The organism is Halomonas saccharevitans (genome assembly GCF_900116405.1).
Classification (GTDB): domain Bacteria; phylum Pseudomonadota; class Gammaproteobacteria; order Pseudomonadales; family Halomonadaceae; genus Halomonas; species Halomonas saccharevitans.
Genome location: NZ_FPAQ01000015.1, coordinates 1 through 54724, shown reverse-complemented (window position 1 = coordinate 54724; position 54724 = coordinate 1). Strand labels below are relative to the sequence as shown.

The window sequence follows — 54724 nt, the reverse complement described above, 5'->3', positions numbered from 1 at the left end:
TCGGCGAGACCGCCATCCGCCAGCACTTCCCGACCATTCACGCCCACTGTGCGAGGCGAGGACTGGACATCGTCCAGCAGCCGATCCCGGTGGTGCCGGCCGCCCACTACAGCTGCGGCGGGGTGAGCACCGACCTCGAGGGCGCCACCACGGTACCGCGCCTTTACGCCATCGGCGAGGTCGCCTGCACCGGCCTGCACGGCGCCAACCGCATGGCCAGCAACTCGTTGCTGGAGTGCCTAGTGTATGCGCGCAGCTGCGCCCGGCGACTGCTCGAGACAGCGCCAGGCTCGGCGGCCGAGCTACTGACGGCACATTTCGGCGATCGGGTGGAATCCCCGGAGACCCTCACCGCCATCCGCGAAGCGATGCGCCAGCTGATGAGCGCCCGGGTGGCCATCGTTCGCACTGATCAGGGCCTCGACGAGGCCGCCAGGGAGCTTTCCCAGCTGCATCGAGATTTGGCCCTGCGCGTTCGCGAGGCCGCCCCGTCGGTGGAGTTGTCGAACCTTTGGCACGCCCTGCGCCTGGCGCGCCTCACCGTGGCTTCGGCGCGCGGGCGGCGCGAATCCCGCGGGCTGCACCACAATCCTGGCTGTGCCGTCCACGGCGACGCCGACCCGCACCCCTCGCGCATCTTCCTGACGGACCTCGAGGCGAGCTGACGCCGCTCGAAGTGGCGCCGCGCCAAAGAGAGGCAGGGCGCCTCAGGGCCCACTGTGGGGTTTACACCGCTAGGGCAGCGGCAGCAGCTCCCTACGCAGCCGGCGAAGGGCTTCGGGGTCGCTGCTGTCCGGCCACAGCCACAGCCGACGCCCCTCGATCCAGAGCCCGATCAGCCAGGGGCCGAGGTAGTCGCAGCGCAGGCTGACCGGCCGCCAGGCCTCGTCAACGTGATCGCGCCAGGCCGCACTGGTCTCCCCGGCCGCCGTCGGCGTGAGGCGCAGCTGCCCCGAGCGTCGGTCACGCGCCATCAGGGCCAGCGTCCCGGCCAGCAGGCACACCGCCAAGGCGCCTGCCCAGGTGGCCGCCGCGACGCTGACCAGGCCGGCAACCATGGCGGCCACCAGCCCCTGAGCCGCAAGCGCGACCCTAGAGGTTGCGATAGTGATCGTTGTCGGTGGTCTCGGCATGCTCGACGATCAGCTTGACGATGCGGCGCCGCGCCGGGTCCTCGGGCCATTCACGGCGCATCAGCCAGACGAACAGGTCCTGATCCTCCTCGTCGATCAGAGCCCTGAACGCCGCCTGGTCCGCCTCGTCCAGATCGCCATAGCGCTGTTCGAGGAAGGGAATCAACAGCAGGTCCAGTTCCCACATGCCACGACGCGAGTGCCAATAGAGGCGTTTGCGCAGGGCGGCTTCCGGAGACGAATCGTCGTTCAAGGTCGGCCTCGTTGAGTCGAGTGGATGTGACAGCAGTATACCCGAGCCCCTGGCCGGCGGCAGCCCGCCTCTGAATCATGCGCCACAACGCTCGGCAAAAGGTCGTAGTGCGTTGTTTTATCGAGATTTGCCCAGTATGCTTTGGAAAACAACAACGCCCGGATCACGCCGACCCCGGCAGGACCGCACGGAGACGAGTCGATGACCAAGTCCGAACTGATCGAGCAGATCGCCATGCGACAGCCGGAGCTGTCGGTAAAGGAGGTCGAGGCGGCGGTACGCCTGATCCTCGACGACATTACCGACACCCTATCCGAAGGAGGCCGGGTAGAGATCCGCGGCTTCGGCAGCTTCTCGCTGCACTACCGCGAGCCGCGGGTCGGCCGGAACCCCAAGACGGGGGAACCGGTCGCACTCGACGGCAAGTTCGTGCCACACTTCAAGCCCGGCAAGGAGTTGCGCGAACAGGTGGATGCCAGCCGCGCACTCGGCTACTGAACGGCGTCCCACGATCGCCGTCCCTCCTTCAACCGACACGGGAACATTGCACATGCGTTGGCTCAAAGGCCTGATCCTGGCCATCATTTTGTTGGCGGTGCTGCTGATCGGCATCCTCTTTGCCGTCAACAACCAGCAGACCCTGCCCCTGAACCTGATCTGGATCGAGCTCCCCGCCGCCTCGCTCTCCGTCTGGCTGCTGGCCTCGCTGACCGCGGGCGTGCTGCTCGGCATGATCGCCATGAGCGGCGTCTATCTGCGCCTGCGCACCCTGCTGACCCGCGCCCAGCGCCATAACCAGCAGCAGCGTAAGGAGCTCGATCGTCTGCGCGTCCAGGAGATGAAGGAACTCTCCTAGATGCCCGACGTGCTCTTGCTGGCCCTGCTGGTGGCAGCGATCGCCGCCGGCTGGTGGCTGGGCCGACGAGAACGCCCGAAGGGCGACGCCTCTTCCGCGACGCCCTCCCTGGCGCGAGACTACTTCGTCGGCCTCAACTACCTGCTCAACGACCAGCAGGACCAGGCCATCGAGACCTTCATCGGTGCACTGGAGGTCAACAGCGATACCGTCGAGACCCACCTGGCCCTGGGCAACCTCTTTCGCAATCGCAGCGAAGCCGACCGGGCGCTGAAGATCCATCAGAACCTGCTCGCCCGGCCGACACTGACCAGCGATCAAAGCGAGCGGGTGCAGCTCGAGCTTTCCCGCGACTTCCTGGCGCTTGGCCTGCTCGACCGTGCGGAACGTCTGCTCGAGGGCCTGGTGCGCGACACTCACGACAGCGAGCTTCGCCGATCGGCCAGACGACTGCTGATCGATCTGTTCGAGCGCGAGCGCGAGTGGCAAGCGGCACTGGACGTGGCACTGCCCAAGCTGGTGCGCCAGCACGACGACATCCGCCGCGCGGCGGCCCACTGGCTCTGCGAGCTGGCCGAAGAGGAACGCCACTCGGCAAGCCCGGTACTGGCCAGGCGACACCTGCGTCAGGCGCTGGCCACCGATGCGCGCTGCGTGCGCGCCAACCTGCTGTTGGCCGCCATGGCTCAGGACACCGGCCAGTACAAGCAGGCCATCAAGCTACTGCGACGCATTCCCGAGCAGGACGCCAGCTACACGCCGCTCATGCTCGAGCCGCTGGCCCATGCCTATCGGCTGCTGGACGACGAAGAGGGGCTGGTCCGCTGCCTGCGGGAACTGCTCGACGAAGTGCCCTCCACGTCCGTGATCAGCCTGCTGGCCGAGACGCTCTATCATCAGGGACGTGATGAGGACGCGGTCGCGCTGATCCGCGAGCAGCTCGAACGACAGCCGAGCCTGGAGGCGATTCACCAGCTACTGTCGCTATCGCGGCGCCACCCGCGGGAAGAGGACGAGCGCATCGAACTACTCGAGCGCCATACCCAAGCACTGGTCCGTGCCCGCCCTCGTCACCGCTGCCGGCGCTGCGGCTTCGCCACCGCGACGCTGCACTGGCAGTGCCCGCGCTGTCGCAGCTGGGGCACCACTCAGCCGATCGACGCCGCCGACGGGAGCTAGACTCGCCTCAGCCGGCGGCCAGCTCCGCTTCTATTGCCGCCAGCGCCGCCATGGGATCCTCCGCCTGCGTGACGGGGCGCCCCACCACCTGATGCGTGCTGCCCGCCCGCAGGGCGTCGAGAGGCGTCATCACGCGACGCTGATCCCCGGCGGCGGCGAAGCTCGGCCGAATGCCGGGCGTCACCTTGAGGAAGTCAGGGCCGCAGAGCGTGGTCAGGCGATTCGCCTCCTGAGCCGAACAGACCACGCCATGCATGCCGCTGTCGCGGGCCAGCACGGCCAGGCGTTCGACCTGCTCCGCGGGAGGCGTCGATACGCCCACCTCGGACAGATCCTCGGCCTCCATGCTGGTCAGCACCGTCACCGCAATCAGGTGAGTGGACAGCCCGTAACGATCCAGTCGCTCCCGGGCGGCCTCCATCATGCGCCGCCCCCCGCCGGCATGCACGTTGACCATCCATACGCCCTGCTCGGCCGCCGCCTGGACGGCTCCGGCCACGGTGTTGGGAATGTCGTGGAACTTGAGATCCAGAAACACCTCGAAGCCTCGACCGTGCAGCGCCTCGAGGATATCCGGGCCGCTGCGGGTAAACAGCTCCTTGCCCACCTTGAGCCGGCAGCGTGAGGGATCGAGGCGATCGGCCATGCACAGTGCGGCGTCCAGGGAGGCATAGTCGAGGGCGATGATCAGGGGAGAAGCGGTGGACACGGTCGGGCTCCTGGCAGGGTGAAGGAATCGCCCCAGTATATCAGTGATGGCCTACGCCGCTGGGGCAAAGACGCCGGCATCGCCTCCGTGATGGCTTACGCCACAGCGGTACGATCTCTGACGAGGCGATAGCGTCCGGCGCGCTAGCTTGAAGGGGACGAGCCGGTGCACAGAGGCAACGGCCCGCATCCCAGGACTCAAGGAGAGCCACCATGACCCACGCCCTCAAGAACCGCCTGACCTGCCTGATGCTGACGATACTGCTGGGCCTCGCCCCTCTCGCCGCCAGCCAGGCCCTGGCCCAGGAGATGTCACCGATCGACATCAACGCCGCCGATGCGGCGCTGCTGGCCGAACTGCCCGGCATCGGCCCGAGCAAGGCCACGGCGATCGTCGAAGATCGCGAGGCCAATGGCCCCTATGAGAACGCCGAGGATCTGACGCGGGTCAGCGGCATCGGCGAGGTCACGGTAGACGGCCTGGCCGACCAGATCACCTTCTGATCACGCCGCGTCGCTCACCGTATTCAAACACGCCTCATCCATCGCGGGCAGCGATGCCGGCCGCACCTCGGCCGGCATCGCCACGCAGCACGCCGACAGAACGCGGGGCGAGAACATCGTGCCCGCAGAATCCCAAGCCTGGAGCCCTAGAGCCTCAGCCCGCCATCGCACTCGATCACCCGCCCAGTGAAGTACTCGTTGGTCATGATGAAGGCGACACTTTCGGCGATATCCTCGGGCTGGCCGAGACGCCGGAGCGGCACTCCCGAGGTCAGCTTCTCGAGCATGTCCTCGCGCATCGAGGCGGTCATGTCGGTCTCGATGAAGCCCGGCGCCACCGCGCCCACGCGAATACCGTAGCGCGAAAGCTCCCCCGCCCAGGTGGTGGTCAGCGCCACCACCCCGGCCTTGGCCGCCGCGTAGTTACTCTGGCCCATGTTGCCGGCCCGCGAGATGCTCGAGATATTGACGATGACGCCCTGGTGGCCCGCCTCGATCATCTGTGAAGCCGCCTCCCGGCCGCACAGGAAAACGCCGGTGAGGTTGACGTCGATCACCTGCTGCCACTGCGACAGGGGCAGCGTCTTCTCCACCTTGCCGTCCTTCGCCTTGACCAGCAGCCCGTCCTTGACGATCCCGGCATTGTTCACCAGACCCTGGATCGGCCCCAGCGACGCGAGGATATCGCTAAAGGCCTGCTGCACCGAGGCCTCATCGGCCACGTTGACGATGAAGCCCCGCGACGCGATCCCCTCGGCGTGCAGGAGGGAGACGGCCTGATCCAGGGCGTCGCCGTCGAGATCCATCAGGGCGAGACGCGCCCCCTGGCGGCCCAGCCGCCGTGCCATGGCCAGGCCCAGGCCGCGAGCGCCACCGGTGATGGCGATTACGGTATTGTCGAATGTCATGTGCGCTTCTCCAGGAGACAGGGACTCGCACGATCACAGACTCAAGCCGACCCTCGAGGAGACCTGGACGGCCTGCATAACCTTATGACCTTGCGATTAGCGCTACTTTAACGAAGCCTGGAAGGATATTCCACGACGCCGCCCCGCCGCCCCGACGGCTTGAATTCTGGCACCGCGCCCCCATCACCAGCGCAACTGTCATCCGCGGAGCCACCATGCCCATTCTTCTTATATTCACCCTCTTCGCCCTCCTCGACTTCGTCATCCTCTTCTCGGTGGGCAGCCACATCGGCCTGCTCACCACCTTGGGGCTGGTCCTGGCGACCGGCTTCATCGGCCTGCATCTGATCCGCCGCGAGGGCGTGGCCACCTTCGCCCGCGCCCAGGAGCGCATGAACCAGGGGGAGATCCCCTCGGGCGAGCTTCTGACCGGGGCGGCGCTGATCTTCGGCGGCGCGCTGCTGATGGCGCCGGGCTTTCTCTCCGACGCCCTGGGCTTCATGTGCCTGATCCCCAATGCCCGGCGCCTGCTGGCCAAGTCGCTCACCTGGCTGGGGGTACGCATGAAGGGGCTGCACGTTCGCGCCGAGACCTACCGCCCGCGCCAGGGCAGCGATGCCGACTGGCAGCAGGCGAGCCCACACGGGGATGACGCGACCGAGCGTCGCGACGAGCCGGGCAGCACCGGCGATGACCGCCCGCTGGAGGGCGATTTCATCTCCCGGGACGAGAGGCGCTGATCAGGCAAAAAATTTTCACGGCAGCCCTTGAAAGCGCCCTGCCGAGCCCCACCTATCCGACAGCATCGGAATTCGGCCCGGGGAAGCGCTTCGGGCCATCGACAAGGAAGGCGATAACCGCCTCCACCCCGCAGCTAGCCTGCGGGTTGATGATGAAAACCGCCGGACATTGATTGCCGGCACAGCAAACCATCAGGAGAACGTGAGCAATGAACATCCGTCCCTTGCACGATCGCGTCGTCATCCGTCGCGTTGAAGAAGAGCAGAAGACTGCAGGCGGCATCGTGCTCCCGGGCAGCGCTCAGGAAAAGCCGACTCGTGGCGAAGTCCTCGCCGTCGGTAACGGCCGGATTCTGGATAGCGGCGACGTGCGCCCGCTCGACGTCAAGGTCGGCGACACCGTGATCTTCAAGGATGGCTTCGGCGTCGAGAAGCAGAAGATCGACGGCGAAGAAGTGCTGATCATGAGCGAGTCCGACATCCTGGCCGTTGTCGAAGGCTGAGCCGCGACCCGCCAGCAATCGCCCGATACTGACGTTCACGAACTCACAGGAAGCATACGAAAATGGCAGCGAAACAAGTCAAGTTCTCCAGTGATGCACGCACTCGCATGGCGCAAGGCGTCGACACCCTGGCCAACGCGGTCAAGGTTACTCTGGGACCGAAGGGCCGCAACGTGGTGATCGAGAAGTCCTTCGGCGCCCCGACCGTCACCAAGGACGGTGTCTCCGTGGCCAAGGAGATCGAGCTCAAGGACAAGTTCGAGAACATGGGCGCGCAGATGGTCAAGGAAGTCGCTTCCAAGACCTCCGACGTCGCCGGTGACGGCACCACCACCGCTACCGTGCTGGCCCAGTCCATCGTGACCGAGGGCCTGAAGGGCGTGATCGCCGGCATGAACCCGATGGACCTGAAGCGCGGCATCGACCAGGCCGTCATCGCTGCGGTCAAGGAAGTCGAGGCCCTGTCCGTGCCCTGCACCGACACCAACGCCATCGCCCAGGTCGGCACCATCTCCGCCAACGGCGACAAGCGCATCGGTGAGATCATCGCCGAGGCGATGGAAAAGGTCGGCAAGGAAGGCGTCATCACCGTCGACGAAGGCCGTGGCTTCGAGGACGAGCTGGACGTCGTGGAAGGCATGCAGTTCGACCGCGGCTACCTGTCGCCGTACTTCGTGACCAACCAGGACACCATGGCCGTGGAACTGGAAGATCCGTTCATCCTGCTGGTGGACAAGAAGATCTCCAACATCCGCGAACTGCTGCCGACCCTCGAGGCCGTCGCCAAGGCCGGCAAGCCGCTGGTGATCATCGCCGAGGACATCGAAGGCGAGGCGCTGGCCACCCTGGTGGTCAACACCATGCGCGGCATCGTCAAGGTCGCGGCCGCCAAGGCGCCGGGCTTCGGTGACCGTCGCAAGGCCATGCTGCAGGACATCGCCATCCTCACCGGTGGCACCGTGATCTCCGAGGAAGTGGGTCTGGACCTCGAGCAGGCCACCCTGGACCACCTGGGCACCGCCAAGCGCGTGACCATGTCCAAGGAGAACACCACCATCATCGATGGCGCCGGCAACGACAATGACATCGAGGCCCGCGTCAGCCAGATCCGCGCCCAGATCGAGGAGACCTCCTCCGATTACGATCGCGAGAAGCTCCAGGAGCGCGTCGCCAAGCTGGCCGGCGGTGTCGCCGTCATCCGCGTCGGTGCTGCCACCGAAGTCGAGATGAAGGAGAAGAAGGCCCGCGTCGAGGACGCCCTGCACTCCACCCGCGCCGCCGTCGAGGAAGGCGTGGTACCCGGGGGCGGTACCGCCCTGGTGCGCGTGCTGACCCGTATCGCCGGCCTCAAGGGCGATAACGAGGACCAGACCCACGGCATCGCCATCGCCGTGCGCGCCATGGAAGCCCCGCTGCGCCAGATCGTCGCCAACGCCGGTCAGGAGGCCTCCGTCATCCTGAACCGCGTCAAGGACGGTGAGGGCAACTTCGGCTACAACGCCCAGACCGGCGAGTTCGGCGACCTGTTCGAGATGGGCGTGCTGGACCCGGCCAAGGTCACCCGCTCCGCGCTGCAGTCCGCTGGCTCCGTCGCCGGCCTCATGATCACCACCGAGTGCATGATCGCCGACGATCCGGACGAGAAGGATGCCGGTGGCGCCGACATGGGCGGCATGGGCGGCATGGGTGGCATGGGCGGCATGATGTAAATCGCCCTCCCCCAGGCCTCGCCTGAGACCAGCCCCGCCGGGAAACCGGCGGGGCTTTTTATTGCCAGCCTCAAGCGCCGGGCGACAAGCGCCAAGGGCTCCGGCGGCTTGGCCGCTTGGCGGCTTGGCGGCTTGGCGGCTTGGCGGCTTGGCGGCTTGGCGGCTTGGCGGCTTGGCGGCTTGGCGGCTTGGCGGCTTGGCGGCTTGGCGGCTTGGCAATGTAAAATACGTATCCTGACCCACATCACCATCAGGCCTTCCCGAGCCCCATGCTATCGAACATCCGTATCGTCCTCGTCCAGACCTACCATCCCGGCAATATCGGTGCCGCGGCTCGCGCCATGAAGACCATGGGCCTCACCGACCTGGTGCTGGTCAACCCGCGCTGCTTCCCCGACCCGGAGGCCTCCCGGCTGGCCGCCGGGGCCGAGGACCTCATCGACACGGCCCGGGTGGTGAGCTCGCTCACCGAGGCGGTGAGCGACTGCGTGCAGGTGGTAGGCGCCAGCGCCCGGCTGCGCAGCCTGCCGCTGCCGCACTTCGACGAGCCGACCGAGATGGCCCGCGACATCGTCGAACAGGCCGCCGATGACCCGGTGGCGCTGGTCTTCGGTCGCGAGCGCTTCGGGCTGACCAACGACGAGATCCGCTGCTGCAGCCATCAGGTGAGCATCCCGGCCAACCCGGACTACGGCATCCTCAACCTCGCCCAGGCCGTGCAGGTGCTCGCCCATGAGGTGTTCACCGCCTGGCGACAGCGCCCGGAGAGCGACTTTCGCTTGGCACGCCCGAGCCAGGATCGCCAGCCATCCCGGGAGCAGCTGGGCCACTTCCACGATCACCTGACGCGCGTCATCGAGCGCAGCGGCTTCATCACCCAGCCCCACGCGCGCACCGAGGCGCAGCTCCAGGCGCTGTTCGCCCGGGCCCGGCCGTCGCGCAAGGAGCTCTCGCTGCTGCGCGGCCTGCTCGCCTCGCTGGAGCAGCATCTCCCCGACGAGGGGCTTCCTGACGAGGGGCTCTGCGACGACCGACTCAGCGACGACTGACTCTCCGGCGAATCGGGGGTAGATACGACGACGGCGGCCCAAGGGCCGCCGTCGTCGGTGGTGCTCATCACGCCGAGCGCGCGATCACAGGGTCATCGCCGCCAGCCAGCCGAAGCCGATCAACGGGATGTTGTAGTGCAGGAAGGTCGGCACCACGCTGTCCCAGATGTGGTCGTGCTGGCGGTCGACGTTGAGCCCCGAGGTCGGCCCGAGGGTCGAGTCCGAGGCCGGCGAGCCGGCGTCGCCCAGCGCCGCCGCGGTGCCCACCAGCGCCACGGTGGCCAGCGGCGAGAAGCCGAACTGGACCGCCAGGGGCACGAAGATCGCGGCGATGATCGGGATGGTCGAGAACGACGAGCCGATCCCCAGGGTGATGAACAGGCCCACCAGAAGCATCAGCAGCGCGGCCAGGCCGCGGTTGTCGCCGATGATCTCGGCGCTGGCGGTCACCAGGGTCTCGACCTCGCCGGTGGCGGTCATCACCGCGGCGAAGCCCGAGGCCGAGATCATGATGAAGCCGATCAGCGCCATCATCCGCATGCCGCTGGTGAACAGGTCATCGGCCTCTCGCCATTTGAAGATCCCGCCCAGCGAAAGCAGCGCGAAGCCCACCAGGCCGCCCAGCACCATCGAGCCGGTGTAGAGCTGGATGCCCAGCGCCGCGACAATGGCGACGATCGACATCGCCACGCCCAGCGCATGAGGCTCCTGGGCCTCGGAATGGTGGTGCGGCACGTTGCTCGTGGCCACCTCTGCCGCCTCGTAGTCGCGCGGTTTGCGATAGCTCACGAACACCGCGAAGAGCAGCCCCAGCGCCATGCCGCCCACCGGCACGCCCATGGCCACGGGCACCATGCCGCGGGTGATCTCGAGACCCAGCGCCTCGCCGGCCTGATTGATGTTGGCCAGCAGGATGTCGTTGAGAAAGATCGCCCCGAAGCCCACCGGCAGCAGCATGTAGGGCGCCGTCAGGCCGAAGGTCAGCGCACAGGCCACCGCACGGCGGTCCAGGCGTAGCTGGTTCATCACCTTGAGCAGCGGCGGGATCAGGATCGGGATGAAGGCGATGTGCACCGGGATCAGGTTCTGCGAGGAGATCGCCACCAGCAGCACCGAGCCGAGCAGCAGGTACTTCACCGTGGCCTGGCGACTGGCCGAGGCCTCGTGGCCCAGCAGCGCGATCAGCCGTCGCGCCAGCAGATCGGGCAGCCCCGAGCGCGAGATCGCCACCGCGAAGGCGCCCAGGGTCGCATAGGCCAGGGCCACCTTGGCGCCGCCGCCGACCCCGTCGTTGAAGGCCGCGAGCGTCTCCGTCACGGAGAGCCCCCCGACCAGCCCGCCGGCCAGCGCCCCGACCACCAGGGCGAAGACCACCGACACCCGCGCCAGTGATAGCCCCACCATCACCAGCACCGCAACAATTACCGCATTCATGAGAGATTCCCGACAATGGAGTTGGATTCAGACGAAACGGCGCGGGATTTTACCAGATGGCGACCGGCCCTGCCGGGTGCGGGCGTCGGGAATGTCATCGCTACGTCATCGAATCTTCATGGCGCTGTCACGGTCATCGGCGATAACGAGAATACGCGGCAAGGGAGACTGCCGAGTTCGGTGACAGGGACGCCTGGGGCAGGAAGCCCCACAGGGAGCAAGGCATCAAGGCGATGCCCAGGGAGGAGTGCGACCGCCACGGCGCCCGCGTCGTGGCGTTTTTCATGAGCGCTCATCGAGACCCTCCCACCCCGGCACACGGCGGCGGATCCGCCTCGAGAAATCGGGGGCGTCATGGGCCTGCCTGGCGCGCTCGGTGATATCGCCGAGACGTCGCAGCTCACCGAGGCGGTATCCGTCGACGAGGCCGCCCTGCTCATGGACATAGCCCGGCAACAGGCCGCTGAGCAGCAGGCGGTGATCGAGCGGCAGTCCCTCGGTGATCTGGCGCATCATGGCGAACACCAGGGTCGTGCAGTTGGCGGTGACGATGTGATAGAAACGCGGTTCGCGGGCCAGGTCGTTGGCCGACGCCACCAGGGCCAGCAGCAGGTCGCGACGGGCCTCGGGCGGAAGGGTGACATGGTAGAGCGTGACCCGCTCACCGCGCACGTTGCTGCGCAGGCGCACCGCGTCACGCTCATCGGCCGCGATGATCGCCAGCTCGTACTGCTTGAAGAAGCCACCGATCTCCGAGAAGCGCTCGTGGCGCGCTCGGCGCACCTCCACCGAGAAGGCGACGAAGTCGTCGATGCGGCCGTCGTCACCGGCGAAGCCGAAGGAGATCAGCACATGGGCGATGCCCGGCCGCCCCCAGCTCGAGACGATCAGGTCCACCGTGCTCAGGCGCTTCAGATCGTAGACGCGCCGCTCCCAGCCGCCCACGGCGATATCCCGGGTCTGCCAGTCGAAATGGCGAACATGGTGCAGGGTCAGCCGCCCCCCCTCGACCCGGCCGGTGGCAAGATGGGCCACGTCCTCGGCCCAGTCCCGCTCCTTCTGTGGCGCGAGTCGCCGCCACCAGGCCAGCAGCCCGCCCAGCTGCACGCCCATGCCGGCAAGCGCCGCGAGAGACGCTCCCTGCCAGGCCAGCCACAGCCAGCCCGCTCCCGCCGCCAGCCAGAGCCCCGCTCCGCCCCACCGCCAGGGCCAGGGCCACGGCAGACGATGGCCCAGGGCCAGCATCCCCCATAGGGTGGCGATCACGGTCCCCAGCAGCAGCAGGCCGTCAAGCATTGCCATGATCATCGTCGACCTCGCGCGCATGAAGGGGCGAGGCCAGAGAACACGGCGACTCGCCGTGCGTCACCGTCCCCACGGGACAGGCCCGAAGATTCGGTCACGGCGCTCGGCGCGCGAACCAGGCGTCGCGCCAGCCATCCACCAGCTCACGCTGGTGGGGCTGCAGCGCCTGATAGGCCCAGGCGGCGATCTCCTCGTTCTGGGGGTCGGGCACGGTGATCGCGCCGCCCGTCAGCGCCTCGATCACCGCATGGCCACACAGCGGCACGTAGCCCTCCGAATAACCGCCCTCGTGGATCATCACCAGCCGGCCGTCGCAGACCCGCTCGGCGAGCGCCATCAGCTGGCGGGTCATCTCACCGAAGGCCGCGCTGTTGAGCAGCATCTTGCCCAGCGGGTCCTTGGCGCAGGCGTCATAGCCGCAGGCCACCACGATCAACTCGGGCCGGAAGGCCTCGAGGGCCGGCAGCACCAGCTCGCGCATGGCGTGGGCGTAGGCGCCGAGGCCGCAGCCGGGGGGGAGCGGCAGGTTGAGGCAGGTCCCCTCGCCGGCCCCCTCCCCCTGCTCCTCGAAGGAGCCGGTGTCCAGCGGGTAGTTGCCCGCCTGGTGGATCGAGACCGTAAGCACCTCGGGGTCATCGTAGAAGGCGGCCTGCTGGCCGTTACCGTGGTGGACGTCCCAGTCGAGGATCGCCACCCGCCCCACCTGCCCCAGGGCGCGGGCGCGCATCACCGCGACCGGGATGTTGCCCAGCAGGCAGAAGCCGCGGCCGCGATCGGCCTCGGCATGGTGGCCGGGCGGCCGGCAGAGCGCATAGCCGCGCGAAAGCTCCCCGGTGGCCACCGCCTCCACCGCCGCGATGGCGAGTCCCGCCGACTGGCGCGCGGCGGCCAGGCTGCCCGGCGTATAGGGCGCGCAGTCGCCGCCGTTGCCGCCCAGGGCGCGATCCCCGGCCTCGAGCGCATCCAGGTAGCGCGGGGTGTGAAAGCGCTCGAGGTCCTCGCGGCCCGCCGGCCGGGGCTTGCGCACGCAAAGCTCATCGATCAGCCCGGAGACCTCCAGCAGGTTCTTGAGGCGCCGCTTGCTCTCCGCGCTCTCGGAGGCGGACTGGGGCTGCAGGAACTCGCCCGGCGCCGAGAAGACGCCGATGGCCCCCGGGTCGTGCCAGAAGCACCGCTCGTGCCAGAAAAAACCGGTGGTGGGCGCTCCTGAGGCCGAACCGTCCGAACGATCGAGGCTCACGAACTGCCCTCCAGCCGCTCCCAGACCTCGATGGCCGCGGCCAGGTCCTCGAGCGACGCGCCCACCGACTTGAACAGCGTGATGGCCTCCGGCGAGGAGCGCCCCGAATGCTCGCCGCGCAGCAGCTCGGCGAGCTCGGCCCGGATATCATCGAAGGCGAAGTGCCCCTCGTCGACGGCCTGCAGGATATCGCCCGCCTCGCCCCGGGCGCCGGGATAGGTATCGACGAACACCTCGCTGCGGGCCAGGCACTCGCCGTCGGTCTCGCGCATGCTCGGCCGGAAGGCGCCGATCAGGTCGAGATGCGTGCCGGGCGAGAGCCAGTCGCCGTGGATCAGCGGCTGGGTGGAGAGGGTCACGCAGCTGATCAGGTCGGCGTCGCGGGTCGCCGCCTCGAGGTCGCTGACCACGGCGGTGTCGAAGCGATCGGCATACTCGGCCGCCAGCCGCTCGGCCTTCTCGGGATGACGCCCCCAGATCCGTACCGTCGCGATGGGGCGCACCGCGGCATGGGCCTCGATCACCATCGGGGCCAGCTTACCGGTGCCCACCACCAGCAGGGTCGAGGCGTCATCGCGGGCCAGTTCCCGAGCCGCCAGCGCCGAGGCGGCGGCGGTACGCCGCCGAGTCAGCTCGCCGCCATCGAGACACGCCAGGGGGCGCCCGTGGTTTCCCTCGCTGAGCAGGTAGGCACCGGAGATGGCCGGAAGGCCCCGGTCGGCGTTCTGCGGAAAGACGTTGACCATCTTCATGCCGATGTAGCCGGCCCGCTCCCAGGCCGGCATCAGCAGCATGGTGGCCTCGCCATCCGGCCGATGCATGGCGTGGTGGTGACGCGGCGGCGACTCCACGCCCTCACGGAAGGTGGTCGCCAGCCGCTCGACCAGCGCCGGCCAGTCGAGCGACGTCGCCACCTCCTTGTCGGTGATGATGCGCATCTCAGCCCTCCGGAAGCGCCGCGGTGACCATGATCTCCACCTTCCATTCGGGCTTGGCGAGCTTGGCCTCGGTGGCGGCCCGCACCGGCGGGCGCCCCGGCACCACCCAGCTGTCCCAGGCGGCGTTCATCTGGTCGAACTCCGCCATGCTGGTCACCCAGATCTGGGCGGCGATCAGCTGCTCCTTGGAGGTGCCGGCGCGGGCCAGCAGGTCGTCGATGCGCGCCAGCACCTGCTCGGTCTGGCCGCGCATGTCGGCGCTTGGGTCCGTCGGCACCTGACCCGCCAGGTAGACGGTGCCGTTGTGCACGGTGATCTGGCTCATGCGCGCATTGCTGTCGTGATAGGTGACGGTCATGGCGTGGTCTCTCGTCGTGATGGCAGTCAGGCTGCGGTGAAGCCGCCGAGGAAGGCGGCCAGATTGTCGCCCAGATGCTCGGTGGGGTAGCCCCCCTCCTGCACCAGCACGGTGGGCAGGCCCAGGGCGGCGATGCGCCGCCCCACGGCGATGAAATCCTCGGTCTCGAGCGCCAGGCCGGCCAGCGGGTCGTCCTTGTGGGCATCGAGCCCCAGCGCCACGACCACGGACTCGGGCCGGAAGGCGTCGAGACGCTCGATCAGGCGATCCAGCTGCGCCAGGAAGGTCGCGCCGTCGCTGCCCAGGGGCAACGGCAGGTTGACGTTGGCGCCCGCCCCCTCGCCCTCCCCCGTCTCGTCGGCCCCGCCCCAGAAGAAGGGATAGAAGTCGGCGGGGTCGGCGTGCAGCGAGCCGGTCCAGACATCGCCGCGGCGATAGAAGATGTCCTGGGTGCCGTTGCCGTGGTGCAGGTCGACGTCGAGGATCGCCACGCGCGCATGCCGCTCGCGCAACACCGTGGCGGCCAGCGCCGCGTTGTTGAGAAAGCAGAAGCCCCCGGCTCGCTCGGGACCGGCATGGTGGCCCGGCGGACGACACAGCGCATAGGCCGCGCCCTCCCAGGCGAGCACCGTCTCGGCGGCGGCTTCGGCGCAGGCGGCGCTCGCCAGGATGCCGGCGAAGCTGTCGGCGGTCATCGGACAGGCCATGTCGTGCATGTGCCAGCCAACGAGCCCCACCGGGTGACGGGGATAGTGATGGCCGCCGCCGCAGGGATGGACGTTGGGCGCCACGATCTCGGCGGCGCCCGACAGCGCCTGCCAGCGGGCATGGATGGTCTCGAGGAAGTCGAGATAGCGCGGGGCATGAATGGCGGCCAGGCGCTCGCGCAGCCGGGGGCTATCGACCTCGGTGGGCGGCGTCAAGCACTGCCCCATGGATGAAAGACCCCGCGTCAGCAACTCGGCGCGCACGGGCCCCTCCGGCGAATCCACCGGTCGGCCGCGCAGCAGGAAGGTCGGCGGCGCGTGGCGCTCCTGGTCGGGATGGTAGAAGAGCTTCATGGAAGAGTTCCTTAGCCCAACAGCGACGGGATCCAGGTGGAGAGCGACGGGAAGATCACCAGCAGCAGGATGACCACGATGAAGGCGACATAGAACGGCAGTGAGGCGACGATCGCCCGCTCGAAGGGCACGTTGGCGATCCTCGCCGCCGTCATCAGCGTCATCCCCACCGGCGGCGTGACGTTGGAAATGTTGAGCACCACGATCATCAGGATCGCGAAGTGCAGCGGGTCCACGCCCAGCTGGATCATCGCCGGCACCAGCACCGGGGCCACCACGACCAGCGCCGGCAGCACGTCCATGACGGTGCCGACCAGGATCAGCAGGGCGCAGACCAGCAGCAGCTGCAGGAAGGTCGAGTCGCTGAACGTGGTAATCAGCCCCGCGGCGTCCCGGGCGATGCCGGAGCGAGTGACGAACCAGCCGAGCACCGCCGAGGTGGCCAGCAGGAAGAACACCACGCCGGAGAAGCGCACCGTCACCACCAGCGCATGCCAGATCTTCTGCCAGCTGAGGTTGCGATAGAACACCACCCCGATGACGATGGCGTAGACGGCGGCGAACCCAGAGGCCTCGGTGATGGTGGTCAGCCCCGAGAGGATGCCGCCGAGGATGATCAGCGGCACGATCATCGCCGGCAGGGCGACCAGGAAGGACACCGCCGCCGCCTTGAGCGGCGTGGGCGCCTGCTTGGGATAGCCACGCTTCCACGCCAGGAAGAAGCTCACCGCGAGAAGCGCCAGGGCCATCAGCAGGCCGGGGATGATCCCACCGGCGAACAGGTCGATGACGGAGATGTCGCGCAGCAGGGTGGCGTAGACCACCATCACTACGCTTGGCGGGATGATCGGCCCGATGATCGACGAGCAGGCGGTGATCGCCGCGGCGTACTCGGCGTCATACCCCTGCTTCTTCATCTCCGGGATCATGATCTTGCCGATCGCCACGGTGTCGGTAATCGCGGCCCCGGTCAGCCCGGCGAAGAACACCGAGACCGAGACGTTGACGTGGGAAAGTGCCCCGCGGACGCGGCCGAACAGGGCATTGTTGAAGGCGATCAGCTTCTGGGTCAGGCCGCCCTGATTCATCAGTTCGGCGGTGAAGATGAAATAGGGCACGGCGATCAGCAAAAAGCCCGAGACGCCCGAGAACATGCGATCGGCGATGATGCCGAGCATGCGCTCGCCGCCCATGGCAAACCCGCCGGCCAGCCCCGACATAGCCATCACTACGGCCACCGGGGCACCGATCAGCAGCAGCACGACGAAGGCGATGATCGCGGGCGTCATGAGCGCTCCTCCAGGTCATTGGCATCGATGAGTCCTTCGATCAGGCTGTCGTCATCGATGAAGTGTTCCAGCAGGTCGAAGCCCTGCACCAGGTGCAGCAGGATGATGACGCCGCTGATGGGAATCACGATGGCGGTGAACTTGGCGGGAATCTGGATCTGATCGGAGACCATGTAGACCTGGGTGGCGCCCTGGAAGTAGCCCCAGCCGTACCAGACCAGCATCAGCGCAAACAGCGCGATCACGCCGAGGCAGAGCCCCGCCGCCACGGTGATCAGCGCCCGGGGCAGGCTGCGCACCAGCAGCGTCATGGCCACATGCTCGCCGTAGCGCAGCGAGATGGTCATGGAGAGAAAGCCGATCCAGGGCAGAAAGAGTCGCGCCAGGGAGTAGGTCCAGCTCAGGGTACTGCCGGTGGCCAGCTTGTAGAGAAAGGCGGTGAAAGAGATGCCCAGCATGATCAGCACGCAGGCCACACACGCCACGATCGCCACCTGATTGACCGCATCGCTCAGGCGGCGCAGAGGCTTCAGTAACTGCATCGAATCACCTCCCGGCTGCATCGGCCGGCCGCGCTCGCGGCCGGCCGATGGGGCGGATCGACAAAGAGCGCTCAGCGGCCGTACACGGCGACGTCGGACTCGCTGACCTGCTCGCCAACCCGCGCCACCTCGCCGAGGAAGGCATCGACCTTATCTGCCTCGATGCCGAAGTCGTTGACGATCCAGTCCTTCCACGCCGGGGTGGCAATCTCCGACATGCGGGCACGCTCCTCGGGCGGCATGATGTAGCACTCCTCGAACCGCTCGCAGGACTCCTGCCAGCTGGCAGTGGCGAGCGCCCCGGACATGCCGTGCCCGATGGCAATGGCCTCGCGGGCCGAGGTGACGATGGCCGCCTGCTGCGCCTCGGTCAGGCTCTGGAACCACTCCTCGCTGATCAGCCAGGCGGCGCTGTTATACACGTGACCGGTGAGAGTGGTGTAGTCCGTCACCTCGTCGAAGTTGAAGGTGGTGTTGAGCACGGGGGCGTTGAACTGACCGTCGGCCAGCCCCGTCTCCAGGGCCGTGATCACCTCGCCCCAGGGCAGCGGCGTGGCCGAAGCGCCCAGCGCCTTCATGATCGCGACGTGCCCCGGATTCTCCTCGGTGCGGATATTGAGCCCCTCGAGGTCCTCCACGGTCTTGATCGGGCGTTCGTTGTTGGTGAAGGCCACGAAGCCGCCGCCGTCGTCGAAGGTGCCCAGGTAGCGCATGTTGGTCTCCTCGACGGTGCCCGACATGAAGTCGGCGAACCACTCGCCATCGAAGAAGGACCAGGCCTGACGCCAGTTATCGAAGAGGAAGGGTGCCGTCATCAGCTGATAATCGTCATAGAAGGACGACATGGCGCCGGTAGTGATGATGGTCGACTGCAGGGTGCGGCCGCCCTGGACCTCGGAGGCGGTCTCCACCTCGGAACCCAGCTGACTGTTGCCGAAGATCGAGACCGTCACCTCGCCATCGGTGCGCGTCTCGACCAGGTTCTTGAAATGGACCAGCGCCGGGTAGACCTCGTTGTTGCTCATGTTTTCCGGAAGGATCGTGGCGATGGCCATTTCCGTAGACTGGGCCTGCACCTGGGCGCTGGCGATGGCCAGCGGGAGCGCGGCCAGGGCCGCCACTTGAGGGAGTGCCTTCGACATCATGGTTCATCCTCGTATTCGCGTTGTCATTGTCATTGTCGCGGTCGGCCCTGGGCGGCGGCGCCGGCAACGCCGCGGCCGCGCTCACGCCTAGTACAGCGCGCGCACAGGGCACTGGCCTTCAGCCTAGGCCGCCATCGCTCATGGCGCTTGCCCGTAACTACGGTGGAGTTGGCCGAGACTCGGGAATGCTCAGTTGGCGCGACGTTCGGCGGAGGGAGAGACGTCGAAGCATCGACGGTAGGCGCGGGAGAAGCTGCCCTGGTCGCGAAAGCCCACCAGGGAGGCGATATGACCGAGACTCAGGGCGCTGTGCATGATCAGGGTGCGGGCATGGTCCAGCCGGCGTCGCTGAACGTAGGCGAGGGGCGTCATGCCCGTCAGCTCGCGAAAGCAGGCATGAAAATGCCCGGCGCTCAGGGCGCACAGCGCAGCCAGACGCTCGACGCGAATCTCGTCGGCGAGGTGATGGTCGATCCAGGCATCCAGGCGCGTCAGGTCGATACGCTCGCTGATCCCCGGGGCGGCGAGTCCCTCGATGGTCGCCGAGAGGGGTTCGGACTCGAGATGCAGGTATAGGGCCCGCAGCAGCAGCGCGGCGATCTCGCTGTGCAGGGCCGGGCAGAGTTCGAGCTGGCGCATGAGGCTCGCGGCCAAACGGTTGAGACGCGGCGGCACGCCGAAGAAGCGCGGCCGGTCGAACAGACGCTCGATCTCGTCGCCGTCACGCAGCGCCGGCAGGCTATCGGCGGGGATGTCGAGCACGAAGGTGCGGTTACGGCCGTCGCCCCGGTAGTCGTGATGGCGGCCGCTCGGGATCAGGCAGCCACGGCTGCCGGTAATGCACCCGCCCTGCCCCTCGATGGAGAGCTCCGTGGTGCCTCGCGTGGCCAGGATCAGCTGGTGATGGCCATGATCGTGAGCGATGTGCTCGTGCCCCAGGGTGGCGGTACGCAGATCGAGAAAGGTCATCGGCATCATCGCCTCGCGGTCACCATCGACCGCTTCAACATGCCGGGGCGGATCGTGGAACGCAAACCGCGGCCAAGGGACCACCGACGATACTCGTCCCGCGCGGCGCAAATGCTATGGTGTCGCAAGGTCCATCGCCTCACTCGGGGAGTCGACCCTGCGCCCTCCGACCCCACTTCCCTTCGGCGTCGGCAGGACCCGGCCGTGGCTCCCCCCTTGATCACACCTGACAGGGAGTTCCCGATGCCCCGTTTCCCCGACCACCTGACCGGCGACGGCCCGACCAATCCCTTCCCCGGCATCCGCGTGCTGGAGCGGCGCCTAGGCCGCGAGATCCCTCATCGCCTGGGCTCCAACGAGGGGCTGGACATGCCTCACCGCGCCCTGCGCGCCCACTTCGGCGATGCCATGGTCGAGCACGCCTACTGCTACGGCGACTCCGAGGCGCTGGGCGTGCGCCAGCGTCTCGCCGAGCAGCAGGGTGTCCCGCTCGAGTCGCTGCTGGTCGATGCCGGCGCCGACAGCCTGATAGCGCTGGCCCTGCGCACCGTGGCCGAGCCCGGCACCACGGTGGTGGCCACCGCAGGTACCTACCCCACCTTCGGCTACTTCGCCAGGGGCCAGGGCTGCCGGCTGGTCGAGGTCGCCTACGACGAATCGCCCGGGCGCCTCGCGCCGGACCTCGAGGCCCTGGTGGCCGCGGCCCGGGAGAGCGAGGCGCGGCTGGTCTATCTCGCCAATCCCGACAACCCCAGCGGCCACCTCCACGATGACGACGCCGTCCGCCGCCTGCGCGAGGCCCTGCCCGACGACTGCTGGCTGCTGCTCGACGAGGCCTATCACGACTTCCGCGGGGACCCCGACACCCCCTTCGCCCGCGAAGTGCTGTCCGGGGTGATCCGCCTGCGCACCCTCTCCAAGGCTCACGGCCTGGCCGGGCTGCGCATCGGCTATGCCATCGCCGAGCCCGAGACCCTGGCGATGATGATGAAGGTGCGCATCCACTATGCGGTCTCGACCCTGACCCTGGCCGCCGCCGAGGTGGTGCTCGACCACCCCGATGAGACCCGCGAACACATCGCCGCCGTGCATCGCCGCCGGGCACGCCTGGCCGAGCACCTGCGCGGCCTCGGCGCCGAGGTGCTGCCGAGCGCCACCAACTTCATCGGCGTGCAGATGCAAAGCGCCGAGCTCGCCGAGCGGGTCAACCGCGAACTCCTCGAGGCCGGACGGCTGATCGCCCGCCCGGCTCACCCGGACCTCGGCCACGTGCTGCGCATCACCGCGGTGGAAGACGCCCTGGTGCCGGGCCGGCTGGCCATCCTCGAGGAGGCCCTTCGCCAGGCCTGATTGCTAGCCCTCTGAGCGTATCGACCCCGGGAGAGGCGTGACACCATGGAAACTCGCCTGCTCTATTCCCTGGCGGCGGATGCCATCCTGGTGGTTCACGCGGCCTTCGTGCTGTTCGTGGTACTGGGACTGGCGCTGACGCTGGTCGGCAAGGGGCGCGCCTGGCACTGGGTGCGTCATCCCGGGTTCCGCCTGGCTCACCTGGTGGCGATCGGCATCGTGGTGCTGCAGGCCTGGCTGGGCGCGCTCTGTCCCCTCACCGCCTGGGAAATGGCGCTGCGGGAGAAGGCAGGAGACGTCGTGTATGCCGGCTCCTTCATCGCCTACTGGCTGCACGAGCTGCTGTACTATCAGGCCCCCGCCTGGGTCTTCACCATCGTCTATACGCTATTCGCCGGTCTCGTGATCCTCAGCTGGTTCTGGGTTCGCCCTCGCCCCTTCCGCCGCAAGGGACGCCATGACGCCCGCTGAGGCGTGGTATCGCGGTCCGAGTGATTCCCCCCGGGTCGTCGCGGAGGAATACCTCCTCGGCCGCGAATTCAGCGTGGCCGTGCTGGGCGCCAGAGAGGCCGGCGAGGAGCCGATATACCAGCCACCGCTGGAGATCGAGGACAAGGTCCAGCGCACCGTGGAGATCCGGGTGAGCGAGGCGACCCGGGAGATCCTCCAGGCGTATCGCTTGGGCTACTTAAGCGCCCCCGAGGGGCAGCTATTCGAGACCCCATAAGCGGGGCCTTCTACGCTAACCGCCTAACCCGTGGATCGACTCTCGCCTCCGTCGGTCGTACCCGGGCCCAGCCGAGCTTGGCCTTATCGACCACCTCCCCGGCGTCATGACGACAAAGCGAGGCACGACTTTTGGCGAAATGACAGTCGTGACAGGTGTCACGTGACAGGTGTAGCGCCGGCGTATCACCATGGCCGACTCGAATCCTCCCTTTTCCTTTAACCCCGTTATAACTCAGCACATTAAACAGCGATCGTGATACACCAGCTTCTTGGCATGGCCCTTGCTCAAAGTATCCATGTTGCCCGTGACATACCGCGGTGACCATCAATACAAAACAACTCATGAGACACGGAGTCATGCCATGACTTTCACTCTGAAGCGTAAGCTGCTTACCCTTCCCTTGTTATTGGCCGCACAGGCCGCACAGGCCGAACTGCCCGGCATGCAGGGGCCCCAACACTTTGGCTTTACCGTGCCCGACCGTCAGGCCGCCGTCGACTTCTTCGTCGAGGTGATCGGCTGCGAGGCCTACTTCACCATCGGCCCCTTCGGTCCTTTCGAGGACGACTGGATGACGGTGAACCTGAACGTCCACCCGGAGGCCACTATCCCTGCCGCCCACCTGGTACGCTGCGGCGACGGCACCAACCTCGAGATCTTCGAATACACCGCGCCGGACCAGCGCACCGAACAGCCCCGCAACAGCGACATCGGCGGACATCATATCGCCTTCTATGTCGACGATATGGATCAAGCCGTGGCCTATCTGAAGGAGAACGATGTGAAGGTACTGGGTGAACCCCACACCTTCACCGAAGGCCCGATGGAAGGCCTGACCTGGGTCTACTTCATGGCGCCCTGGGGCATGCAACTCGAGATGGTCAGCGTGCCTTTCGGCAGCATGGGGTACGAAGAAGAGAACAGTGGTCGCCTCTGGGACCCCAGACACTAACCTCTGATCTCCTCTCGCCCCCTTCTTCGAGAGGGCCGCGAACCGGCACCGGCGAAAAAGGCGAAAAAAGGAGATGGCCGATTGGCCATCTCCTTTGTATTACCCGCGACACGCAAGGACATGCCAGGGTAGCGCCCGCCCAAGCAAGGATCGCATCGATCTGGATGATCGGTTGAACATGGGTAAAGCTTGGCAGGTCGCCCAGCATTTCCTGGCCGTGATGCGCGAGTGCGGCCTGAAATTCTTCTGCGGAGTTTCTCCAGACATTCACCAAACAGACGAGTGCCAAGGCCAAGCCATCGGCCGCGACGATGCCTTGCGCACCTTGGTGCGATCCCTGTTGTCACCCCAGAAAACCGTTCACCAACGCCAAGTGTTGGTTGAGGGAGTCATCGACGTCGAACCTGACCCCGTTTTCGCTCGGGTAGGACATGGAAGCACAGAAAATGGCGCTTCTCTTCTCGTTGCTAGCGACGTATCAATAGGTTGTGTGACTATCCCCGGTAACGCGCCAGCAGCGTGTCGAGGGTCTCTGGTTGGAAGCCGGGGATCGCCTCGCGCAACGCGATGTGTCGCTCGGCCCGGAAGCGCATGGGGTCACCGATACCGGCCTGGAAGTCGTTGACGACCGCCACCAGCTCCGCGGGATCCCCCTCGACCTGCATGGCGCCATGCACCAGCAGAGCCATGTCGCGACAGCCCCGCACCCGGCGCCAGCGCTGGGCAGTGCCCACCAGCTTGCGCCCGGCGATGCGCACGTTGAAGCGCCCATCGCAGTAGGAACCGGCGACCGGGCCGAGATCGGCGTCCGCCACGCCCAGATGACCGAGCCAATCGCACCAGGGATCGCCCAGGCGGTGGTAGCCCCACTCCAGGTGGGCCGCCGAGCCGCCCACCCGGCAGCGCTGGGCCAGGGCGACATTGATCACCTGGGGCGACTGGGGCACCGGCGTCCCGCCGGTGGCACGGAAACGAACCGGCCAGCCCCGCTCGGCCAGCCGCGCCCGGGCCTCGGGAAAGTCCGCCAGGCGCTCGTGGCGGCGCGGCATCACCAGGCCTCGGTCCCGGGGCGACCAGGCCAGCCAGCCGAGTGATAGCTCCCCCTGGCAGACCATCTCGAGGAGGCCCTCCTCGGCGAGGAGACCCTCCTCCACCGTGGGGCGTTGCAGGGTCACGCTGGAGATCGCTAGCGGAACGGCCATGGCTCCCCCGGGTCAGCAGCGCAGTTCATGGTCGAAGGCCGCGGGCGCGATGCGCTCGATGCGCTCGACCAGACCATCGAGAAAGGCCGCCGCTGGCGCACCATTGACCGCGCGATGATCGAAGGTCAACGACAGGCCGATCACTTCGGCCGACCGAACGCCGCCCGCCTCGTCGGGCACCACCCGCGCCTCGATGCCACCGATGCCAAGAATCGCCACCTGGGGGAGGTTGAGGATCGGCGTGAAATGGTGCACCCGGGAGCGTCCCAGGTTGGAGACGGTGAAGGTCGCCCCGGTCAGCTCACGGACCGAGAGCTTCCCGGTGCGGGCCTGCTCCACCAGGTCGCGTCGTGCGTCGGGCAGAGCCCCCAGTTCGACCGATTGGGCATCGAACAGCGCCGGGGCCACCAGCAGGTCGTCGGGCAGCGGCACGGCGAGTCCCAGATGCACCACAGGGTGCTCGGTGATGCGGTTGTCTTCCAGGGTCGCGTTCAGGGCCGGAAAGTCCTGGAGGGTCTGAACCACCAGGCGTAACAGGATGTCCTGCACCGAGGGCGGCGCGAGCCCGGCGCTACGACAGTGCGCGCGCAGCGCCTGCACGGCACCGAGTTCGGCGCCGGCATGGTGGGTCAGCTGGGCGGTCGACTGCAGGCTCTCGCGCATCTTGGTGGCAATCATGCCGCGCATGCCGCGCAGCGGAATCTCGCGCGGCTCACGTCTTCCGTCCGCCGGCGAGTGAGCCGCCCCCCCGGGGGCGGCGGCATTCTGGGTGTCGAGTGGCATGGAGAAACTCCTCAGGTTTCCAGGCTGGCGATGGAGGTGCCCTTGGCGACCACCTCGTCTTCCTGCTTGGCGATGGTCAATACTCCGGAGACCGGGGCCTCGATCTCGTACTGGGCCTTCTCGACCATCACCTCGGCCACCAGGTCGCCCTGGTTCACCTGACCGCCATCGTCGACAAGCCAGGCGGTGATCACGCCCTCACCATCGCCATCCCAGAGGTTCTCGGGCACCGTAATCGGGGTCGTCATGAAGTGTCTCCTGTCATTCAGTTGTTGTGCAGCATCTGGTGGAAAGCGGCGACGATCTTGTCGGCATTGGGCAGCGCCCACTGCTCCATGGTCGGCGCGAAGGGGATCGGAATGTCCGGGTAGGCGACGCGCCGGGGAGCGGCCTTGAGGCAGGCGGGGTCGTGCTCGGCGACGCTGGCGATGATCTCGCCGCTGACGCCGTAGCTGTGGTAGTCCTCATCGACCACGATCAGCCGGCCGGTCTTGGCCACCGAGGCGCGCACCGTCTCGCGGTCCAGCGGCACCAGGCTTCTCAGGTCGACGACCTCGGCATCGAAGCCCTCCTCACCCAGCGCCTTGGCGGCACGCAGGCAGTGATGCACGCCGGCCCCGAGGCTGACGAGGGTCAGGTCTTGGCCTTCCTTGACCACGGAGGCCTTGCCGATCTCGACGGTGTAGGGCTCCTCTGGCGTCGCCACGGTGGCGCCCTTCTCGGTGCCCAGCCAGCCCATGCCCTGCAACGACTTGTGGTACATGAAGACCACCGGGTTGTCGTCGCGGATCGCCGCGGTCATCAGGCCCTTGGCGTCATAGGCGTTGCTCGGCACCACCACCTTCATGCCCGGCAGGTGGGCGAAGGTACCGTAGAGGCACTGAGAGTGCTGCCCGGCGTCCGAGTAGCCGCCGCCGGTGGAGGTCATCAGCACCATCGGCACCTTGACCTTGCCGCCGGAGAAGTAGGTATTCTTGGCCATCAGGTTGTAGATGGCGTCCATGCACACGCCGAAGAAGTCGACGAACATCAGCTCGACGATGGGGCGCATGCCATCGGAGGCGGCGCCCACGGCGGCGCCGATGAAGGCGGTCTCGGAGATCGGAGTGTCGCGCACACGTTCGGACCCGAACTCCTCATGCAGGCCCCGAGTGTTGCCGAAGACGCCGCCGAGTGGGCCCACGTCCTCGCCCATCACGAAGACCGACGGGTCCTGGCGCATTTCCTGGGCCGTGGCCTCGGCCATGGCCCGGGCGATGGTCAGCTTGCGAGAGCCGGTGACAGTATTCATGACATGACTCCTTCGCCCAGCCGCTGGCCGGGCCGTACGATGATCTTGATGTGCGACTTGTCATTGAGCAGGGTCTCGAACCCCTGCTCGACCACATCGTCCAGCACGATACGTGCGGTAATCAGGTCCTCGGCGCGAAAATAGCCCTGCTGCATCAGGGCCATCACGGCGGGATAGATGTGCCGATAGGCGATGATGCCCTTCAGGGTGCGCTCCTTGATCACCAGGTCATTGGGTTGGAAGGCCGTCTCGGTTTCCCAGATGCTGACGATCACTGTCTCGCCACCGGCATGGGTGGCATTGATTGCTTGGTCCAGCACGGCGGAAATGCCGGTCACCTCGAAGGCGAAGTCGGCGCCACCCTGCGTCAAGGCATGCACCTGCTCTACCGCGTCCTGCTCTCGCGGGTCCACCACCTGGGCACCCAGGTCCCTCGCCTTGTGCCGGCGCGAGTCAGAAGGCTCCACGGCCACGATGCTGGCAGCCCCGGCGGCCTTGAGCGCCTCGATGATCATCAAACCGATGGGGCCTGCACCGAAGACCACGGCACTGTCACCGGCTTTCAGCGCGCTCTGACGCACCGCATGCAGGCCCACGGCAGCCGGCTCGATCAGTGCCCCCTGCTCATAGGAGAGGTCATCAGGCAGGGGGTGAACCATGTGCTCGCCGACGACCGTATATTCTGAGAATCCGCCGCCGCCGCCCGAGAGACCATGGAACCCCAGCAACGGCGTCAGGTTGTAGCGCTCCATGAGATAGTGGCCATCTCGATTTGGCGAAAGGATGGGCTCGATGGCGACTCGGTCCCCCGGCTTGACTCGGGTGACACCTTTGCCCACTTCCACGACCTCACCGGCGAACTCGTGGCCCATGATGATGGGGGCCTGCTGCTGGCTGAGAGGATGCGGGGCATCGACCGGGATAAAGATGGGGCCGGCGCTATACTCGTGAAGGTCGCTGCCGCAAATGCCGCAGGCCGCGATCTTCACCTTTACCTGGTGCGGCTCCTGGACGGTCGGGACCTGGACACTTTCGACGCGGAGGTCTTTGGCTCGGTACCAGACTGCCGCTTGCATCATATTCATGACTTTACTCCTGATTGTCGTTTTCGGTTCTTCGTGGCAATCAGACGAAGACGGTCTCGAGGGCCGCCTCGGCGGGCAGGAAGTCGCTCTCCCGAGCGAAGTGAATGGCCGCCTCGACACGTTCGTGAGCCTCGTCGACCAGGCGGCTGTCGGCGGCCTCGTCGAGCAACCCGGCCTCGATCAGCGCCTGGCGATAGCGCGGGATGGGATCATGACTCTGGAGCCCGGCCTTCTCTCCTTCGGGCCGATAGTCCTCACTGTCCCCCATGAAGTGGCCGGCCAGCCGCGAGGTCTCGATCTCGATCAGGGTCGGCCCTTGGCCGTCACGGGCCCGGGAGATGGCCTCGCCGGCCGCGGCGAACACGCCCTCGACGTCGTTATCGGCGACATGCACCCCGGGCATGTTGTAGCTGCTGGCGCGCAGGTCGTTGCGCGGCACGGCGGTGGCGGCCTGCTTGGCCACCGAGATGCCCCAGGCGTTGTCCTCGATCACGAACACCACGGGCAGCTGCCAGACCGACGCAAGGTTCAGGGCCTCATGGAAGGCGCCCTGGTTGGCCGCCCCCTCCCCCAGGAAGGCTACCGCCACCCCGGGCTTGCCCTGTATCTTCCGGGACAGGGCGGCACCCGCCGCCGGCCCCAGGCTCTCGCCGATGATCCCCGAGCAGGAGAAGTTCACGTCGGCATCGAAGATGTGCATGTGGCCGCCACGCCCGCCGGAGAGGCCAGTCGCCTTGCCGAAGATCTCGGCGACCATGGCATCGAGGTCGACGCCCTTGGCCACGGCGATATGGTGCGGCCGGTGGGTGGCGACGACGACGTCCTCGGCGCCGAGGTGGGCGCAGACCCCGACCGCACAGGGTTCCTGGCCATTGGAGAGATGCATCTCGCCGGGAATCGGCCCCTTGGCCATGTTGAAGACCGGCGTCTTGCCTTCCATGTAGATCGTCTCGATGCGCTCCTCGAGATGACGGCTGGTCACCATCTGACGGTACATCCACAGCCGCTGGTCATTGGTCGGTTGCATGGGGAGTCCTCCGCTCAGAGTTCTTGGCGCTGAATGCGCTCGGCGATGTGATCGGCCTGGCGCAGCGCCAGGGCGACGATGGTCAGGGTCGGGTTCTCGGCGCCGCTCGAGGTGAACTGGCTCCCGTCAGAGATGAACAGGTTGTCGATGTCGTGGGTCTGGCCCCACTGGTTGACCACCCCGTCCTCGGGCCGGGCGCTCATGCGGTTGGTGCCGACGTTATGGCTGGTGGGGAAGTCCGGCACCTTGAAGATGCGCTCGGCGCCCGCGGCCTCGTAGCAGCGCCGCGCCTGCTGCTCGCCATGGCTGCGCAACTTCACGTCGTTGGGGTGATCGCCCTTGTAGACGACGGGAACCGGCAGGCCGTACTGGTCCTTCTTGGTGTCGTGCAGAGTGATGCCGTTGCGCTCCATGGGCAGATCCTCACCGCAGATCCATACCCCGGAGAGATGGTCGTACTTGTCCAGGGCGGTGGTGATATCGCGTCCCCAGCCGGCATTGGTGGGATCCATGAACTTGGCGAAGAAGGGCACGCCCAGCGACATCACCTCCAGGGTGTAGCCGCCGACGAAGCCCCGGGACGGATCGAGGCGCGCCTCGTCGGAGATGATGCCCGCGAAGGTGGTGCCGCGATGCATGTGCACGGGCTTGGGCATCACGCCGAAGATGCAACTGGTGGCGTGGGTCATGTAGTTGCGACCCACCTGGCCGGAGGAGTTGGCCAGGCCATCCGGGAACCTCGAGGAGTGAGAATTGAGCAGCAGGCGCGGCGACTCGATGGAGTTACCGGCGAGGCACACCGCCCTGGCGCGCTGACGGTGCTGGTTGCCATCGCCATCGGCATAGACCACCGCGGTGGCCCGCCCCTGAGCGTCGTGCTCGATCTTCAGGGCCATGGAGCGCGGCCGCACCTCGCAGTGCCCGCTGGCCTCGGCGCGGGGAATATCGGTGTACATGGTCGACCACTTGGCACCGAAGCGGCAGCCCTGCATGCAGAAGCCGGCCTGCATGCAGCGGCTGCGCTCGTCGTACTCCTCGGTGTTGATGGCCATGGGACCGGAGCGCAGCTGGGTATAGCCGATGCGCTCGGCGCCGGCGGCCAGCACCTTGAAGTTGTTGTTCCACTGGTGATAGGGCATGCCGGTGGAGTCCCCGGTCACCCCCATATGGCGTTCGGCCTTTACATAGTAGGGCTCCAGGTCCTCGTAGGAGATCGGCCAGTCCAGCAGGTTGGCACCCTCGAGATCGCCGATCTCGCTGTGCAGCTTGAATTCATGGGGCTGGAAGCGCAGCGAGACGCCGGCCCAGTGGATGGTGCTGCCACCCACCCCCTTGACGATCCAGGCCGGCAGGCCGGGGAAGGTCTCGGTGAGCTGGCGGGGGCCGGCGGTGATGCGCTCATCGAGCCAGGAGATCTTCTTGAACATCTCCCATTCGTCATTCTCGATGTCGTTCATCTGGTAGCGCTTGCCGGCCTCCAGCACCACGCTGTCGATGCCCTTCTTGGCCAGGGCATGGGCCAAGGTGCCGCCGCCGGCCCCTGAGCCGATGATCACCACCACGCTGTCATCGTCATGGTCGAAACGTGTTGCCATGGCGTGTTTCCTCTCGAATCGGTTGTTGTTATCGGGTCACACCGGGATATCGGGCGTCACAGCCAGTCGATCTTCAGGTCATCGAAGCCGCGATGGAGGTATCCCCCCTGCTGCCACGACGATCCCTCGTAACCGAAATGCGACTCCCAGAGCGCGGGGTTGTCGTAGAGCCCCACCACCAGGGTTCCCCTCACCGTCTGGAAGAAGTCGCCGTCCTCGATCTCGCGCAGCAGCGCCGCCCGGTCGGCCTCCTCGCCGATGTCGCCGTAGTCCTTCCCGTGGGCGTCACGCGCCCGCCGGTTGAGCTCGGCCAGGCCGTCGGCGATCAGCGCCCGGTGATTCTCCAGCAGCGGCTCGAGGGGGGTGAGGTAATAGGTGTCGGGAATGGCATCGTGGGGGTAGATGTCACGGCCCATGCGCAGCAGGCCGGCGGCGAGGTCGGGTTCGGCCAGGGCCCAGCGCGGCCAGAGGCCGCCGGCGCCGAGCGCTGCTCCGGCAACCAACGCGCCTTGGCCGGTGAGGCTGAGGAAGCGACGCCGGCTCAGCGGCATCGCCTTGGGAGAAGAGGTCATGGCGTGGCTCCTGTTGTTGTGCAGCGCGATCGTCGCGCCGGTGGTCAGCCAGAGCGGCCATGGGGCCGCACGCCCCTCCCCTCGCAGATTCCGTGCCAGAAAGGGCCAGAACCAAATCAAGCCATTGTTTATAAAAGAAAAGGATAGCGAAAAAGGACGAAGGCAGACGTCTCCCACGCCGAGGTGGACGGCGACTATTACACTCGGCGTGACAACCCCGTTTACAGGAGGCGTTACAGGTGTAACGGGGGCGACCAAGGTCGAATCACCGTTGGTCTCTCCGGGGCGTACCTTGAATGAAAGGACAACGACAATAACCTGACACGCCGGCTCGCCGGCCACAGGCCATGACCATGAGTACCGCCCAGGCACAACGACAACACGTGCAGACAATCCTGCACGCACGAGAGCATCCCGGCGCCGACGAAAACGCCGTCATCGAGCGTTCCTGGCGTCGCTGCATCGACCGCTACGGCCTCGACCCGGCAGCGCCCAGCCCACCCCGCTATGTCCCCGACCGTACCCTGCGCGAGCACCAGGACCAGGCCGACGCCCTGATCCAGGTGGCCAGGGCCGGAGTGGAGCAACTCTATCGCCAGGTGAGACCGCTGGATTATGTGGTCCTGCTCACCGACGCCAGGGGCATCGCCGTGCAGTTTCTCGGCGCGAGCAGCGCCCAGTATGAGCACCAGCGCACCGGCCTCTATCTGGGGGCCGACTGGAGCGAAGAGCATGCCGGCACCTGCGCGGTGGGCACCTGCATCCATGAGCGAGTGCCGCTGACCTGCCACCACAGCGATCACTTCAGTGCCCACCACATTCGCCTGACCTGCACGGCGGCGCCGGTCTTCGACCCCGACGGCCAGCTGCTGGCGGTGCTGGACATCTCCGCCTATCGTTCCCCGGAATCCAAGACCTCCCAGACCTTCGCCCTGCAGGTGGTCAAGCACTATGCGCGGATGATCGAGGATGCCTACTTCCTGCAGCGTTTCAGTGGCTACCACATCGTCTGCCTGGACCGCTCTCGGGAGTTCGTGCAGATCAACCGGCGCTACCTGATCGCCATCGAGGAGGACGGCACCCTGCTGGCCGCCAACACCGCCGGGCGCAAGCTGCTGCGCCATCACGAGTTGCCACTGGCCGGCGCCGGTGACGCCCGGCCGTTCAAGGCCTGGCACATCCAGGACCTGATCGACGCCGAGATCGACGAGGTGCTCGACATCCACCGCTATGGCGACGACCGGGTGCGGGCCTTCCGCACCCACCGCCATCACGAACTGCACTTCGCCACCCTGCTCGAACCGCAGCGCCGCCGCGCCCCCAGCGGCCAAGCGCGCCCGGGCGAAAAAAGCAGCCTGGCCCCGCTGGAGGCCCTGGCCGACGATGACCCGGCGATGCGCGACACCCTGACCCGCGCCGCCCGGCTGCGCAACGAGCCGATCAACCTGCTGGTGATCGGCGAGACCGGCACGGGCAAGGAACGCATGGCGCGGGCGCTGCACGACTCCAGCCGTCGACGCGACCAGTCCTTCGTGGCGATCAACTGCGCCGCCATGCCCGAGTCGCTGATCGAGAGCGAGCTGTTCGGCTACGAGCCCGGCAGTTTCACCGGCGCCAACAGCAAGGGCATGAAGGGGCTGATCGCCCAGGCCAGCGGCGGCACCCTCTTCCTGGACGAGATCGGCGACATGCCGTTACAGCTGCAGACCCGGCTGCTGCGCGTGCTGGCCGAGGGGGAGGTGCTGCCGATCGGTGCCAACCGGCCGGTGAAGGTCGATCTGCGCGTCGTAGCGGCTACCCACCGCGACCTGCGTGGGCTGATCGACCTGGGACAGTTCCGCGAGGACCTCTTCTATCGCCTGAACGGCGCCAGCCTGCGGCTGCCGCCGCTACGTGAGCGGGCGGACCAGGGCTACCTGATCCGACGGCTCTTCGAGGACCTGAAGGCCGAGCGCGGCGACTCGCGGATACGGTTGCGCGGGGACGCCATGAGCGCCCTGCTCGCCTATCCCTGGCCGGGTAACATTCGAGAGCTGCATAACGCCCTGCGTTATGCCCTGGCCACCTGCGAAGGCGACGAGGTGGTGGTCGGCGACCTACCGGAGGAATGCATCAGCGGTCACCTGGCGCATCCGGCGGCACGCCCCGCCGAAACACCCGACGAGCTCGTCGCCGGCCACTCGGCGGTGTCACGCTCCATGGATCCACTCCACGAGGCCCTGCGACGCCAGCAGTGGAACATCAGCGCCGTGGCCCGTGAGCTCGGCCTCTCACGGCCGACCATCTACCGGCGCATGAAACGCCTCGGGATCACCCCTCCTCACCAGCTGGATGCCCTGTGATACCGGAGCCCGCCCATCGACCGGGGCCAGAGCAGTCCTCACTGACGCGCAAGACACCCTGGTGCCGGGCCGGTTGACGATATTCGAGGCGACACGGCGCCAGGCCTGACCCTTTGAGCAAGGCCCAGGCGCGGTGAAATGGGCCGCTAGGGAGAGAGGGGGCGTGCGCTCAGCAGCGCCCCTGCATGGCAAGGCCGGGAGGACAGAAGAGCGAGCGCTGCCGGTGGTGATGGCGGTCACGGTCGCGCCGACCATCGTGGTAGTGGTCGCGGTAATGGCCTTCATAACGCCGATAGTCGTAACGGTCGCGATCGTGGTGATCGTGGCGGTCATGACGACGGTGATGACCGCCGTGGTAACCGTCGATCTCGATCAGCGGCTCGGAGAGGATGCGCGGTGGCGTATAGCTACACCCCGCCAGGAGCAGGGCGCCGGCCAGCAGCACCACACACCCCGCCGTTCTGAAACCGTTCATGACGCTCCCCCGTCTGGTCACGAGCGGGCCTGCCGGATCAGCAGCGCCCTTTCTTGGCCTGGCCGGGCGGGCAGAAGCCGCCGCCGTGGCTGCGACGATCGTGGTCGTGACGATCATGGTGATCGCCGAATTCGATCAGCGGCTCGGAGGTGATCCGCGCCGGCGTATAGCTGCAGCCCGCCAGCACGGTCGTGGCGATCAGCAGGAGGGACAGCAGGAGGACTCGACGGGTCATGGGGTCTCTCGTGAATGGAGAATGAAGGATCGCCATTCTAACGAACCAGTGCCTTCTCCCCCATGTGGCGCCGTCGCGACGCTAATGTCTCCATCAAGAGACAGCCATTAGAGTGACGCTGCCCCGCCTCACGTAGCGCCGAGCGTTGACGCACGACACGCTCGGCGACAGGCCCGCCCGCTATAGTGAAGGGGCCGGTCGCGACAGCGCCGGACCCGCGTGCTTCAGGGAGCCTGACCCATGACAGGGACGATCACCCAGCATCGAGCCGCCCTCATCCCCACGCTCGCGTCAGGCCACGGGGAGACGTGCCACCCCGCCCCCCGCCACGTTTCCCGTCGCTAGCCGGAAGCGCCCGCATGACACTGGCCCTCATCATCCTGTTCCCGCTGCTCGGCGCGCTGCTGCCGGCGCTTTACCGGCGCGCCACCTGCCGGCGCCTCGCGTGCCTGGCAACGCTGCCCACCGTCTCGAGCCTCCTGCTGCTGCTGAGCTTCCTTCCGCGGGTCTCGAGCGGCGAGACGATCATTGCCGAGCTAGAGTGGCTGCCCTCACTGGGGCTGAACCTGGCGCTGCGCCTCGACGCCCTGGGCCTGCTGTTCGCCCTGCTGATCACCGGCATCGGCGCCTTGATCCTGCTCTTCGCGCGCTACTACTTCGAGGGCAGCGCCTCGGCCGCGCGTTTCTTCACCCTGGTGCTTTCGTTCATGGCGGTGATGCTCGGCATCGTGCTGTCCGAGAACCTGCTGTTCATGCTGGTGTTCTGGGAGCTGACAAGCCTGGTGTCCTTCCTGCTCATCGGCTTTCACAGCGACCGCCAGGCGGCCAGGCTGGGCGCGCGGATGTCGCTGGTGATCACTGGCGGCGGCGGACTGGCCCTGCTCGGCGGCATCGTGCTGCTCGGCCAGGCCGCCGGCAGCTACGAGCTCTCGGTGGTGCTCGAGGCCGGCGAGCAGATCCGCGCCCATGAGCACTATGGGCTGATGCTCAACCTGATCCTGCTCGGCGCCTTCACCAAGTCGGCGCAGTTTCCCTTCCACCTCTGGCTGCCCCACGCCATGACGGCGCCGACCCCGGTCTCCGCCTATCTGCACAGCGCGACCATGGTCAAGGCGGGGATCTTCCTGCTCGCCCGGCTGCATCCGGCCCTGGCCGACACCGAGCTGTGGTTCCACCTGGTCACCCTGACCGGCATGCTGACGCTCATGGTGGGGGCCTTCGTGGCCATGTTCATGCACGACATGAAGGGGCTGCTGGCCTACTCCACGGTGTCCCACCTGGGGCTGATCATGCTGCTGCTGGGCCTGGGCACCCCCATGGCCCTGGCGGCGGCACTCTTCCACCTGGTCTGCCATGCGCTGTTCAAGGCGCCGCTGTTCATGATGGCGGGCTACGTGGATCGCGCCACCGGTACCCGCGACATGCGCCGCATCGACGGCATGTGGCGCTTCATGCCGACGCTGATGGCGCTCTCGGCGATCCCCGCCGCCGCCATGGCGGGCCTGCCGCTGATGAGTGGCTACCTGAGCAAGAAGATGCTGTTCGGCGAGAGCCTGCGGGTGGTCGCGCCCGAGTGGGCCACACTGGTGATTCCCGCCTGGGTCACCCTGGCCGGGCTCTTCTCGGTGGCCTACTCGATTCGCATCTTCCATAACGTCTACTTCAACGGGCGGCCCATCGACCTGCCCGTCTGGCCGCCCCGCGAGCCCCGCAAGGCGGCCCTCACGCCCATCGCCCTGCTGGCCCTGGCCACGCTCCTAGTGGGCCTGGCGCCGCAGGGGCTCTACGCGACGCTCGTCCACCCGGCGTTCGAGGCCGCGCGCCAGGTCCCGCTTCCCGCCTACGACGTCGCGACGCTGGGCGACACCCGGACGGGGCTGATGAGCCTCGTCGCCCTGGCGGGCGGCGCGCTCTTCTACACGATCCGCGGTTCGCTGTTTCGCCTCCACGCCCAGCTGCCGGAGGTGGATGCCAAGGAGATCTTCGACTGGGCCATGCGCCGCGCCATCGCGCTGTCCCAGCGCCGGGTCTTCCAGCTCGAGAACGGCTCGCTGCAGCGCTACCTGACCTTCATCATGATCACCGTCGTGGTGCTGGTCGGCGTGCAACTGCTCGCCGTGGCGCGCTGGAACGGCGGCGTGCCGCTAGGCCCGCTCGACCCGCTGACCGTGCTGGCCGCCGGCCTGCTCTGCCTGGCGGCCATCGGCGTGGTGGTCTTCCATCATCACCGGCTGCCGGCCCTGCTGCTGCTCGGGGTGACCGGGCTCTTCGTGACCGTCGCCTTCGCGCGCTTCTCGGCGCCGGACCTCGCCCTGACCCAGCTGATGGTGGAGGTGATGGCGGTGGTAATCATGATGCTGGCGCTCTCCTTCCTGCCCCAGCAGTCGCCCCGGGAGTCGACGCGCGCAAGGATGGGACGCGACCTGGCCATCGCCGGCCTGGTGGGCGGCGGCGTCGCGGCCTTCAGCTTCGCCATCCTGACGCGCCCGCAGCACACCATCTCCGACTTCTTCCTCGCCAACAGCCTGCCCGGTGGCGGCGGCACCAACGTGGTCAACGTGATCCTGGTGGACTTCCGCGGCTTCGATACCCTGGGCGAGATCACGGTGCTCGGCATCGCCGCCGTCGCGGTCTTCGCCTTCACCCGCGACCTGCACCTCAAGGAGCGGGTGGTCGACACCAACCCCGGGCACTGGGTGGCCGAGCCGCACCCGATCATGCTCAGCACCGTGGCGCGGCTGGTGCTGCCGATCGCCCTGCTGGTCTCGGCCTACATCTTCCTGCGCGGCCACAACCAGCCCGGCGGCGGCTTCATCGCCGGGCTGATCACCGCCGTGGCCTTCACGCTGCAGTACATGGCGGGCGGCCTGGCCTGGGCCCAGACCCGCATGCTGACCGCCTTCCGGCCGCTGATCGGGGCCGGCCTCTTGATCGCCGTGGCCACGGGGCTCGGCAGCTTTCTGTTCGGTGTTCCGTTCCTCACCTCGGCCCACGGTCACTTTCACCTGCCGCTGATCGGCGAGTTCGAGCTGGCCACCGCCATGCTCTTCGACCTCGGCGTCTATGCCACCGTGGTCGGGGCGACGCTGCTGGTGCTGGCCAACCTCGGCAAGCTGATGACCGTGGCCGGCCCCGGCAAGGAGATCGGCTGATGGAACTGCTCTATGCGATGACGCTGGGCGTGCTGACCACCTGTGGGGTCTACCTGCTGCTGCGGGCGCGCACCTTCACGGTCATCCTGGGCCTCACCCTGCTCTCCCACGCCGTCAACCTCTACCTGTTCGCGTCGGGGCGCCTGGTGGCGGGTGCGCCGGCCATCGTCGGCCTCACCGAGCGCTCGGCGGACCCGCTGCCCCAGGCCCTCGTGCTCACCGCCATCGTCATCGGCTTCGCCATGACCGCCTTCGTGGTGGTGCTGGCCCTCAAGGCGGCGGTGGAGCTGCGCAACGACCACGTCGACGGCGAGAACCCCGACGAGGATAGGCTATGAACCACGTGCTGATCCTGCCGATCCTGCTGCCGCTGATCACCGGGGCGAGCCTGCTGCTGCTCTATCGGCTGCCGTTCGGTGTGCAGCGCCTGGCCGGCCTCGCCAGCACCCTGGGCCTCGCGCTGCTGGGCGCCTGGGCCCTGGTCACGGCCGGCACCGGGGAATATCGGCTCTACCACGCCGGCGACTGGCCGGCGCCTTACGGCATCGTGCTGATCCTCGACCGGCTCAGCGCCCTCATGCTGGCGCTCACCGCCACCCTGGGGCTTGGCTGCCTGCTCTACGCCAGCCGCGGGATCGACCGTCGCGGGGCGCACTTCCATGCCCTCTTCCAGTTCCAGCTGGCTGGCCTCAACGGCGCCTTCCTGACCGGCGACCTGTTCAACCTCTTCGTGTTCTTCGAGATCCTGCTGATCGCCTCCTACGCGCTGCTGCTGCATGGCGGCGGGCGGGCGCGCAGCCGCGCCGGCCTGCACTACGTGATCATCAACCTGGTGGGCTCGGCGCTGTTCCTGGTCGCCCTGGGCACCCTCTACGGGCTCACCGGCACCCTCAACATGGCCGACCTGGCCCTCCAGGTGGCCGCCGCCCCGCCGGGCGACGCACCACTGCTGGCGGCGGCCAGCATGGTGCTGCTGGTGGTGTTCGGCATCAAGGCCGCCATCCTGCCGCTGCTCTTCTGGCTGCCCCGCGCCTACTCGGCCTCGAGCGCCCCGGTGGCCGCGCTCTTCGCCATCATGACCAAGGTCGGCGTCTACGCCATCCTGCGGGTCTTCCTGCTGGTCTTCGGACTGGGCGAGGCGCCGGTCAATGCCGCCGCCTGGCAGTGGCTGTGGCCGCTCGCGCTGGCGACCCTGGCGCTGGGCGGCGTCGGTGTGCTGGGCTCGGACAGCCTGCGCACCCTGACCGCCTACCTGGTGATCATCTCGGTGGGCACCCTGCTCGCCACCCTGAGCCTCGTGACGCCGGCGACGCTCGCCGCCGCGCTTTTCTACCTGATCCACAGCACAGGCATGGCGGCCGCCTTCTTCCTGCTCGCCGACCTGCTGGGCCAGCAGCGCGACGAGGGCTACGACCGCTTCTCGGTGGCGGCCCCCGTGGGGCATCGCGGGGTGCTCGGCAGCCTGTTCTTCCTCGCCGCCATCGCCGCGGTCGGCTTGCCGCCGTTCGGCGGCTTCGTCAGCAAGGCGTGGATCCTCCAGGCGAGTGCCGATGAGCCGCGGGGGCTCTGGCTGTGGGGCGTGCTGCTCACCGCGGCGCTGCTGACACTGATCGCCGTCAGCCGCACCGGCAGCAGCTGGTTCTGGCGCCCCGGTGGGGCGGGCAAAGCAGAAGCGCGCCCGCTGGATCACGGCTGCCTGGCCATCGTCTGTGCCATGGTGGCCCTCAACGGCGCGCTTTCGGCGCTGGGCGAGCCGATCATGGGGTATCTCGCGCTGACCGCCGAGCAGCTGCTGACGCCCAGGGCCTACATCGCCGCCATGCTGCCGGAGACGCTGGCCGTCGCCACGGAGATCGCGCCATGACGCCAAACGTCCGCTCCCGGCAGTTCTGGCTGCCGCATCCGCTCTTTTCGCTCTTCCTGGCCCTGCTGTGGCTGCTGATGGTCAACGACCTGAGCGTCGCCCACGCCCTGCTGGGGCTGGCGCTCGGCGTGGCGATTCCCATCGTGACCCACGCCTTCTGGCCGGAGGAGGCGAAGATCCGGCGACCGCTGCCGCTGCTGCGCTACCTGGGGGTGCTCTTGATCGACATCCTGCGCTCCAACCTGGTGGTGGCCCTGCGCATCCTGCGCCCCGCCCGTGAGCTGCGGCCGGGCTTCTTCACCTATCCGCTGGCGCTGGACGACGACTTCGCCATCACCCTGCTGGCCAGCACCATCTCGCTGACCCCGGGCACCGTCTCACTCCACCACGACGCCGAGGCCAAGACCCTGCTGATCCACGCCCTGCACCTGGAGGACGAGGCCGAGGCCATCGCCGCCATTCGCACGCGCTACGAGCAGCCCCTGGAGGAGATCTTCCGATGATCGCCATCGTCATCCCCATCGCCATGACGCTCTTCGCCGTCGCCGCCCTGCTGAACCTCTACCGCCTGGCCGTCGGGCCCGACATCGTCGATCGGATCCTGGCGCTGGATACCCTGATGATCAACAGCATCGCGCTAATCGTGCTGGCCGACCTGAGGATGGGCCTCGGCGTGCTCTTCGAGCTGGCGCTGCTGATCGCGCTGATGGGCTTCGTCGGCACCGTGGCCATGAGCAAGTACCTGCTGCGGGGGGACGTCATCGAATGACCAGCCTCGACATGCCGTGGACCCTGCAGCTCGTCGTTGCCGCCTTCCTGCTGGTCGGCGCCCTGGTGGCGCTGATCGGCTCCTGGGGGCTGGCCAAGCTGCCCGACTTCTACACCCGGCTGCACGGCCCCACCAAGGCCAGCACCCTGGGCGTCGGCTGCACGCTGATCGGCTCGCTGCTCTACTTCGGCCACCAGCAGGACGGCGTCTCGGTGCAGGAGGCGCTGGTGACGATCTTCCTATTCGCCACCGCCCCGGTCAGCGCCCACATGATGGGCAAGGCCGCCCTGCGCCGCCGCATCAAAGGCGTGCCGGGCACCCGAAACCCGCCCGAACGGTAGCGGCGTTCCGATCCTCAGGCGCTGAGGATCACGCCTGCCCGGATATCGCAGGCGCCACCATTTGACATCTCTGCCCTAAACGCCAGAATGATATTCAATCTCATTTGAGCCTCATGGTGCGCTATGAACGCGGAACGCTCCCAACTCTATTACGCTTGCGTCTTCCTGCACGTCTCCTTCCAGGCGATACAACACTCGGTCGCCTGCTCCTCCAGCCGGGACGACACCCCCTGCTGGCTGGACGCGCAGACGATGAGCCTGCTGCTTCGCGAGCTGCAGCGCTGCCGTCGGCAGGCGGGCCCCTTCAAGGAGGTCTATCCGTCCCTGGACGCCGCCTTCTACCACTGCGGCCTGCTGATGGCCCAGTGCCCCGCCGCCATCAACCGCCCGCTGTGCCAGCACCACCTCGAGGCCATCATCGCGCCGCTCAAGGAGGCCACGGCGCAGCTCTCGGGAAAGGTGAACCAGGCATCCGAGAGCAGCGATCTCTCACCCGGGAAGCGTTTTCGTCGCTGGCTCGGGTGGTAGAGGCGGCGGCCTGCCGGCCGGCTCAGGCGTTGTGCACCACCCGTCCCACCTCACCGATGTCATAGCCGCCCAGCGCCTCGGCCCGCTCGACGAAGCGCGGCTCCCGGGCGAAGGCCAGCAGGCGCTGGATCGGTGCCTCGAAGAAACTGCGCCGCCGCAGGGCCAGGTCGAAGGCCTCCTCGTGGAGCGGCACGAAGGCGAGCCCCTGACGGCGCGCGGCGGCCTCGACGCCCAGCCCCGCATCGGCCTCGCCCTGGCGGATCGCCAGCGCCAGGTCGTCCTCGCTGAGTGAGGGATGGGCGGCGAAGCGCAGCTCGTTTGGATCGATGCCCGCCCGCCTCAGCAGCCAGCTCAGCAGCCGATGCGCGCCGGCATCCGGCTGACGATGGGCGACCCGCACACGTCGATTCACCAGGTCCTTCAGCGCGGCGATACGCAGCGGATTATCGGGCGCCAGCAGCAGCCCCTGACGGCGCGTCGCCCAGCGCACCATCACCAGATCGCGCATGCCGGCAAGCCCCAGCGCCTCGGGCCGGTTGTAGTCGCCGCCACGCTCGTCCAGCAGGTGCAGCCCCGACACCATCGCCTCGCCAGAGAGCAGACGTCGCACCCCGTCGCCGCTGCCGTGACAGAGCAGCGCCAGGCCGGCGTCGCTCTCGCGCACCGCCCACTCCAGCAAGGGGTCCTGGCTGCCGGCGAGCACCAGCGGCACGGGCCGGCTACTCGCCCGGTCGCCCTCCAGGTGGCTCATCAGCCACAGGTCGATAGCCTGGCGCGGGAAGAGCAGCTTGCCGGTCACCCGCACGCAGGGGATGCCGCCCTGTCGCACCAGGTCGTAGACCTTGCGCTCCTTGAGGCGCAGGTAGTCGGCCACCTCGGCGGTGGTCAGGTAGGCGTGCTCCGGGCCGAGTGCCATGGCGTTTCCCTCATACGGATACAGGCTGAATTCGTCGTTATTTTGCATATTACTGCATGAATTTCCGCACCGGGTGCATTAGCGGTGTTTAACGCACATGATGCAGGAAGATCGCAGGAGAGCCCGATGCCCGACGACGCCAACGCCTTCCAGACCGCCCTGGCCCTGATCCTCGGGCTCGATCCCGACCTGATCGGGATCGTCACGCTGTCGCTGAAGGTCTCGCTCTCCGCCGTACTGATCGCCGCGCTGGTCGCCCTGCCGCTGGGCGCGGCGATCGCGCTGTGGCGCTTCCCCGGTCGCGGGGTGCTGATCGTGGCGCTCAATGCGCTGATGGGGCTGCCGCCGGTGGTGGCCGGGCTCGCGGTCTATCTGCTGCTATCGCGTGCCGGCCCGCTGGGCGAGTTGGGCCTGCTGTTCACCCCCGGGGCCATGGTGATCGCCCAGGTGATCCTGGTGCTGCCGATCATCGCCGCGCTGACCCGCCAGCAGATCGAGGAGCTCCACGGCGACTACCGCGAGCAGCTCACCTCCATGGGCGTCTCCCGGGCAAGGCGCATCCCCACCCTGCTGTGGGACGCCCGCTTCGGCCTGGCCACCGTGATGCTGGCCGGCTTCGGCCGCGCCAGCGCCGAGGTGGGTGCGGTGATGATCGTCGGCGGCAACATCGACGGGGTGACCCGGGTGATGACCACCGCCATCGTGCTGGAGACCAGCAAGGGCGACCTGCCCCTGGCGCTGGGGCTCGGCATCGTGCTGCTCGGCCTGGTGGCCCTGGTCAACGCCGCCGCGCACCTGGTCGGCGAATCGGCGCGGAGGCGGCTGGGATGAACGAGTGGACCCGTCTGGACGTCACGCCCATTCCTTCGCTTTCCCTGTCGGGTGTCGGCTTCGCCCACCGCGGCCAGTCGCTGCTGCACCCCGTCGACCTGCGCCTCGCCGGCTGCCGGCGCACCCTGGTGATGGGCCCCAACGGCGCCGGCAAGAGCCTGCTGATGCGCCTGGCCCATGGCCTGCTCGCCCCCACCGCCGGCCGCGTGCACTGGGAGGGCCACCTGCCGCGCCAGGCCATGGTCTTCCAGCGCCCGGTGCTGCTGCGCCGCTCGGCGCTGGCCAACCTCACCTACGCCCTGGCGATCGCCGGCACGCCACGCCGCCGGCGCAAGCCGCTGGCCCGCGAGGCGCTGGAGCGTTTCGGCCTGGCCGCCCTGGAGGCACGCCCGGCCCGGGTGCTCTCCGGCGGCGAGCAGCAGCGCCTGGCCCTGGCCCGGGCGTGGCTCGCCAGGCCCGAGGTGCTGTTTCTCGACGAGCCCACCTCGGCGCTGGACCCCGCCGCCATCAAGGCGGTGGAGGATGCGGTACTCGACTTCCACCGCCGCGGCACGCGCATCGTGATGACCAGCCACGACCTGAACCAAGCCCGTCGCCTGGCCGACGACATCGTGCTGATGGTGGGCGGGCGGCTCATCGAGCACGGCCCGGCCGAGACCTTCTTCACGGCTCCCGCCTCACACGAGGCGCGGGCCTTCATCCGGGGCGAGCTGATCTGGTGACGGCCCGCCCATCGCACCGTGCGACATTTCACTCGGCAATAAAAAGGAACGGCATCATGAGAAGGAAAGGCACCATGCAACCGGCAGGACTCACCCTCGTCGCCCTCGGCCTGATGGCCGCCTCGCTCGGCGCCAACGCCCAGGAGGAGGAGCGCCACATCACCCTGGCCTCGACCACCTCCACCCAGAACTCGGGGCTCTTCGACGCCATCATTCCCCAGTTCAGCGAGGCGAGCGACATCGAGGTGCGCGTGGTCGCCGTAGGCACCGGCCAGGCCTTCGAGATCGCCCGCCGCGGCGACGCCGACAGCCTGCTGGTACACGACACCGCCGGTGAGGAGCGCTTCGTCGCCGAGGGCTACGGCACCGAGCGCGCCGACGTCATGTACAACGACTTCGTGATCGTCGGCCCGAGCGACGACCCGGCCGGCATCGCCGATGCCGAGAGCATCGAGGAGGCGCTCTCCGACATCGCCGCGGCCGAGGCGCCCTTCGCCTCCCGCGGCGACGACAGCGGCACTAACCGCGCCGAGCTGCGCTTGTGGGACGCCGCCGATGTGACGCCGGGCGGCGAGTGGTACCGCGAGCTCGGCAGCGGCATGGGGCCGACCCTGAACACCGCCGCCGGCATGGACGCCTACGCGATGAGCGACCGCGCCACCTGGGTCGCCTTCGACAACCGCCAGAACCTCGAGCTGCTGTTCGCCGGCGACGAAGCGCTGTTCAACCAGTACGGCAGCATCCTGATGTCCGAGGAGCGCCATCCGCACCTGAAGCACGATCTCGCCGAGCAGTGGCACGACTGGCTGCTCTCCGAGGAGGGCCAGGCCGCCATCGCCGACTTCGAGGTCAAGGGCCAGCAGCTGTTCTTCCCCAACGCCCACGCCGACTGAGCCGGCGATAACATCGCCTCACCCGCAGATCCAAGAGCGCCCGGCCACGTTGGCCGGGCTATGTTGGCCGGGCCATGAAAGGCCCGCTCTCCGCCGTCGAGACTATCGGATATAACGCGTGAGCTCATCGGAAAACTCACTGCGCAATCGCGCCCACTCCATCTTGAACCAGGGCGTATAGTGCTCCGGGCGAGAGGCCAGCTCGGCATCGAGCGCTGCGGGTGATATCCAGCACCAGTCGGCAATCTCCTGGCGGTTGGGGCGTGGCGTATCGTCCGTGACCCCAAGATATACCCAGCAAAGCTCGTGCTCGGCCCCGCTTGAAACGAACTGGGCCTGATAGCGGAACTTGTAGAGGAAGTCGAGCTGCGCCTCGAGGCCGACCTCCTGCCATAATCGCCGGTGAATCGCCGCTTCCATGGACTCGCCTCGGCGAGGATGGCTACAGCAGCTGTTAGACCAGCACAGCGACCAGAGGCGCTTGCCTTCCGCCCGCTGCTGCAGCAGAAGCTCCCCATCATGATTGAACACGAACAGCGAGAAGGCGCGATGCAGCACACCGCTGCCTTCGTGGCACTTGGCCTTGCTCAAATGCCCCAGCTCCCTGTCCTCGTCATCGACCAGGATCAGCTCCTCGTCATCGAAGGAAACGGTCTCGTCGCGCTTGCTTGAGCCAGTGCTAACCAATGGTCACCTCCTTGTCCGTGATATCTGCCTACTCCTCGTCATTGCCGAGCCGAAGGCCATAGGCTGCGGCTGAAAAGCCATCACTACCGGAAGGCTCGAACGCCCACGCACTCAATTCCGGATGTAGGCCCGCGAGCGGTTCGAGTGGCAATCCCCGGGTCACACCGCTGAAAAGCAGCCTGAGCATGCCATCATGACGTGTCGCCAGGCGGGTACTCGCTATGGCGGCCTTGACCGTGCGGCGTGACACCTTGACCTGCCGCCCCGTGCAATAGGTCGGCCGCTCATTTATCCGCCTGAGGGTGAGCACGGCCAGGCCGATGGCCCATAAGCAGAAGCGCCTGATGCCCGTTTCCTTCGCCGGAACCATCAGCGTGTAGCGAAAGGCATGTCGCAAATGGGCATGCGCAATGCCGATCATGTATCGCAGGGCGGTGGCGAACGCCGGATCGCTGCGTCCCGGCGCCAGGCTCGCGACTTCCACACCGAATTCCTGGAATTCCCGGCGGGGCAGCCAGCAGACGCCGCGTTGCCGATCATCCCAGAGGTCCTTGAGGATGTTGGTGAGCTGCAGACCCTGTCCGAACGAAGGCGCCAGGGCCAGCATCTCGGCACGCCGCTCACGCATGTCGCCCGAGTGCTGACAGAACAGGTCGGTGAGCATTTCACCCACGACGCCTGCCACGTAATAGCAATAGCGATCCATCTCGCCCAGGTCGGCCAGGCCCTCCAGGCTGGAATTCTCCTGGTAATGGCCCATGCCCCGGCACATGATGCTCACACACTTGATCAGCGCCTGCTGTTGGGGCGCTGCGAGGCTATGGGTGCAGCGGACGACCAGTGGCGTGTTGGCTACCAACTCTCGTTCATCCGGTGACGTGGCCTGGGATAGCAGCGGCGTGACCTGGCTGGCGAAACGCTGGGCCTTCTCCTCTCCTCTCAGCACCGCCAGGAACCGTTCGTGCAAGCGGGTCTTCTGAACCGCGGAAAGCGCCGGTTCATCCTCCACGGTGTCGGCAATACGACAGAGCAGGTAGGCATTGGTCACGACCTTGCGCAGATCGGCCGGGAGCTGAGGGATGGTGAGGGCAAAGGTGCGTGACACCCCGCCAAGAGCCCTGCCCTGATAGGCGTCTGCCTCTGCAATGTCGGAAGCCGCCGCAAGGGCCTGGGCCATGGCAGTACACCCCTTGATGTGTCGCGATTGACCGACCCGCGTGATTTGCAAGTTCGAGACAGGTTTTATAAGCAAGTTATCACGCTGACTTCGGAAGAGTAACGACGCCCAGTCAACGTCGAGGTCCCCTCCTCGACAGCTTGTTGTGATCCTTGCGTGGCGGGAGTGTTTCTGGCCTCAGCCCATCAGCACGAAACCATTGAACTGCCAGACCGTCACCAGGGTGAGGGTGAGCAGCACGACCAGCCCGGCATGGCGCAGGCGCCGGCCCGGCGTCCAGCCGGTTTCACCCAGCACCGGCGCCAGCAGGGCGAGGCTCCCCAGGCTCAGCGCCCCCGCTAACATGGCAATGACCTGAGCGGCCACGAAGGCCGGCGGCGGGAAGCCGAAGAAGACGAGCCCCACGTCCCGCGTGATGGGCAGCACCCCGGCCAGGGCGAGGACCATGCTCACCACCCAGAGCCCCGCGGCCAGCAGCGTCAGCCGCGCCGCCCAGCGCACCGTGGCCCGGCGCGCACGAGGCCGGCGCCAGCCGCCCAACAGAGCCGAGCCTAGGGTGGCGACGAACACCAGCCCAGCAAGGCCGAGGAAGGCGAGTCGCCAGCGCGGGTTGGCCAGCGGCCCGACCCGCTCCATCACCATGATCGGCTCCGGCACCGCCAGGTGGGTCACCGTGCCGCTCTGGTCATCAAGAAAGCGCAGCGGCTCGCCGCTATCGGCCTGGCGGAAGAGCCCCTCTCCTTCTCCCTCCCCCTGCGCCGGCATCAGACGAATCTCTCGTCCTCGGCGGCTCAGCACCAGCTGGCCGTCCCGGTCCAGGTGGACGCTGGCCATGTCGTGATTCAGCAGCGCCTCGACCGTGGTGTAGGGTCGCCGTGTGGAGAGGTAGTCCCCCGCATAGCGTTGCGGATCGTCGGGCGCCGAGGCGGTGGAGGGTGGTTCGGCCGGAAAGTAGCGGCGCACCAGTTCCTCGGCGAAGCCGCGGATCAGCGCCTGGCCGCCGTTGCTGTTGGTGCTGATGAACACGCCAAGCTCCAACTCTGGGATCAGCTGCAGATCGGAGACGAAATGCACCGTGCCGCCGCCATGGCCGAGGGCCCGGTAGCCGGCGATCTCGCTCTCGATGAAACCGTGGGCCATGCCGGGCTGCCCCGGCGCCACCCGATAGTGGGTGCGCTGCATCTCACGGGCCGTCTCCGGTGCGAGCAGTGCCACCTCGCCGAGCCGGCCCTCATTGAGGTGGGCGCGCATGAAGCGCGCCATGTCGGTCGCCGTGGTGGAGAGGCTGCCCGCCGGGCCGATGCCGCCGACGAAGGTGAAGCCGCCCGGCCGGAAGGCGCCATCGACCCACTGGTAGCCCTCGCTGACCCGCTCGCGCAGGGCCGGGGCCATGGGGGTCTGCTCGCGCTGCGGCCCCCAGGGCTCGCGAAAGGTGCTGTCTCGCATGCCCAGCGGCGCCAGCAGGTGGCGCTCGGCATAGGCCTCCCAGGACAGGCCGCTGACCACTTCCACCACCCGACCGGCCAGCGCCACCCCGAAGTTGGAGTAGGCCGGCCAGGTGCCCGGCGGACGCACCTGGGCCGGGGCATGACGGCGAAGATACTCCGGCAACGACAGCACGGCGTCGGGGTCATCCTCGAAGAGATGGCCCATGGCCGTGTCCTCGAAGCCCGGCGTGTGGGCCATCAGCTGGCGCAGGGTGATGGGTGCCGAATAGCGGGTCTCCAGAGGGAAGCCTGGCAGGTACTCGCGGACGTCGGTGTCCAGGTCGAGTCGGCCCTGTTCCACCAGCTGCATCACCGCCGTCCAGGTGAAGAGCTTGGAGATCGAACCCGGCCGGAACAGGGTCCGCTCGGCCACCACCGGGCGCCCGGCCTCTATGTCGGCCGACCCGAAGCCCCTGGCCAGCACCAGCGCGTCATTCTTGACCACCGCCACCGTGACGCCGGCGACATGGTGTGCCTCCATGCGCGCGGTCACAAAGCCGTCGACGAAGGCCTCGAGGTCCTGGCGTTCGATCGCCTGTTTCTCGACTTCAGGCCGCTCGCGTTGCTCCCGTTCACGATCCTGCCCATCGATGCCCGCGCCCAGGACCATGGCCGCCCATAGCCAGACCAGCAAAACGCTCGATGCCCCTCGCATGAGCTTCATGATCGCGCGCCTCCCCGGATAGCCCCGTTTCCCTTCGCTGAGTCGGAATGGTCGCCCAACAAACGCAGAAAACCCAGGCCCCGCCGCTTCACGGCGGCGGATCTCGGGCCGGCGCCTCGCGATTGCCACCTTGGTCTAAGCCGAGCGATGCTGCACTTTACGTTAACGTCAACCTCGCCTAGTCTTGTGCCATCTGCCATTTCGATGACACCAGTTTGCCTGTCGCGCCCTCGCTCACGCACAAGGCGCGTCACCTGACACGACGGGAGCCCTGCCATGCACACGCCCTACCAACCCCTCGATTTCGGCCTCGACGACGAGCTGAACATGCTGCGCGATCACGTCAACGCCTTCGCGCGTGACGAGATCGCCCCGCGCGCCGCCGAGATCGACGAGAAGAACGAGTTTCCCAACGACCTGTGGAAGAAGTTCGGCGACATGGGGCTGCTCGGCATCACCGTCTCGGACGAGGACGGCGGCAGCGGCATGGGCTACCTCGCCCACTGCATCGCCATGGAGGAGATCTCCCGGGCCAGCGCCTCGGTGGGGCTCTCCTACGGCGCGCACTCCAACCTCTGCGTGAACCAGCTCAAGATCAACGCCTCGGCAGAGCAGAAGGCCAAGTACCTGCCCAAGCTGATCAGCGGCGAGCACGTCGGCGCGCTGGCCATGTCCGAGCCGGGCGCCGGCTCCGACGTGGTCTCCATGAAGCTGCGCGCCCGCAAGGAGGGTGACAAGTACGTCCTCAACGGCAACAAGATGTGGATCACCAACGGCCCCGACGCCGACGTGCTGGTGGTCTACGCCAAGACCGACCCCGAGGCCGGCTCCAAGGGCATCACCGCCTTCATTATCGAGAAGGACATGCCCGGCTTCTCTACCGCCCAGAAGCTCGACAAGCTCGGCATGCGCGGCTCCAACACCTGCGAGCTGGTATTCCAGGACTGCGAGGTGCCGGAAGCCAACGTGCTCGGCGAGGTGGGCCGCGGCGTGAAGGTGCTGATGAGCGGTCTGGACTATGAGCGCACCGTGCTCGCCGCCGGCCCCATCGGCATCATGCAGGCGGCCATGGACATCGTGGTGCCCTACGTCCACGAGCGGAAGCAGTTCAACCAGTCGATCGGCGAGTTCCAGCTGGTGCAGGGCAAGATCGCCGACATGTACACCACCCTGAACGCCTGCCGCGCCTACCTCTACGCGGTGGCGGCGGGCTGCGACCGTGGCCGCACCTCGCGCAAGGACGCCGCCGGCGTGATCCTCTACTGCGCCGAGAAGGCCACCCAGGTGGCGCTGGACGCCATCCAGCTGCTCGGCGGCAACGGCTACATCAACGAGTACCCCACCGGGCGGCTGCTGCGCGATGCCAAGCTCTACGAGATCGGTGCCGGCACCAGCGAGATCCGTCGCATGCTGATCGGCCGCGAGCTGTTCAACGAATCCAAGTAAGGGCGGCGTTCCATGAGCATCCTCCAGACCCAGATCAATCCGCGCAGCGAGGCCTTCCAGGCCAACGACGTCGCCATGCGACACGAGGTCGGCAAGCTGCGCGAGCTGACCGCCGCCATCCACCAGGGCGGCGGCGAGAAGGCCCGCGCCCGCCACGAGTCCCGCGGCAAGCTGTTCGTGCGCGACCGCATCGACCACCTGATCGACGAGGGCTCGCCCTTCCTCGAGTTCTCGTCCCTGGCCGCCCATGAGGTCTACGACGGCCCGGTGCCCGCCGCCGGCGTGGTCACCGGCATCGGCCGGGTCTCGGGGGTGGAGTGCGTGATCGTCGCCAACGACGCCACGGTCAAGGGCGGCACCTACTTCCCACTGACCGTGAAGAAGCACCTGCGCGCCCAGGAGATCGCCCGCAAGCATCGCCTGCCGTGCCTCTACCTGGTCGACTCCGGCGGCGCCTTCCTGCCCCGCCAGGACGAGGTCTTCCCGGATCGCGACCACTTCGGGCGCATCTTCTACAACCAGGCCACGCTCTCCGCCGAAGGCATCCCACAGATCGCCGTGGTGATGGGCTCCTGCACCGCCGGCGGCGCCTACGTGCCGGCCATGGCCGACGAGTCGATCATCGTCCGCGAGCAGGGCACCATCTTCCTCGGCGGCCCGCCCCTGGTGAAGGCCGCCACCGGCGAGAGCATCAGCGCCGAGGACCTGGGCGGCGCCGACGTGCACGCCAAGGTCAGCGGCGTGGCCGACCACTACGCCGAGAACGATGCCCACGCCCTGCAGCTGGCCCGCGCCTGCGTGTCGCGGCTCAACTGGCAGAAGCGCGGCGAGCTGAAGATGCAGCCCTCCAGGCCGCCGCGCCTCGACCCGACGGAGCTCTACGGCATCGTCGGCACCGACCTCAAGAAGCCCTACGACGTGCGCGAGGTGATCGGGCGCATCGTCGACGACTCCGACTTCGACGAGTTCAAGCGCACCTACGGCGACACCCTGGTCACCGGCTTCGCGCACATCCACGGCCACCCGGTGGGCATCGTCGCCAACAACGGCGTGCTGTTCTCCGAATCCGCCGTGAAGGGCGCACACTTCATCGAACTTTGTGCGCAGAGGAAAATCCCGCTGGTGTTCCTGCAGAACATCACCGGCTTCATGGTCGGCTCCAAGTACGAGCACGAGGGCATCGCCAAGCACGGCGCCAAGCTGGTCACCGCCGTGGCCTGCGCCCGGGTGCCCAAGTTCACCGTGCTGATCGGCGGCAGCTTCGGCGCCGGCAACTACGGCATGTGCGGCCGCGCCTTCGAGCCCAACCTGCTGTTCATGTGGCCGAATGCCAGGATTTCCGTCATGGGGGGTGAACAGGCCGCCGGCGTGCTCTCCCAGGTCAAGCGCGAGCAGATCGAGCGCGAGGGCCGCGAGTGGACGAAGGACGAGGAAGAGGCCTTCAAGGCGCCGACCCGCGAGCAGTACGAGCACCAGGGCCACCCCAACTACGCCAGTGCGCGGCTGTGGGACGACGGCGTGATCGACCCGCTGCAGACCCGCGAGGTCCTCGGCCTGTCGCTCGCCGCCGCCCTCAATGCCGAAGTGGAAGAGACGCGCTTCGGCGTGTTCCGGATGTGAGGTCGAGATGACGCCGACATATTCCCGACTGACGATCGACGACCGCGGCGTGGCCCGGCTGACGCTGGACCGCCCGGACGTGCACAACGCCTTCGACGACCATCTGATCGCCGAGCTCAATGCCCACCTCGAGCGCCTGCATGATGGTGCCCACCACGGCGAGGTCCGCGTGGTGGTGCTGGGCTCCGAGGGCAAGAGCTTCTCCGCCGGGGCCGACCTCGGCTGGATGAAGCGCATGGTCGAGTACGACTTCGACGGCAACCTCGCCGACTCGCGCAAGCTCGCGACCCTGATGCACCGCCTGGACACCCTGCCCTGCCCCACCCTGTGCCGGGTGCAGGGCGCGGCCTTCGGCGGCGCCGTGGGCCTCGCCGCCTGCTGCGACGTGGTGGTCGCCTCCGAGAAGGCGAAGTTCTGCCTCTCCGAGGTGAAGATCGGCCTCTCGCCGGCGGTGATCAGCCCCTACGTGCAGCGCGCCCTCGGCGAGCGCCAGGCGCGCCGCTACGCGCTGACCGCCGAGGTGATGGACGCCGCCACCGCCCAGGGCCTCGACCTGGTGCATCGGGTGGTCGCCCCCGACGAGCTCGACGCCGCCGTCGACGCCATGCTCGAGACCCTGCTGGCCGGCTCGCCCCAGGCCCAGCGCGCCACCAAGGCGCTGCTCGCCGAGGTCGCCCGTGAGCCCGACAGCAAGGCCACCCGCGAGCACACCTGCCGGGTGATCGCCGAGCTTCGCGTCAGCGCCGAGGGCCAGGAGGGGCTCGCCAGCTTCTTCGACAAGCGCCGCCCCGCCTGGACCACCGACGCCCCCCAGAATAATCCCGACACGACCGCCACGGAGCGCCGCTCATGAGCCGTTCGACCCCCTTCGACACCCTGCTGGTCGCCAACCGCGGCGAGATCGCCTGCCGGGTCATGCGCACGGCGCGTGCCATGGGCCTGCGCACCGTCGCCGTCTACTCCGATGCCGACGCCAACGCCCGCCACGTGCGCGAGGCCGACGAGGCGATCCGCCTCGGCCCCGCCGCGGCCCGCGAGAGCTACCTCAAGGTCGAGGCCGTGGTCGAGGCCGCCCGCCGCAGCGGCGCCGGCGCCATCCACCCGGGCTACGGCTTCCTCTCCGAGAACGGCGCCTTCGTCGAGGCGCTCGACCAGGCCGGCATCGTCTTCGTCGGCCCGCCCGCCTCGGCCATCGCCGCCATGGGCGACAAGTCCGCCGCCAAGGCGCGCATGGCCAACGCCGGCGTGCCGCTGGTACCGGGCTACCACGGCGACGACCAGGACGACGCCCTGCTCAAGGCCGAGGCCGACAAGATCGGCTACCCGGTGCTGCTCAAGGCGAGCGCCGGCGGCGGCGGCAAGGGCATGCGCGTGGTGGAGTCCAGCGAGGGCTTCCAGGCCGCGCTCGACGGCTGCCGTCGCGAGTCCCAGGCCGCCTTCGGCGACCAGCGCATGCTGATCGAGAAGTACCTGACCCAGCCGCGCCACGTGGAAGTGCAGGTGTTCTGCGACAGCCACGGCGCCGGCGTCTATCTCTTCGAGCGCGACTGCTCCGTGCAGCGCCGCCACCAGAAGGTGCTCGAGGAGGCCCCGGCCCCGGGCATGAGCGAGGGCCTGCGCCGCGAGATGGGCGAGGCCGCGGTGCGCGCCGCCAAGGAGATCGGCTACGTGGGCGCCGGCACGGTCGAGTTCCTGCTCGATGCCGACGGCTCGTTCTACTTCATGGAGATGAACACCCGCCTGCAGGTGGAGCACCCGGTCACCGAGATGATCACCGGCCAGGATCTGGTCGAGTGGCAGCTGCGCGTGGCCATGGGCGAGGCCCTGCCGCTGGCGCAGGCAGATCTCACCATCACCGGCCACAGCTTCGAGGCGCGCCTCTACGCCGAGGACCCGGAGCAAGACTTCCTGCCCGCCACCGGTACCCTCACCCGCTTCGCCATGGACCTCAAGGGCGCCGAGCTGGACCCTGCCCGCGTGCGGCTGGACAGCGGCGTGGAGACCGGCGATGCCGTCTCCATGCACTACGACCCGATGCTCGCCAAGCTGATCGTGCACGGCAACGACCGCGCCCAGGCGCTGGCGACCCTCAACCGTGCGCTGGCCGCGCTGGACGTGCAGGGCGTGGTCACCAACCGCGCCTTCCTGCAGCGCCTGGCCACCCACCCGGCCTTCCAGGCCTGCGAGCTCGACACCCGCTTCATCGAGAAAAACGAAGCCACCCTCTTCGCGCCCAAGCAGTACAGCACCGAGGAGTACGCCGGGGCCGCCCTGGTAGGCCTGCACCAGCTCGCCCGCGAGTGCGAGAGCGACTCGCCCTGGGACCGCCACGACGGCTTCCGCCTCAATGCGCCGCACACCATCCGCATCGCCCTGTGCGACCCGGCCCATGCCCAGGATGACGACGACTCCGAGGCCGTGGTGGTGGTCGAGGGCACCCGCGAGCGCGAGGACGCCGCCTGGCACCTGACCATCGGCAGCGAGACGCTCACCGCGCGCCTCGATTCGCTCCAGGGCGACGCCGTGGCCATCACCCTGGACGGCCACCGCCGCCGCCTGCAGGCGCGGCGTGATGGCAACGTGGTGGTGATGGTCGACCCGCGCGGCGAGACGCGCCTCTTCTGGCGGCGCATCGACGCCATCGATCACGGCCGCCAGGAGGCCGAATCGACCCTCACCGCGCCCATGCACGGCACCGTGGTGGCGCTGCTGGTCGAGCCCGGCGCCCGCGTCGAGAAGGGCATGCCGCTGATGGTGATGGAGGCCATGAAGATGGAGCACACCATGACCGCCCCCGCCGATGGGCACGTGGCAAGCTTCCACTTCCAGGCCACCGATACCGTGGGCCAGGGCGACGTGCTGCTCGACTTCGCCGCCGACGAGTAAGGAGAGCACCATGGCATTTCCGCAAAACGTGCGCCTGGTCGAGGTCGGCCCCCGCGACGGCCTGCAGAACGAGCCCGAGCCGATCGGCACCGAGACCAAGCTTGCGCTGATCGACCGGCTCGGCGCCGCCGGCCTCACCCACATCGAGGCGGCGAGCTTCGTCTCGCCCAAGTGGGTGCCCCAGATGGCCGATCACCGCGAGGTGATGCAGGGCCTGACGCGCCGCCAAGGTGTCACCTACTCGGCGCTCACCCCCAACCTCAGGGGGTTAGAGGCGGCGCTCGAGTGCGGCGTGGACGAGGTCGCGGTGTTCGGCGCCGCCTCCGAGGCCTTCTCGCAGAAGAACATCAACTGCTCGGTGGCCGAGTCCCTCGAGCGCTTCGCCCCGGTGCTCGAGCGCGCCCGCGAGGCAAACGTGCGGGTCCGAGGCTACGTCTCCTGCGTGCTCGGCTGCCCCTACGAGGGCGAGATCGCCCCGGCCAAGGTGGCCGAGGTCTCCAAGGCGCTGTATGAGATGGGCTGCTACGAGGTCTCGCTCGGCGACACGATCGGCACCGGTACCCCGCTCAAGGCCAAGCGCATGCTCGAGGCCGTGGCCCGCGAGGTGCCGATGGACAAGCTAGCCGCCCACTTCCACGACACCTACGGCCAGGCGCTCGCCAACCTCTATGCCGTGCTCGAGGAAGGCGTGGCGGTGATCGACAGCTCAGTGGCCGGCCTCGGCGGCTGCCCTTACGCCAAGGGCGCCTCCGGCAATGTGGCGAGCGAGGACGTGGTCTACCTGCTCGATGGCCTCGGCATCGAGAGCGGCATCGACCTGGAAGCCCTGGCCGCCACCGGCACCTGGATCACCCAGACCATCGGCCGCCCCAACCGCTCCAAGGTGGGCGTGGCGCTGTCCGCGAAGTAACGGCCAGCCACAACGCCTGAATTCAAGCAATAAGTGCAGCACCTGCGGTATCCAGGGCTCCTGAGTATTCCCCCAGGAATACCTGTGCCGGTGTCCGATAGCCGAGCCGTTTTCGAGGGCGGTCATTCAGCTTCCTGAGCACCCTGCGAAGCTCGGCATCGGTGACCTGGCGGAAGTCCGTTCCCTTGGGAAAGTACTGCCGTATCAGGCCATTGGTGTTCTCGTTGGTCCCACGCTGCCCGGAGCAGTAGGGATCACAGAAGTATGTCGCTGCTGTCACTGCCTTGGACACGGCTTGGTGCTCGGCGAATTCGGAGCCATTGTCCAGCGTGATGGTCTGGACCGCGCCCCGACGAGGTTTCAGTAGGC

At 67.7% G+C, this 54724-nt stretch carries 58 protein-coding genes (1 of these 58 cut by a window edge); 29 read left to right on the top strand and 29 right to left on the bottom strand.

What is annotated here, in order from left to right:
* Positions 1-665, top strand: the end of a protein-coding gene (nadB, locus tag BM388_RS08615; protein WP_089849151.1) for an L-aspartate oxidase. It extends 916 nt beyond the left edge of the window; only the last 665 of its 1581 coding nucleotides appear in the window; its start codon lies off the left edge, out of view; it ends in the stop codon at positions 663-665.
* Positions 666-734: 69 nt separating this feature from the next.
* On the opposite strand, the gene BM388_RS08610 is transcribed toward nadB, so the two are convergent.
* Together BM388_RS08610 and BM388_RS08605 are read right to left on the bottom strand one after the other, a co-directional pair.
* Entirely contained in the window at positions 735-1058 is a 324-nt protein-coding gene (locus tag BM388_RS08610) for a hypothetical protein (protein ID WP_089849150.1), read from the bottom strand.
* 34 nt (positions 1059-1092) lie between these two features.
* Complete coding sequence (locus tag BM388_RS08605; RefSeq protein ID WP_089849148.1) at positions 1093-1386, bottom strand: FAD assembly factor SdhE; 294 nt, start codon at positions 1384-1386, stop codon at positions 1093-1095.
* 162 nt (positions 1387-1548) lie between these two features.
* Between BM388_RS08605 and BM388_RS08600 the strand changes: the two genes are divergently transcribed.
* From BM388_RS08600 to lapB, 3 genes are read left to right on the top strand one after another with little or no spacing between them, the layout of a single operon-like run.
* On the top strand, positions 1549-1884 hold the full coding sequence (locus BM388_RS08600; RefSeq protein ID WP_474123822.1) for an integration host factor subunit beta: 336 nt from the start codon (positions 1549-1551) through the stop codon (positions 1882-1884).
* Between the two features lie 52 nt (positions 1885-1936).
* Positions 1937-2242: a lipopolysaccharide assembly protein LapA domain-containing protein gene (locus BM388_RS08595; RefSeq protein WP_089849144.1), complete on the top strand. Its 306-nt coding sequence runs from the start codon at positions 1937-1939 to the stop codon at positions 2240-2242.
* Positions 2243-3421 (top strand): lipopolysaccharide assembly protein LapB, encoded by a 1179-nt coding sequence (gene lapB / locus BM388_RS08590; protein ID WP_089849141.1) that lies wholly within the window; start codon positions 2243-2245, stop codon positions 3419-3421.
* Positions 3422-3428: 7 nt separating this feature from the next.
* Here lapB and pyrF read toward each other — a convergent pair whose 3' ends face one another.
* The gene (gene pyrF, locus BM388_RS08585) at positions 3429-4130 is read right to left on the bottom strand and encodes an orotidine-5'-phosphate decarboxylase (RefSeq protein ID WP_089849139.1); all 702 of its coding nucleotides are present in this window, start codon (positions 4128-4130) and stop codon (positions 3429-3431) included.
* A 212-nt stretch (positions 4131-4342) separates the two neighbouring features.
* On the opposite strand from pyrF, the gene BM388_RS08580 reads away from it, so the two are divergent.
* On the top strand, positions 4343-4633 hold the full coding sequence (locus BM388_RS08580; RefSeq protein WP_089849137.1) for a ComEA family DNA-binding protein: 291 nt from the start codon (positions 4343-4345) through the stop codon (positions 4631-4633).
* Positions 4634-4779: 146 nt separating this feature from the next.
* Here BM388_RS08580 and BM388_RS08575 read toward each other — a convergent pair whose 3' ends face one another.
* Complete coding sequence (locus BM388_RS08575; RefSeq protein WP_089849135.1) at positions 4780-5541, bottom strand: SDR family oxidoreductase; 762 nt, start codon at positions 5539-5541, stop codon at positions 4780-4782.
* 215 nt (positions 5542-5756) lie between these two features.
* Between BM388_RS08575 and BM388_RS08570 the strand changes: the two genes are divergently transcribed.
* From BM388_RS08570 to BM388_RS08555, 4 genes are all read left to right on the top strand, one after another.
* Positions 5757-6281: an FxsA family protein gene (locus tag BM388_RS08570; RefSeq protein ID WP_089849133.1), complete on the top strand. Its 525-nt coding sequence runs from the start codon at positions 5757-5759 to the stop codon at positions 6279-6281.
* A 209-nt stretch (positions 6282-6490) separates the two neighbouring features.
* A complete protein-coding gene (locus tag BM388_RS08565; RefSeq protein WP_035595572.1) occupies positions 6491-6784 on the top strand; it encodes a co-chaperone GroES in 294 nt (97 codons plus the stop codon).
* 62 nt (positions 6785-6846) lie between these two features.
* Entirely contained in the window at positions 6847-8493 is a 1647-nt protein-coding gene (groL, locus tag BM388_RS08560; RefSeq protein WP_089849131.1) for a chaperonin GroEL, read from the top strand.
* 269 nt (positions 8494-8762) lie between these two features.
* Positions 8763-9542, top strand: a complete 780-nt coding sequence (locus tag BM388_RS08555) for an RNA methyltransferase (RefSeq protein WP_089849129.1) — start codon at positions 8763-8765, stop codon at positions 9540-9542.
* An 84-nt stretch (positions 9543-9626) separates the two neighbouring features.
* Here BM388_RS08555 and BM388_RS08550 read toward each other — a convergent pair whose 3' ends face one another.
* The 10 genes from BM388_RS08550 to BM388_RS08505 all read right to left on the bottom strand — a co-directional run bounded on the left by BM388_RS08550 (position 9627) and on the right by BM388_RS08505 (position 19823).
* Positions 9627-10976: a Na+/H+ antiporter family protein gene (locus tag BM388_RS08550; protein ID WP_089849126.1), complete on the bottom strand. Its 1350-nt coding sequence runs from the start codon at positions 10974-10976 to the stop codon at positions 9627-9629.
* A 282-nt stretch (positions 10977-11258) separates the two neighbouring features.
* The gene (locus tag BM388_RS08545; protein ID WP_245781498.1) at positions 11259-12284 is read right to left on the bottom strand and encodes an Lnb N-terminal periplasmic domain-containing protein; all 1026 of its coding nucleotides are present in this window, start codon (positions 12282-12284) and stop codon (positions 11259-11261) included.
* A 91-nt stretch (positions 12285-12375) separates the two neighbouring features.
* Positions 12376-13521 carry a class II histone deacetylase gene (locus BM388_RS08540; protein WP_089849124.1) on the bottom strand — a complete coding sequence of 382 codons (1146 nt, stop codon included), beginning with the start codon at positions 13519-13521 and terminating at the stop codon, positions 12376-12378.
* Positions 13518-14459 (bottom strand): bifunctional Delta(1)-pyrroline-2-carboxylate/Delta(1)-piperideine-2-carboxylate reductase, encoded by a 942-nt coding sequence (gene lhpI / locus BM388_RS08535; RefSeq protein WP_089849122.1) that lies wholly within the window; start codon positions 14457-14459, stop codon positions 13518-13520. Before lhpI ends, BM388_RS08540 begins: the two co-directional genes overlap by 4 nt.
* A gap of 1 nt (position 14460) precedes the next feature.
* Positions 14461-14817, bottom strand: a complete 357-nt coding sequence (locus BM388_RS08530) for a RidA family protein (protein ID WP_089849121.1) — start codon at positions 14815-14817, stop codon at positions 14461-14463.
* A 26-nt stretch (positions 14818-14843) separates the two neighbouring features.
* Positions 14844-15878: a histone deacetylase family protein gene (locus BM388_RS08525; RefSeq protein WP_089849119.1), complete on the bottom strand. Its 1035-nt coding sequence runs from the start codon at positions 15876-15878 to the stop codon at positions 14844-14846.
* Between the two features lie 11 nt (positions 15879-15889).
* Positions 15890-17167 carry a TRAP transporter large permease gene (locus BM388_RS08520; protein WP_089849117.1) on the bottom strand — a complete coding sequence of 426 codons (1278 nt, stop codon included), beginning with the start codon at positions 17165-17167 and terminating at the stop codon, positions 15890-15892.
* On the bottom strand, positions 17164-17709 hold the full coding sequence (locus tag BM388_RS08515; RefSeq protein WP_089849115.1) for a TRAP transporter small permease: 546 nt from the start codon (positions 17707-17709) through the stop codon (positions 17164-17166). The genes BM388_RS08520 and BM388_RS08515 overlap by 4 nt, the downstream gene beginning before the upstream one ends.
* Positions 17710-17780: 71 nt before the next feature.
* On the bottom strand, positions 17781-18851 hold the full coding sequence (gene dctP, locus BM388_RS08510) for a TRAP transporter substrate-binding protein DctP (RefSeq protein WP_425431918.1): 1071 nt from the start codon (positions 18849-18851) through the stop codon (positions 17781-17783).
* A 192-nt stretch (positions 18852-19043) separates the two neighbouring features.
* The gene (locus tag BM388_RS08505) at positions 19044-19823 is read right to left on the bottom strand and encodes an AraC family transcriptional regulator (protein ID WP_089849211.1); all 780 of its coding nucleotides are present in this window, start codon (positions 19821-19823) and stop codon (positions 19044-19046) included.
* A 243-nt stretch (positions 19824-20066) separates the two neighbouring features.
* Here BM388_RS08505 and BM388_RS08500 point away from each other — a divergent pair, with 243 nt between their 5' ends.
* From BM388_RS08500 to BM388_RS08485, 4 genes are all read left to right on the top strand, one after another.
* Positions 20067-21173, top strand: coding sequence for a pyridoxal phosphate-dependent aminotransferase (locus BM388_RS08500; RefSeq protein ID WP_089849111.1), 1107 nt, complete (start codon positions 20067-20069; stop codon positions 21171-21173).
* A 45-nt stretch (positions 21174-21218) separates the two neighbouring features.
* Entirely contained in the window at positions 21219-21644 is a 426-nt protein-coding gene (locus tag BM388_RS08495; RefSeq protein ID WP_089849109.1) for a DUF2784 domain-containing protein, read from the top strand.
* A 73-nt stretch (positions 21645-21717) separates the two neighbouring features.
* Complete coding sequence (locus tag BM388_RS08490) at positions 21718-21900, top strand: hypothetical protein (RefSeq protein ID WP_139233912.1); 183 nt, start codon at positions 21718-21720, stop codon at positions 21898-21900.
* Between the two features lie 364 nt (positions 21901-22264).
* Complete coding sequence (locus BM388_RS08485) at positions 22265-22855, top strand: VOC family protein (RefSeq protein WP_089849104.1); 591 nt, start codon at positions 22265-22267, stop codon at positions 22853-22855.
* 494 nt (positions 22856-23349) lie between these two features.
* Here the strand turns inward: BM388_RS08485 and BM388_RS08480 are convergent, their stop codons facing one another.
* Genes BM388_RS08480 through BM388_RS08445 form a run of 8 tightly spaced genes read right to left on the bottom strand, consistent with a single transcriptional unit; the run spans position 23350 to position 30410 of the window.
* On the bottom strand, positions 23350-24057 hold the full coding sequence (locus BM388_RS08480) for a lipoyl protein ligase domain-containing protein (protein ID WP_089849101.1): 708 nt from the start codon (positions 24055-24057) through the stop codon (positions 23350-23352).
* A 12-nt stretch (positions 24058-24069) separates the two neighbouring features.
* Positions 24070-24840, bottom strand: coding sequence for a 2-oxo acid dehydrogenase subunit E2 (locus BM388_RS08475; RefSeq protein ID WP_089849099.1), 771 nt, complete (start codon positions 24838-24840; stop codon positions 24070-24072).
* 11 nt (positions 24841-24851) lie between these two features.
* Complete coding sequence (locus BM388_RS08470) at positions 24852-25088, bottom strand: biotin/lipoyl-containing protein (RefSeq protein ID WP_089849097.1); 237 nt, start codon at positions 25086-25088, stop codon at positions 24852-24854.
* A gap of 17 nt (positions 25089-25105) precedes the next feature.
* Entirely contained in the window at positions 25106-26131 is a 1026-nt protein-coding gene (locus tag BM388_RS08465; protein ID WP_089849095.1) for an alpha-ketoacid dehydrogenase subunit beta, read from the bottom strand.
* A complete protein-coding gene (locus BM388_RS08460; RefSeq protein WP_281245183.1) occupies positions 26128-27216 on the bottom strand; it encodes a 2,3-butanediol dehydrogenase in 1089 nt (362 codons plus the stop codon). The genes BM388_RS08465 and BM388_RS08460 overlap by 4 nt, the downstream gene beginning before the upstream one ends.
* A gap of 40 nt (positions 27217-27256) precedes the next feature.
* A complete protein-coding gene (locus BM388_RS08455; protein WP_089849093.1) occupies positions 27257-28243 on the bottom strand; it encodes a thiamine pyrophosphate-dependent dehydrogenase E1 component subunit alpha in 987 nt (328 codons plus the stop codon).
* 14 nt (positions 28244-28257) lie between these two features.
* Positions 28258-29838 carry a GMC family oxidoreductase gene (locus BM388_RS08450; protein WP_089849091.1) on the bottom strand — a complete coding sequence of 527 codons (1581 nt, stop codon included), beginning with the start codon at positions 29836-29838 and terminating at the stop codon, positions 28258-28260.
* Positions 29839-29894: 56 nt separating this feature from the next.
* The gene (locus BM388_RS08445) at positions 29895-30410 is read right to left on the bottom strand and encodes a gluconate 2-dehydrogenase subunit 3 family protein (protein WP_089849089.1); all 516 of its coding nucleotides are present in this window, start codon (positions 30408-30410) and stop codon (positions 29895-29897) included.
* A 383-nt stretch (positions 30411-30793) separates the two neighbouring features.
* Between BM388_RS08445 and BM388_RS08440 the strand changes: the two genes are divergently transcribed.
* Complete coding sequence (locus tag BM388_RS08440; protein ID WP_315584993.1) at positions 30794-32752, top strand: sigma-54-dependent Fis family transcriptional regulator; 1959 nt, start codon at positions 30794-30796, stop codon at positions 32750-32752.
* A 169-nt stretch (positions 32753-32921) separates the two neighbouring features.
* Here BM388_RS08440 and BM388_RS08435 read toward each other — a convergent pair whose 3' ends face one another.
* Together BM388_RS08435 and BM388_RS08430 are read right to left on the bottom strand one after the other, a co-directional pair.
* Complete coding sequence (locus tag BM388_RS08435) at positions 32922-33227, bottom strand: hypothetical protein (protein ID WP_139233911.1); 306 nt, start codon at positions 33225-33227, stop codon at positions 32922-32924.
* A gap of 37 nt (positions 33228-33264) precedes the next feature.
* Positions 33265-33462: a hypothetical protein gene (locus tag BM388_RS08430; protein WP_089849084.1), complete on the bottom strand. Its 198-nt coding sequence runs from the start codon at positions 33460-33462 to the stop codon at positions 33265-33267.
* 359 nt (positions 33463-33821) lie between these two features.
* On the opposite strand from BM388_RS08430, the gene BM388_RS08425 reads away from it, so the two are divergent.
* The 7 genes from BM388_RS08425 (at position 33822) to BM388_RS08395 (ending at position 40116) form a co-directional block, all read left to right on the top strand.
* Positions 33822-36614 carry a monovalent cation/H+ antiporter subunit A gene (locus tag BM388_RS08425; RefSeq protein WP_089849082.1) on the top strand — a complete coding sequence of 931 codons (2793 nt, stop codon included), beginning with the start codon at positions 33822-33824 and terminating at the stop codon, positions 36612-36614.
* A complete protein-coding gene (locus BM388_RS08420) occupies positions 36614-36952 on the top strand; it encodes a Na+/H+ antiporter subunit C (protein WP_089849080.1) in 339 nt (112 codons plus the stop codon). The genes BM388_RS08425 and BM388_RS08420 overlap by 1 nt, the downstream gene beginning before the upstream one ends.
* On the top strand, positions 36949-38478 hold the full coding sequence (locus BM388_RS08415; protein ID WP_089849078.1) for a monovalent cation/H+ antiporter subunit D: 1530 nt from the start codon (positions 36949-36951) through the stop codon (positions 38476-38478). The genes BM388_RS08420 and BM388_RS08415 overlap by 4 nt, the downstream gene beginning before the upstream one ends.
* A complete protein-coding gene (locus tag BM388_RS08410; RefSeq protein ID WP_089849076.1) occupies positions 38475-38981 on the top strand; it encodes a Na+/H+ antiporter subunit E in 507 nt (168 codons plus the stop codon). The genes BM388_RS08415 and BM388_RS08410 overlap by 4 nt, the downstream gene beginning before the upstream one ends.
* Positions 38978-39247, top strand: a complete 270-nt coding sequence (locus BM388_RS08405) for a K+/H+ antiporter subunit F (protein ID WP_089849073.1) — start codon at positions 38978-38980, stop codon at positions 39245-39247. The genes BM388_RS08410 and BM388_RS08405 overlap by 4 nt, the downstream gene beginning before the upstream one ends.
* The gene (locus BM388_RS08400; protein ID WP_245781497.1) at positions 39244-39588 is read left to right on the top strand and encodes a Na+/H+ antiporter subunit G; all 345 of its coding nucleotides are present in this window, start codon (positions 39244-39246) and stop codon (positions 39586-39588) included. Before BM388_RS08405 ends, BM388_RS08400 begins: the two co-directional genes overlap by 4 nt.
* Positions 39589-39711: 123 nt before the next feature.
* A complete protein-coding gene (locus tag BM388_RS08395) occupies positions 39712-40116 on the top strand; it encodes a hypothetical protein (protein WP_089849071.1) in 405 nt (134 codons plus the stop codon).
* Positions 40117-40138: 22 nt separating this feature from the next.
* Here BM388_RS08395 and BM388_RS08390 read toward each other — a convergent pair whose 3' ends face one another.
* Entirely contained in the window at positions 40139-41032 is an 894-nt protein-coding gene (locus tag BM388_RS08390; protein ID WP_089849069.1) for a helix-turn-helix transcriptional regulator, read from the bottom strand.
* A gap of 126 nt (positions 41033-41158) precedes the next feature.
* On the opposite strand from BM388_RS08390, the gene BM388_RS08385 reads away from it, so the two are divergent.
* The 3 genes from BM388_RS08385 to BM388_RS08375 all read left to right on the top strand — a co-directional run bounded on the left by BM388_RS08385 (position 41159) and on the right by BM388_RS08375 (position 43478).
* On the top strand, positions 41159-41863 hold the full coding sequence (locus BM388_RS08385; RefSeq protein ID WP_089849067.1) for an ABC transporter permease: 705 nt from the start codon (positions 41159-41161) through the stop codon (positions 41861-41863).
* Positions 41860-42585, top strand: coding sequence for an ATP-binding cassette domain-containing protein (locus BM388_RS08380; RefSeq protein WP_089849065.1), 726 nt, complete (start codon positions 41860-41862; stop codon positions 42583-42585). Before BM388_RS08385 ends, BM388_RS08380 begins: the two co-directional genes overlap by 4 nt.
* A gap of 113 nt (positions 42586-42698) precedes the next feature.
* Positions 42699-43478 (top strand): ABC transporter substrate-binding protein, encoded by a 780-nt coding sequence (locus BM388_RS08375; RefSeq protein WP_245781500.1) that lies wholly within the window; start codon positions 42699-42701, stop codon positions 43476-43478.
* Between the two features lie 102 nt (positions 43479-43580).
* Here the strand turns inward: BM388_RS08375 and idi are convergent, their stop codons facing one another.
* The 3 genes from idi to BM388_RS08360 form a co-directional block, all read right to left on the bottom strand.
* Positions 43581-44165 (bottom strand): isopentenyl-diphosphate Delta-isomerase, encoded by a 585-nt coding sequence (gene idi / locus BM388_RS08370; RefSeq protein ID WP_089849062.1) that lies wholly within the window; start codon positions 44163-44165, stop codon positions 43581-43583.
* Between the two features lie 28 nt (positions 44166-44193).
* Positions 44194-45342, bottom strand: coding sequence for a phytoene/squalene synthase family protein (locus tag BM388_RS08365; protein WP_089849061.1), 1149 nt, complete (start codon positions 45340-45342; stop codon positions 44194-44196).
* Between the two features lie 177 nt (positions 45343-45519).
* Entirely contained in the window at positions 45520-47493 is a 1974-nt protein-coding gene (locus BM388_RS08360; protein ID WP_089849058.1) for a serine hydrolase domain-containing protein, read from the bottom strand.
* Between the two features lie 276 nt (positions 47494-47769).
* On the opposite strand from BM388_RS08360, the gene BM388_RS08355 reads away from it, so the two are divergent.
* Genes BM388_RS08355 through BM388_RS08335 form a run of 5 tightly spaced genes read left to right on the top strand, consistent with a single transcriptional unit; the run spans position 47770 to position 54355 of the window.
* Positions 47770-48939 (top strand): isovaleryl-CoA dehydrogenase, encoded by a 1170-nt coding sequence (locus tag BM388_RS08355; RefSeq protein WP_089849056.1) that lies wholly within the window; start codon positions 47770-47772, stop codon positions 48937-48939.
* Positions 48940-48951: 12 nt separating this feature from the next.
* Positions 48952-50559, top strand: a complete 1608-nt coding sequence (locus BM388_RS08350; protein WP_089849054.1) for a carboxyl transferase domain-containing protein — start codon at positions 48952-48954, stop codon at positions 50557-50559.
* A 7-nt stretch (positions 50560-50566) separates the two neighbouring features.
* Positions 50567-51412, top strand: coding sequence for an enoyl-CoA hydratase/isomerase family protein (locus tag BM388_RS08345; RefSeq protein ID WP_089849051.1), 846 nt, complete (start codon positions 50567-50569; stop codon positions 51410-51412).
* Positions 51409-53445 carry an acetyl/propionyl/methylcrotonyl-CoA carboxylase subunit alpha gene (locus BM388_RS08340; protein WP_089849049.1) on the top strand — a complete coding sequence of 679 codons (2037 nt, stop codon included), beginning with the start codon at positions 51409-51411 and terminating at the stop codon, positions 53443-53445. The genes BM388_RS08345 and BM388_RS08340 overlap by 4 nt, the downstream gene beginning before the upstream one ends.
* A gap of 10 nt (positions 53446-53455) precedes the next feature.
* The gene (locus BM388_RS08335; RefSeq protein ID WP_089849048.1) at positions 53456-54355 is read left to right on the top strand and encodes a hydroxymethylglutaryl-CoA lyase; all 900 of its coding nucleotides are present in this window, start codon (positions 53456-53458) and stop codon (positions 54353-54355) included.
* 22 nt (positions 54356-54377) lie between these two features.
* Here the strand turns inward: BM388_RS08335 and BM388_RS08330 are convergent.
* On the bottom strand, positions 54378-54724 hold a 347-nt coding region (locus BM388_RS08330; RefSeq protein ID WP_139233902.1), incomplete at its 5' end, for an IS30 family transposase.

Excerpts from the sequence above, each read along its gene's own strand:
- lhpI (WP_089849122.1), bottom strand. The coding sequence starts at position 14,459 with ATGCGCATCATCACCGACAAGGAGGTGGCGACGTCGCTCGACTGGCCG.
- lapB (WP_089849141.1), top strand. The coding sequence starts at position 2,243 with ATGCCCGACGTGCTCTTGCTGGCCCTGCTGGTGGCAGCGATCGCCGCC.
- BM388_RS08380 (WP_089849065.1), top strand. The coding sequence starts at position 41,860 with ATGAACGAGTGGACCCGTCTGGACGTCACGCCCATTCCTTCGCTTTCC.
- BM388_RS08415 (WP_089849078.1), top strand. The coding sequence starts at position 36,949 with ATGAACCACGTGCTGATCCTGCCGATCCTGCTGCCGCTGATCACCGGG.
- BM388_RS08570 (WP_089849133.1), top strand. The coding sequence starts at position 5,757 with ATGCCCATTCTTCTTATATTCACCCTCTTCGCCCTCCTCGACTTCGTC.
- BM388_RS08340 (WP_089849049.1), top strand. The coding sequence starts at position 51,409 with ATGAGCCGTTCGACCCCCTTCGACACCCTGCTGGTCGCCAACCGCGGC.
- BM388_RS08430 (WP_089849084.1), bottom strand. The coding sequence starts at position 33,462 with ATGACCCGTCGAGTCCTCCTGCTGTCCCTCCTGCTGATCGCCACGACC.
- BM388_RS08405 (WP_089849073.1), top strand. The coding sequence starts at position 38,978 with ATGATCGCCATCGTCATCCCCATCGCCATGACGCTCTTCGCCGTCGCC.
- BM388_RS08420 (WP_089849080.1), top strand. The coding sequence starts at position 36,614 with ATGGAACTGCTCTATGCGATGACGCTGGGCGTGCTGACCACCTGTGGG.
- BM388_RS08550 (WP_089849126.1), bottom strand. The coding sequence starts at position 10,976 with ATGAATGCGGTAATTGTTGCGGTGCTGGTGATGGTGGGGCTATCACTG.
- BM388_RS08485 (WP_089849104.1), top strand. The coding sequence starts at position 22,265 with ATGACTTTCACTCTGAAGCGTAAGCTGCTTACCCTTCCCTTGTTATTG.
- BM388_RS08530 (WP_089849121.1), bottom strand. The coding sequence starts at position 14,817 with ATGACCGTCACCTATCACGACAGCAATGCGCGCATGAGCCAGATCACC.
- BM388_RS08515 (WP_089849115.1), bottom strand. The coding sequence starts at position 17,709 with ATGCAGTTACTGAAGCCTCTGCGCCGCCTGAGCGATGCGGTCAATCAG.
- BM388_RS08360 (WP_089849058.1), bottom strand. The coding sequence starts at position 47,493 with ATGAAGCTCATGCGAGGGGCATCGAGCGTTTTGCTGGTCTGGCTATGG.
- BM388_RS08470 (WP_089849097.1), bottom strand. The coding sequence starts at position 25,088 with ATGACGACCCCGATTACGGTGCCCGAGAACCTCTGGGATGGCGATGGT.
- BM388_RS08385 (WP_089849067.1), top strand. The coding sequence starts at position 41,159 with ATGCCCGACGACGCCAACGCCTTCCAGACCGCCCTGGCCCTGATCCTC.
- BM388_RS08480 (WP_089849101.1), bottom strand. The coding sequence starts at position 24,057 with ATGGCCGTTCCGCTAGCGATCTCCAGCGTGACCCTGCAACGCCCCACG.
- BM388_RS08460 (WP_281245183.1), bottom strand. The coding sequence starts at position 27,216 with ATGAATATGATGCAAGCGGCAGTCTGGTACCGAGCCAAAGACCTCCGC.
- BM388_RS08500 (WP_089849111.1), top strand. The coding sequence starts at position 20,067 with ATGCCCCGTTTCCCCGACCACCTGACCGGCGACGGCCCGACCAATCCC.
- BM388_RS08565 (WP_035595572.1), top strand. The coding sequence starts at position 6,491 with ATGAACATCCGTCCCTTGCACGATCGCGTCGTCATCCGTCGCGTTGAA.
- BM388_RS08445 (WP_089849089.1), bottom strand. The coding sequence starts at position 30,410 with ATGACCTCTTCTCCCAAGGCGATGCCGCTGAGCCGGCGTCGCTTCCTC.
- BM388_RS08545 (WP_245781498.1), bottom strand. The coding sequence starts at position 12,284 with ATGATCATGGCAATGCTTGACGGCCTGCTGCTGCTGGGGACCGTGATC.
- BM388_RS08505 (WP_089849211.1), bottom strand. The coding sequence starts at position 19,823 with ATGACCTTTCTCGATCTGCGTACCGCCACCCTGGGGCACGAGCACATC.
- BM388_RS08365 (WP_089849061.1), bottom strand. The coding sequence starts at position 45,342 with ATGGCCCAGGCCCTTGCGGCGGCTTCCGACATTGCAGAGGCAGACGCC.
- BM388_RS08390 (WP_089849069.1), bottom strand. The coding sequence starts at position 41,032 with ATGGCACTCGGCCCGGAGCACGCCTACCTGACCACCGCCGAGGTGGCC.
- BM388_RS08335 (WP_089849048.1), top strand. The coding sequence starts at position 53,456 with ATGGCATTTCCGCAAAACGTGCGCCTGGTCGAGGTCGGCCCCCGCGAC.
- BM388_RS08375 (WP_245781500.1), top strand. The coding sequence starts at position 42,699 with ATGGCCGCCTCGCTCGGCGCCAACGCCCAGGAGGAGGAGCGCCACATC.
- BM388_RS08400 (WP_245781497.1), top strand. The coding sequence starts at position 39,244 with ATGACCAGCCTCGACATGCCGTGGACCCTGCAGCTCGTCGTTGCCGCC.
- BM388_RS08435 (WP_139233911.1), bottom strand. The coding sequence starts at position 33,227 with ATGAACGGTTTCAGAACGGCGGGGTGTGTGGTGCTGCTGGCCGGCGCC.
- BM388_RS08580 (WP_089849137.1), top strand. The coding sequence starts at position 4,343 with ATGACCCACGCCCTCAAGAACCGCCTGACCTGCCTGATGCTGACGATA.
- BM388_RS08450 (WP_089849091.1), bottom strand. The coding sequence starts at position 29,838 with ATGGCAACACGTTTCGACCATGACGATGACAGCGTGGTGGTGATCATC.
- BM388_RS08520 (WP_089849117.1), bottom strand. The coding sequence starts at position 17,167 with ATGACGCCCGCGATCATCGCCTTCGTCGTGCTGCTGCTGATCGGTGCC.
- BM388_RS08525 (WP_089849119.1), bottom strand. The coding sequence starts at position 15,878 with ATGAAGCTCTTCTACCATCCCGACCAGGAGCGCCACGCGCCGCCGACC.
- dctP (WP_425431918.1), bottom strand. The coding sequence starts at position 18,851 with ATGTCGAAGGCACTCCCTCAAGTGGCGGCCCTGGCCGCGCTCCCGCTG.
- BM388_RS08495 (WP_089849109.1), top strand. The coding sequence starts at position 21,219 with ATGGAAACTCGCCTGCTCTATTCCCTGGCGGCGGATGCCATCCTGGTG.
- groL (WP_089849131.1), top strand. The coding sequence starts at position 6,847 with ATGGCAGCGAAACAAGTCAAGTTCTCCAGTGATGCACGCACTCGCATG.
- BM388_RS08355 (WP_089849056.1), top strand. The coding sequence starts at position 47,770 with ATGCACACGCCCTACCAACCCCTCGATTTCGGCCTCGACGACGAGCTG.
- BM388_RS08465 (WP_089849095.1), bottom strand. The coding sequence starts at position 26,131 with ATGAATACTGTCACCGGCTCTCGCAAGCTGACCATCGCCCGGGCCATG.
- BM388_RS08455 (WP_089849093.1), bottom strand. The coding sequence starts at position 28,243 with ATGCAACCGACCAATGACCAGCGGCTGTGGATGTACCGTCAGATGGTG.
- BM388_RS08425 (WP_089849082.1), top strand. The coding sequence starts at position 33,822 with ATGACACTGGCCCTCATCATCCTGTTCCCGCTGCTCGGCGCGCTGCTG.
- BM388_RS08555 (WP_089849129.1), top strand. The coding sequence starts at position 8,763 with ATGCTATCGAACATCCGTATCGTCCTCGTCCAGACCTACCATCCCGGC.
- BM388_RS08575 (WP_089849135.1), bottom strand. The coding sequence starts at position 5,541 with ATGACATTCGACAATACCGTAATCGCCATCACCGGTGGCGCTCGCGGC.
- BM388_RS08395 (WP_089849071.1), top strand. The coding sequence starts at position 39,712 with ATGAACGCGGAACGCTCCCAACTCTATTACGCTTGCGTCTTCCTGCAC.
- BM388_RS08350 (WP_089849054.1), top strand. The coding sequence starts at position 48,952 with ATGAGCATCCTCCAGACCCAGATCAATCCGCGCAGCGAGGCCTTCCAG.
- BM388_RS08345 (WP_089849051.1), top strand. The coding sequence starts at position 50,567 with ATGACGCCGACATATTCCCGACTGACGATCGACGACCGCGGCGTGGCC.
- BM388_RS08475 (WP_089849099.1), bottom strand. The coding sequence starts at position 24,840 with ATGCCACTCGACACCCAGAATGCCGCCGCCCCCGGGGGGGCGGCTCAC.
- BM388_RS08410 (WP_089849076.1), top strand. The coding sequence starts at position 38,475 with ATGACGCCAAACGTCCGCTCCCGGCAGTTCTGGCTGCCGCATCCGCTC.
- BM388_RS08610 (WP_089849150.1), bottom strand. The coding sequence starts at position 1,058 with ATGGTTGCCGGCCTGGTCAGCGTCGCGGCGGCCACCTGGGCAGGCGCC.
- BM388_RS08595 (WP_089849144.1), top strand. The coding sequence starts at position 1,937 with ATGCGTTGGCTCAAAGGCCTGATCCTGGCCATCATTTTGTTGGCGGTG.